Genomic DNA, 57,671 nt, shown 5'->3' on the forward strand with positions numbered 1-57,671 from the left:
AATGAAGCCTGCATCGTATTGAGCGCGTTGGTGGTTATCACTTAAAATGCTGTAGGCAGCACCGACTTCCTTGAATTTTGCTTCAGCCGATGGATCGTTCTGATTCTTGTCAGGATGGTATTGCAGCGCCTTTTTGCGATAGGCTTTGCGTATGTCATCCTCTGAACATTGTTCAGTGTTGAGTCCAAGGATTTCGTATAACTTCTTAGGCATTATTACTCCAACGACGTAAATATATCTGAATTATAAGCCACTAAACTTAAGCCAATATTATGTGATCGATTTATCTTTGAAAAACAGATTAAGGGGGCCGTGACCTCAGGGTTTCTTTTTAGCTGTGGCATCACAGCAGAGCAGGCTAGAGCATGACGAATTCTTCAGACCTTGCCATGAGAAGCTAATGATTCTGAACAAGCAATTCTTTAGCATGCAGCCGAGTTTGTTCCGTGATGGTCAGTCCGCCGAGCATACGGGCAATTTCATTGATTTTATCGCTTTCCTCAAGCGCAATGATGTGTGAGAAAGTCTCATTTTGTTGACTGTGTTTCTCAACCACAAAATGATGGTGAGCGGCAGAGGCAACCTGCGGCTGATGAGTGACACAGAAAACCTGGAGACGCTCGCCCAACTTACGCAATAATTGACCTACCAATGCGGCTGTTGCGCCGCCAATACCGACGTCCACTTCATCAAACAACAAGGTGGGTGTGGCACCGCGTTGGGCGGTTACCATCTGGATTGCCAGGCTGATGCGCGACAATTCACCACCCGAAGCAATTTTGCTCAATAAGTCCGGCGACATACCGGGGTTGGTGCAGACTTTGTATTCGACCTTGTCCATGCCATGCGCCTGCATTTTATCCAGCGCGCTGATTTCAATTTCAACCCGGCCTTTCGGCATACCCAACTGCTGGATAATGCGGGTGATTTCCTGGGACAGTTTTTCCGCGGCCAGTTTTCGCGCGCTGGATAGCTGCGCGGCGGCCGTTTCATAATGCCGGGTGCAGCGCTCATACTCCTGCTGCAGAAAGGAAGCGCGCTGTTCTGCATTCTGTAATTGATCGAATTCATCCTGCAATTGCCTGGCATGCCGGGGCAACGCATTGGCATCAATATGGTATTTGCGTGCGGCCTGATGCAAGGCACTCAGGCGTAATTCAACGGTTTGCAGACGCTCTGGGTCAAGCTGGACCTGATTGGTGAATTCGCGGACTTCATTTAAGGCTTCTTCGCACTGAATCAGTGCATTATTGATGAGTTCTGCCGCGTTTTTAATGGTCTGTTGCTCTTGAGGCAGTTGATTTAGGTACTGCAAAACCTGATTTAACGCCCGATTGATATTGAGTTCGTCATTGTCATTGAGCAACGCCAGGATCTGCTGGCTGTGGGTTAAGTAATCGTTGGCATGATGCAGAAGCTGATGTTCTTCGCTTAGGGATTGCATTTCGCCTTCGTAGGTGTTCAAGGCCTGCAATTCATCGATCTGGAACTGCAACAACGCCAGACGATCCGAATGGGCATCCTGATTTTTAAGATGATCCATTTCCTGTTTAATCTTCTGGCATTGCTTATAAAGGGCCTGCACTTGCTGTAAAGAATCATCATGACCGGCATAATCATCAAGCTGCTGGCGGTGAGTCGCATGATGCAGCAGCGTTTGATGCTGATGCTGGCCGTGGATATGGACCAGCATTTCGCTGAATTCCTTGACTTTTTGCAGGGGAAAAGGCTGACCATTGATGTACGATTTTGAGCGGCCTTCCGCGTAGATTATTCGCCGCAAAATGATTTCACCGGCTTCGCAGTCAATGTCGTGCTCTTGAAGCCATTTAGCCGGTTCGGACGTTTTATCAATGTGGAAGGTCGCGCTGATGTCGCATTTGTCTTCGCCTGTGCGTAGTGTGGAGGCATCCCCACGGCCGCCTAAGGCCAGCATCAGGGCGTCAATCATAATCGATTTACCAGCGCCGGTTTCTCCAGTGAATGCGGTCATCCCCTGGGAGAAATCCAGGTCCAGCTGTTTGACAATGGCAAAATTTTCAATGCGCAAGGAGGTGAGCATGTTTATCCCTGGTGTTTTGATTCCCAGCCGAGTTTGATCCGTAATGTATCATAATAATGGTAATCGGCGGGATGTAACAAGCGGAGTTGTTGCGCATTTTTTTCGACAGAAACCTGTTGTCCCGGTTTAACCAGCCGCGATTCATGCCCGTCACAGCTGATGCGCAAATCGGTTTCATTCAATTCACTGATGATTAAGTCCACTTTTGCCTGGCCATCGATAACCAGCGGCCTTGAGCTTAAACTGTGCGAAAACATCGGCACTAAGACCATGGCATTCAACTGGGGATGCATGATCGGGCCGCCAGCCGACAGGGCATAGGCGGTGGACCCGGTGGGGGTGGAAATAATCAAGCCATCCGAACGGTAATGACAAACGTATTGCTGATTGATGTACACATCGAATTCGATGAGGTGGGTTTCACTGCCGCGGCCCAGCACGACGTCATTTAAGGCATCCCCCTGGAAGTAGGTGTTTTCATCATCATGGATGCGGGTTTGCAGTAAAAAACGGTGTTCTTCCATGTATTGGCCGGCGAGCACGGTGTCCAGTTGTTTTTCCATGTCTTTCGGATTAATGTCCGTCAGGAAACCCAGGCGGCCGCGGTTGATGCCAATCACCGGCACATTGACTTTAATGGCCATGCGCGCAGCGGATAACAGACTGCCGTCGCCGCCGACCACAATAATCAAATCCTGTTTTTTACCCATGCAGGATCGTTCAAGGACCGGGAGATTCAGTTTGAAATGAGAGGCGGTCTCGGTATCCTGATAGGTCTCGATTTTCTGATGATGTAAAAATTTAACCAGGCGCTCAATGCTTTCATTGACGCCCTGGTTGGCACGGTGTTGGCGTGCGTAAATGATAATGCGTTGGAATTTTTGTTTCATATCAGGCCAGATATTACCTGTCAGGAATGAGAACCTCTGTGTTTGATCCTAGCACATTCCTGACCTATAAACAGGGTGGCCGTCGAAGGAAGCACGGCCAACGCCATCTTACTCTTCGGCGCTGGCGCGTGAAGCCCGCTTACGCTCGTGTTCCTTCAACGCTTTTTTGCGCAGGCGGATGGATTGCGGGGTGACTTCCACCAGTTCGTCGTCGTCAATGAATTCCAGAGCCTGTTCCAGCGACAGTTTGATAGGCGGGGTCAGAATGATGTTTTCATCGCTGCCTGCGGCACGGATATTGGTCAATTGCTTTTCCTTGGTGACATTGACCACGAGGTCGTTATCACGGGAATGAATACCGACAATCATGCCTTCATAGCACATGGTTTGCGGTTCAATGAACAATCGGCCGCGCTCTTGCAGGTTAAACAGGGCAAACGCACGGGCGGCGCCATTGCAGTTGGCAATTAATACGCCATTAACGCGTTGACCCAGGCGGCCGCGATGTGCAGGGCCGTAATGGTCATACACGTGGTACATTAAGCCTGTGCCGGACGTGCTTGACAGAAATTCGGTGTGAAAACCGATCAAGCCACGGGTAGGAATCATGTAGTCCAGTCGCACACGGCCTTTACCGTCAGGGATCATGTTCTGCATTTCCCCGCGGCGCTCGCCGAGTTTTTCCATGATCGCGCCCTGATGGGTTTCTTCCACGTCCACGGTTAAACGCTCGTAAGGCTCCAGTTGTTCGCCATTCTCTTCCCGCATGATCACTTCAGGTTTTGAAATGGCCAGTTCATAACCCTCGCGGCGCATGTTCTCGATTAGAATGGACAGGTGCAGTTCACCGCGGCCGGAGACGCGGAATTTGTCCGGATCTTCAGTATCTTCAACCCGTAACGCCACGTTGTGCAGCAATTCGGTTTGCAGACGTTCGCGTACCTTGCGGCTGGTAATGAACTTGCCTTCCTGACCGGCAAAAGGCGAGTCGTTAATCTGAAAGGTCATGCTGATGGTGGGTTCATCCACGGTCAATGCCGGCAGGGCTTCAACCTGATTGGGATCGCAGAGGGTGTCAGAAATGTTAAGCTGTTCAATTCCCGTGATGGCGACGATGTCACCGGCGCTGGCTTCCTCCACTTCGACGCGATCGAGCCCTTTAAAGCCTAATAATTGCAAAATACGGCCGCTGCGGATATTGCCATCTTTATCAATAACCTTCACCGGCGATTTGCTTTTGATTCTGCCGCGGGTAATCCGGCCGATGCCAATGGTTCCTACGTAAGAGGAATAGTCCAGTGAACTGATCTGCATCTGAAAAGGGCCATTCTCATCCACATCGGGTGGCGAGACGCGATCAATGATGGTTTGCAATAAGGCGTTCATGTCGCTGGCTTCATCGTCAAGATCAAGCTTGGCATAGCCATTTAAGGCGGAAGCATACACCACCGGAAAATCAAGTTGCGTATCATTGGCACCCAGATTGTCAAACAGGTCAAACACCTGATCCATAACCCAATGCGGTCTGGCGCCGGGTCGATCGATTTTGTTAATCACCACAATCGGATTCAAGCCGCGGGCAAAGGCTTTTTGGGTGACAAAGCGCGTTTGCGGCATCGGCCCATCCACGGCATCAACCAGCAGCAGCACGCTGTCGACCATGGAGAGAATACGCTCCACCTCGCCGCCAAAATCGGCATGGCCTGGGGTGTCGACAATATTAATCTGGTGATCGCGCCAGTGAACGGAGGTATTCTTGGCAAGAATGGTGATGCCGCGTTCTTTTTCCAGGGCGTTGGAATCCATCAGGCGTTCCACTTTGGGGGCGCGCTCATTTAAAGTACCGGTTTGTTGTAACAGTTTATCAACCAGGGTGGTTTTGCCATGATCAACGTGAGCAATGATGGCGATGTTGCGAATTCTCTCAATCATATAAGACCTTTTGCGGTGAAGCAGACTCAAGCGTATTGCGGCTTATCCGTTATAAAAAGCAAGCCATGTGTTCAGGGATTCGCCATTATACATGGGTTGAGGCATAAATCCTATTGGAAACTTGCCAGGACGGTGTAGTATGTCCCAGACTGAGTTCGTCTCGCGATTGCTGCTGTATTTGTGAACACCCAGGCAGCATGAATTATAAGTGTGAATCATGAAGACCAATAAATCAAAAATTAAATGCCCGACGTGTGGCCAATCAGATACCTGGCGTTTGGATAATCCGTACAAGCCCTTTTGTTCCTACCGCTGTAAATTAATTGACTTAGGGGAGTGGGCCAGTGAATCACGAAAAATTCCCGGAGATCCCACGAACCCGGACAATGTCCAGGACAGTGACGATTCAGGAGAATAGTCACGGCCTATTTGACTTAAAAATAAACTAAATGGTATTATATTTAACATTTGGCTGTCAGATAATGTCCCCATGCGCTCTCAATTTGAATACTCAGGCCACCCGATTTATCCTGCTGCCCCTCGAACCTGGCGGGTGTTTATCCGAGCGGATGATTTGGATGCTGAGTCGGTTCGAACATTGCATACCCTGACTGAATACAGGGTTTGTCCTGCCCTGCACATGAATTTGGGTACGGCCGACTTGCCTCAACGGGCTTACATCGACTCGGGTTATGTCAGTGCCTTTGAGTTTCACGATAACAGTGCTTTAAAGGCTGCCAATGCGTATTTGGCCTATAAAAATGTACATTTCATTTTTATTCCTGAAGCACTCTGTGATTCGATCTATCTAACCGGCGGCACAAGAGGGTTTGAAAAAAACGGTAAAACGACTCATCCTCGACGCGAAGAGGGGTCTTCCTGGCAAATTCCGGTTCGTAATTCCGTTATTCCGCAAATTTTTAATACCGATAACATGTCCGTTGCGCTGATGGAGGGGGACTCCCGTTCAAGTTGCGAAGTATTAATTGGCGGGAATTGGAAGGATTATGCTGTTTGCTTTACCTTGCCCAAAAGTCTCTCCAGAGAAATTGCCAGCCACGAACCTCAGGATATTGCGACTCTCGAACGGCTGTTAAGACGAAGCGGCAGCCTCCCTTATCTGCTCAATCCCGATCGCTCCATAAGCTATGCCCAACGAGAAGCAATCGCTACCCAGGCAAAGCAATTGCAAACCTGGTGGAAAACGCTGGGAGAGGAGCGAAAATTGCTTTGCTTTATGCACGCAGTGCTTGAGGGTAACGCGTATCGAGAGCCAAATCCTGAAAAAGAACCCCGTTTTTTGCGCGATCTATGGGCTGTGCAACTCAGGCTGAATGAAATGATGCGCAGGACGCCATCCGCGAGCCATTACTTCAATGCCCTGCAATGGGTGATAACACGTCTGCATAGTCAATTGCTTCCCTTTCATCCGTGCTATCACCCCCTGTTTAATCGGTTTGTGCAGGAATTTAAAGAAGCGGTTCATCAGCAAAATGAGGAGGAAATGCAACAACGCACTCATTATCTTCACACCGTTGATAAGGCCCTGCAGGCGGAAGAACAGTTTTTAAAACGCCTAAGACAGAGTCACCATCAGCAATTCTTACCCTCGACAGCATTACAGACTCGTCTTGAACAGTGCTGCAGCCTTCTGTCGATGGTTACTCCCACGTCGAACGAAAACGAACTCATCGAAAAAACCATGTACGTTAAATCGGTAACGGAGGCGCTGGAAAAAGAATTGACTTTGTCTAAGCATCATCAAATCACCCGCCAATTAATGAACCTGGAGCAATTCAGGGCAGGCAGGGAACACTCCTTTATTTTCCATCTGGTGGAATGGTATAACGTGTGGGTGGATAAAAGTGACGGCTTGTTTAAGTCACTGTCCCCGGAAGCGCTGCATCAACAGGCAAAAACCTGCGCAAAGACACAAACCGCTTTGATTAAACTGCAACAATTATTTGACCAGTGTAACGCCCGAGGCGCCGGCATCAATCAGGAGAAATCCAATCATTTATTCAGGCAATTGGTGGCGAGGGTGACCAATCAGTTGGAGCAGGCATTGAATCAGGGAACCTCTTTGGATGTTGGCCGATATCTCGATGAAGCGACGCATTATTTGCTTATTCTGCTGGCTCAGCGATTGGGTTCGCAACGAAATGCCTTCTTCAATGAAAAAATGCAATCCAATCACCTGCAAAACCTGGATAGAATTCCGAAACCCCAGGTGGAAGAAACCAAACCGGCTTTCATGGAAAGCAGTTTCTCATTTGATTGAATTCACTTGCCAGTTTCATTGATTTTAAGGTTCAATACGGAGTCTACTCTTTACGTTTTGATGCAAATTCACAAGGAATTGATATGCTTAAAGTCAGTGGCTTAAAAAAGCTCCGCTTACTGAGTTTAATACAAGGAATGGTTATGATGACAAGTACACTCGCTGGCAGTGGTCGTGGCGATTTTCACGTCCTTTATCAGGGACAGTCGGTTGACGATTTGATTATTCAGTACATGGCAGAACACCATATTCCCGGTATGTCCTTAGCCATTGTACAGGCGCCTTATATAACCCGTGTGGTTGGTTACGGTTTAGCCAACACCGACAGCAAACGCCTGGTAGCAACGCACAGTGTTTTCCCCATCGGACAAATTACCAATGCCTATACGGCGGTTGCGATTATGCAGCTGAAAGAAATGGGGAAATTGCAGCTCGATGATGCGCTTTCCTCCCATTTAAAGGACATCCCCTCATCCTGGCAGGGAATTACACTTCGACAGCTCATTACTCATTCTTCCGGTTTACCGGATTATCGCGAAAGTTCAGGTTTTGATTACAGCAAGGAGTACACGCCGGCACAATGGCTGGATCTGATTAAAAGCACGCCCATGCTGTTCAAACCAGGAACCCAAAGCCGAGCCAGCGCGACAAATAATTACCTGCTGGGTCTTGTCATCGAAAAGGCAAGCGGCATGACTTACCAGGAATTTGTCAGCAAAAATCAGATTGAACGCATGGCGCTTAAGCATACCTTTTTTGTCGGCGGCGAGAAAACCATTGATAATGAAGTCAAAGACGACACGGCTGGCTTTAAACATCAGCAATTTCTAAAAAATCGGGTTTACATTAACCCAATCGAGCCGGTCACCGGGTATGAACAAACCGAGCAGAAACTGTCGCCGTCCAAACCCTTAAGCTGGACGGCCACCTTTGCTGACAGCGGCATTATCGCCTCGGCAGAAGACATCAGTTTATGGGATATTGGTTTGGCTGGCGGCATCCTGGTTCAGGATCCAGCCGACAGAGAATTTCTCTATCATCCGGTGACGGTGAATGGTCAAACGATACCTGGCAACGCGGGATGGCTCTTTCCGGGTCATCCAGGGTTTATGGAGATAAAAGGCCATTTGCCGGGTTATTCGTCTTTCCTGAGCCGTTTTACAGCGCCCACGGAATTGGTCTGCGTGACTCTGCTGGCGAATAAGGGCGGGTTACCGGATTTGGATGGTCTCGGGCGAAAAATTGCCGGTGCTTTCGATGACAAGCTGGCCGCGCCTGTTGGGGCGGTTTGGTCCGAAACCCTGCAAAGTCCTTATTCGGTCAGTGAAACCATGAATCGGGTGGCCGCCATTATCAAAAAGCAGGGTGGAACGGTATTTGCCCGCATTGACCACAGCGGCGAAGCTGAAAAAGCGGGGCAATCCTTACCGGAGACGCAGGTGCTGATTATTGGTAATCCCGCGAAAGGCACGGCCCTCATGCAGGCGAATGCGGCCTTTGCACTCGATCTGCCGTTACGGATTATGGCGACTCAAGATGAGAAAAAACAAGTCTGGTTAAGCTTCACCGATCCGGTAAAACTGGCTTCACAATACCATGTCACACCGGAGCAACTGCCGGTATTGAAGCCAATGAGCCTGGGATTAAACCGGATTTGTCAGCAGGCAGTCAGTGCAACCACGATTCCTGCCTCTCCCTGAGAGCAGGAATCCCCCGATTAATTGGGGTTAAACGGGACAATGGCGGTTTCGCTGTTTTCGATCTGCGGCGTTTCAGGCTCGTTGCCATCTTCCAGATGCAAATCAGAACCGTCGGTAATGGTCAGTACATCAGTATCCGACATTGCTTCCAATAAGGGCAAGCCCTGCTCTTGCCGGGACGGTTGATCTTGTCCGGTGGGCTGTTGAACAGTTGGTGTCTGGACATCGGCCGGGTTGCTGCTGAATAAGCCCAATATTTTATTGGTCATTTGATGGTTAAATTCCAATACCCATCGCAGCAGCTGATCAACCCATTCCTGATTAGGATCCTTGTCTTCGCCTTTTTTAGCCGCGGGTGTCATGAAATCGTAAAGGGAATCATTTAATTCCTGGGCACGGTTTTTGTCTTTAACCTTGGGTTTTTTAGCGGGTGTGGCCTCCGCTTCAGCTTTAGGCTTGGGTTGTTCAGGCAAGGCGGTGTTGTCGGGGTCTTTTTTCTTGGTGTCCGGGGTGGTAGACGATTGAGCGTTCTTCCCGAGATCATCCTTCTTATCCTGGTCTTTATCCTCGCTCTTATTCTCTTTCTTATCGGGAGCAGGATCGGAAGAGGAAAGATCGTATTGGTGGCGTTTCTCTGCATCCTTTAAAACAGAATAGGCTTCACCCAGCTTTTTAAACACCTCTTCAGCGTCGGGTTCTTTGTATTTATCGGGATGAGTCAACAAGGCCGCTTTTTTATAGGCTTTGTTGATGTCCTCAAGGCTTGCGTTCGGAGGCACGCCCAGCACCTCATAAAAATTAGTGGCCGCTTTGATGCGCTCAGCCGTGGGATTTTTTGCTTTGGGGGCGGCATCTTCTGGTGTTGAGGACATGTGAATCTCTTATAAAACCAACTTATGTAAATAATAGCACATGCCTCTTTCAGATCATGCCGTTTTGTTTTTCTTAACACACCGTTTACAAAAATCATGGGCATGGTTTGGCAAGGCAGCTTAAGCGCAGGGCATTTTATTGCGCAGGATAATGAATAATGTCATGGAAAAAGGCGCTTTTATCACGGGTATTGCGGTAGCCGTGGGGTTTACTGGCATCAAAACGAAGCCCATCGCCGGGGTGAAGCACATGCCAGTCCTGATGAATCAGAATTTCAACGGTCCCCTCAATCACAAGGATGTGTTCAATCACCCCGGGTTCATGCGGCGTGGATAATTGCTCGCAGTGCGGTAACAGTTCAATCATAAAGCATTCAAAGCGCAGTTCCGGATCAAAGGGGAACAAGGAGGTGATTTTAAGTTGCTCATCCGCATGCTGCAATGCCTGCTGGGGTTGGGGGCGGTAAAGGGTTGCGGTGGCGTCACGCGGGCTGTCTTCAAGAAAAGAAGAGAAAGACACATGAAAACCGCTGGCAATTTTCCATAAAGTGGCCACTGTCGGGCTTGATTCCAGGCGTTCGATTTGGCCAAGCATCGCCTTGCTGACGCCAGTTTCCTGAGCGGCCTTGTCGAGACTCCAGCCGCGCTGCTGGCGAAGGGTTTTCAGGTGATTGGCGATGTGTTGTGCAAAAATGTCCAAAATTTTTCCTCTCAACGCTTGTGCGTTATAACGCACGATGCTATCCTCTATCTGTGCGCTATAACGCACAACGAGTTTATTCTGTATTTAATCATGAGGTGGCGCGATGTTGAAGTATTTTTCCATAAGTCATGCCGCAGCCGGCTTTATCGCGGTAATGGTGGGGTTTACCAGTTCAGCCGCCATTGTGTTTCAGGCCGCGGCGGCCGCGGGGGCCGACAAGGCGGAAATCAGTTCATGGCTGTTGGCATTGGGTCTTGGTACGTCCTTAAGCACCATGGGCTTGTCCGTTTATTACCGCATGCCCGTTTTGACGGCCTGGTCCACACCGGGAGCGGCCTTGCTGGTAACCAGTCTTGCAGGCCTTTCCCTGCCTCAGGCGGTAGCCGCCTTTATGATGACGGGCCTGCTGACGTTGATTGCCGGCTTAAGCGGCTATTTTGAGAAGGTGATGAATTATATCCCGCGTGATTTGGTGGCCGCCATGCTCGCCGGAGTCCTCCTTCATTTTGGGTTGAATGTGTTTACCGGCTGGCAGGAGGACCCCGGACTGGTTGCAGCCCTACTGGCCAGTTATTTAGTGGGTAAACGCTTCTTTCCCCGCTACATGATGGTAGGGGTGCTTGCCGTCGGCCTGTTGTGCGCCTACGGTCAGGGTTTATTTACCCATACCTTGATTCAACATGGCTTGACACGTCCCGTGTGGGTTGAGCCTCAATGGTCGTGGTCACTGTTATTCAGCGTGAGTCTGCCTTTGTTTATTGTCACCATGACCTCGCAGAATATCCCGGGCATTGCCGTTCTGCATGCGGAAGGTTACCGCCCGCCCGTCTCCACCCTCATCAGCTGGACTGGGCTCACGAACGTGTTATTCGCGCCTTTCGGCGGCTTTTCCTGTAACCTCGCGGCCATTACTGCGGCGATTTGTGCGGGTAAAGAAGCGGGTCGTGATCCTGATTTACGCTATCTTGCCAGTCTCTGGGCCGGCGTTTTCTACCTGTTGATGGGCCTGTTTGCTGCAGCGATGGTGGATGTTATGGCCTCTTTTCCCAAGGTCCTGATTACGACGATTGCGGGCCTGGCGCTTTTTACTACCATCGGCAGTAACTTACAAGCCGCATTTACAGAGGCACATCGTCGTGAAGCTGCGTTGTTGACCTTGATGATCAGCACCTCCGGGATTACCATTTTAGGAATAGGCGCGGCCTTTTGGGGGTTAGCGGCAGGTATTGCCGCCAATGGACTTCAGAAAAAGCCGCTTCGCGCAATGACAATCCGTGGAGAATAAACAGCGTGCCATTCACCTCAAAACGGTATCACCTGGATACGTCATTGTCCCCCACCCATTTCAATTTAAGCCGCTGTTTGTCGCAGTTGGGGTGGAAGCTTACACGCTTTAACTGCCTGTCCAGCATCAATGACAAGGTGCTGCTGTTTAACGAGGCGGCTGCACAGGCTCTGGAATACAAGCATTTGCTGGCACAACTTGTCGCAAACTATTGCCCGCAAGTCGCGCCCCAAACGTTTTGTGTTGATGAGGGCAATTGGCAGGAAGTGGTGCATCATCTGGTGAGCATCCATGCCCAACTGCCGCCTCAGGAAAAATTAGTCTGGATATTAAAGCCGGCGTTATTAAACAACGGGCAGCACATACGCCTGTTTAACACACCCGAGGCTTTAGCCGCGCATTACCTGCACTCAAAACGCATGGGCGGTATGCATGTTCTGCAGCGTTATTTAAGTCCCCATTTATTAAGGGATGATCGTAAATACAGTATCCGGTTGTTTGTCATTCTGACCAACTACGATGGCGCATATTGTTATACAGACGGCTACTTTAATGTCGCCCTGCATCCTTATGTGGAGGATCTCTCTGATTTGCGGCCCCACTTAACCAATGAACACTTGCTTGATCCCGAGGTCAACGTCATTCAGATCCCGGCCAGTCGATTTGCGCAATTCAGTCGTTATCTGCCGCAAATGGACGCAATTCTGCAACAATTACTGCAGGGTTTGCGCTATGATTTTCCCGAGGCTTTCCATTGCAGCAGACAACGAACCATTGCCCTGTTTGGTTTTGATTTTATGGTGGACAGTCATGAGCGGGTATGGCTGCTCGAAGCCAATCACGGCCCCTGTTTTCCGATCGATGACCACCACCCGCTTCAGGCCCCTTTGTATCAGGGGTTTTGGCAAGGACTGATTCACAGTTTCATTGAACCCATCGCCGACAACCGGCCTGTCAAACACATTGATTATCCTCATTTTAACAAAGTGCTTTGACGTACCATTTAGACTAATTGATGTTCTGTTTTCCATTGCGACCAGGGGCCTGAATAACCCTTAAAGCGAGCCTCGGCATACTCATAAAAACGTTGCAGAAACTGAAGCCGCTCCTGATAGTAGGGTGTCAGGTCAGGATCGGTACGCACAATCTGAGTTAAATCGTAATAGGGCGGAATCGCCGCCAGCCGTTCAATGATGTCATTGAATGAAGCCTTGTCGGCGTTGTTTAACATATCGTACATGGCCAACAGCGTGGTGGAGCGGCCTTTGCCGCCACGGCAATGCACGTGAAGCCACATGCCTTTCGGCAATTTCTTGATCAGGGAAACAAACGTATCGACTTCTTTATCCAGCGGTGCGCGGTGATCGGTGATGGGTAGCCGGCGATAGGCAAAGCCTGCTTGAGTGACTTGCTCTTTTTCGCTGAGCAGGGTTTCAACAGCAATGGAATTGCCTGTGCTGTAATCTTTTTTGGCGAACTGCTGAACGGTCAGCACGTTGTCTATTTTTTTTAATGACGACAGGCGTGCCAGCCATTGCGTCTCTGCTGCAATGGATTCTTCCGCGGTTTTACCGAGATTCAACCAGTTATGAAGATCACAGAGGGTGATGGCATTGCCATTCAGGTAGCCATGGTTTTCCTGACGCAAATCAAGTACCAGAACCTGATGGGGTTCAATGCCCGCCCGGGATCGAATGTAATCCGCCACCTGTTGCCATCCCTGGCTGCCAGGCTCGGCGCTTAATGACATGTGCAGGTTATCAACACCGGCGAGATTGCCGTGGTAGTAATCGCTAATCATCAAGGTATCGCGCAGGCTACCCACCGGCGATGCCGGGGCTTCGGTGTCTTGTACGATGCAGGGTTTCTCGCGCGTCGCTTCGCAGGTGATCGGATCATTAAACGAAAAAAGAGGAGGAATAGACGCGGCCCACCCCAGGAGCATTAACGTGATCTTCAATTTAATCATGATAGTCGCTCGCAATCCAAAATAGTTTCTCAGTCTAGGTAAAAAACGCTGGTGCTTCAATAGCTTAAGACATTGACTTGGACTCGATAAAAAACAATTGACATTAAAATTTATCCATCTGACTACAAAATGTTGCCTGATTCAGGAAATTGGTATGCCGTTTGCTAAACTTAAACTAGGACGTAGGAAAAGGGGAAGATTCATGAAACAACTTATTTTACATCCTACCGAAATAAGTCAATGGTATGCTTTAATCAATGAAGCGCAGGCTTCCACTCAACTTACACTCAATGAAAACACGGAAAGTTATCTGGTTTTTCTACTGATGCGCTATACCCAGGGACCTAAACTGATTGAATCGGTCATTGCGCTCGATTTCCTGGAATCCATGCAAAACGGCAAGTGCCGACAGGTCGAATTGCTGCGGGATGTGGGCGATAAAAGCCTGCTGTTTTGCGGCCTTTTCCCCGGTATCGCTAAAAAAAGGCAGGTTAGCCTGAACTACTTTGTCGACATGGGGCAGGCGGCCTACATGACCATCAGCGAAATGCAGGGGCGTCAATTGGCGCAGTTGTACCTGGAACTCAGCCTGCAGTTTTTAAAGCTCCAGCATATCCTGCAGGCCATGCGCAGCGATTACATCCAATTCTGTGATGCACAGGGCCGTACCATTCCAACCTGGGATCTGCCCATGCAATAATCGCTCAGGTTAATAAAATCTTAAGCTTTCTCGCCTAGAATCAGCTCCGACTAACCTACCGGAGTGAAGTAATGACACGGGCGTTTACGCATCTGACCGATAAGATTAATTTTAGTCTCTATAAAGACACGCTTACCATCTATCCGAAGTCACATCTGCCCTCTGTTGAAAGCTTAAAGGACAAACATCCAATGGGCGTGCTTCTGGGAGGTGATGCGTTTCGAGGAGTGTCAGAGCATTAAGCTCACAGGCGCGCTGCAGTCTGTGACCACAGAGTTCAATGTGAAGCGATATGTGCGTCGTGGTGATGCTGATCACAGCTGTTACCATCGCGATGATTTTGATTGGGATACGAACCATTACCATGTGCATTTTGCCGTGTCGATTACCCCCTCTTTGTTGGGTAAGATCCTGCTGGTGTTTGAAAAGTATAAGCTTATTACCCAGGAAGAGCGGTTGCACTTTATCAAAGCCTATCATGAGGCGAATGTATTGCCTTCCACAGAGCCGGTGGACGAGGTTATTATTCTACCCTTCACTGAAACGACCACGCACAACAAACCTGATGTAGAGGAATCCGTTCAGGCTAACCGCGACATCGAAAAAGTGTCGATTTTGAAGCCTAAACCGCATGAAGTAAAGTTTGAGTCGCAGTTAAGCGATCTTCAAAAAAAAGTAGAGGACTTTGAAAGGGAGAGTAGAAAAAATCCTCAGAAATACCAACCGGCTTATAATGAAGCCAAGACCCTGCACGATAAGCTTAATCAAAATTATGCGGATTATCAGCAGCACAAAAATGGGAAACTCTTTGTAGCAAATGCCAATGCGGTTATTAATGAGGCGAGGGGAGAGTTGGGAAATCACCGTGGAGTTGGGAAATACATTGTCGATTTTGTTGAGCGGGTCAGGGGATTAATCGCTCAATTCGGTAATTCTCCTCCGCAGAATAAATCGACCTTTTTTAAGACGGATTCCATTCGCAAGCTGGAAGCCCTGGCTGAGACAGTGCAAGCGTTTTCCTTGGATGCCTGATTTAAGAGTCAGGATAACCGCGGCAACCACGGTTATCCTGCTATTTTCTGAACAATAACGCAATATCAATGGCATCGAATTGATAATGACTGTTGCAAAAATCACAGGCGATTTCAATGGTTCCCTGCTCCTGCAACAATTGCTGGGCTTCACTTTCGCCAAGCACGCCAATGACCTGCTTCATTTTTTCAGGGCTGCAGCGGCATTGAAAACGGGTTTCGCGGCTGGGGAACAGCCGGAGTTCGGTTTCATGGTACAACCTGAAAAGCAGGGTTGGATTATCAAGCGTCAGCAATTCCTGTTCGCTGACCGTTTGACCCAATTGCACGGCATACTCCCAGAAATGCTCACGCTGCTGGCTGTCGGATTGCCCGGGCAGGAGCTGCAGCAGCATGCCGGCGGCGCGTTCGTCATTCACCGCCAGCCAGACCCGTGTGGCAATCTGTTCGGATTGAGCAAAATAATGCATTAAATTTTCGCTCATGGACGTGGAGTAAAGCGGCACGACGCTCTGATAGGCTTGTGTCTGTTGGTATTGATTAATGGTCAGTACCATCTGCCCCTGAAGAAACGCGTCGGCATAATCAGCAATCTCAAGATGCTCTTCAAATTTGGCAAATCCGCGCAGGTTTAATTGATTATCGCATTGCACCAGCAACAGGGGCAGACGACTGTCCCCCTGAAACTGCAAACTGATTTCCCCCTCAAATTTCACGCTGCCAGCGAGCAGCAGGCAGGAAATCAGGGCTTCGCCCAATAAATTACGCACCATGGGAGGGTAAGGGCGTTGCTGCATGATGGCTTGAAAGCTGTCATCGAGATGGGCAATGGCGCCGCGTATGGTTTCGTTTTCAAAAATAAAGCCCTGCAGGGTATCCGGTTCTCTCATCATTAATCGCTAAAGCCAAAAAAAGACAGATTCTAGCACAAAGTTCATTGCCTGCCTGCTTTTGACGCGCGATAATGCCAGTTTTTTGGCGAGGGGTCATGAAGCTTAATCCACAACAAATGGCGGCTGTCACCTACATCGGTGGACCCTTGCTGGTGCTGGCCGGCGCCGGAAGCGGCAAGACACGGGTCATTACACAAAAAATCGCCTATTTGATTGAACAATGCGGTTATGCGCCGGCCACGGTGTATGCCGTGACGTTTACCAACAAGGCGGCGAATGAAATGAGGGAACGGGTGGCCGCCACCCTGCCCGCAGGCAAACGGCGCGGTCTGAAAGTGGCGACTTTTCATACCCTGGGTCTAAGTATTTTAAAACGTGAACTGAGCCTTGCAGGCCTTAAGAAAGGATTTTCCATTTTCGATGCAGAGGATGGGCTGCAACTGTTGCGGGGATTGCTGCCAATTGGGAAAGCCCATGAGCGGGATTACGTCATGCAGATTCAGCATCAGATTTCGCATTGGAAAAATCAATTGCTTTCCCCTGAAAAAGTCCATACCTCTGCTTTCGGCCCATCGCCTCATGCCGAAGAGGCCGCGCGACTCTATCCTGAGTATCAACAGGCCTTGAAAGCGTATAATGCAGTGGATTTTGATGATCTAATCCGTTTGCCGGTGAAACTGCTGATGGCGCATGACGAGGTGCGGGAGCGCTGGCAGAATCAAATCCGCCATTTGCTGATTGATGAATACCAGGATTCCAATACCAGCCAGTATGAATTGGTGCGCTTATTAACCGGCGTACGTGCCCAGTTTACCGTGGTGGGGGATGATGATCAGTCCATCTATGCCTGGCGCGGTGCACGTCCGGAAAATCTGGCGCAACTGCAAAAAGATTACCCGCAATTGAAAGTAATTAAGCTTGAGCAGAATTACCGCTCCACCAGCCGCATTCTGCATGTGGCTAATACCCTGATTGCCAACAATGCGCATCTTTTTGACAAGCGCCTGTGGAGTGATTTAGGCCATGGGGAGATGCTCAGGGTACTGTGTTGCCGTGATGAAAATGATGAAGCAGAACAAGTGGTGGCCGACTTAATCAGCCACAAACTCAGGATGGGCAATGAATACGGCGACTACGCCATTTTATACCGGGGCAACCACCAGTCCCGGGTGTTTGAAAAGGTACTTCGCCATCATGGCATTGCCTACCGCATAAGCGGCGGGCAATCCTGGTTTGCCCGCACAGAAGTCAAGGACATTCTGGCTTACCTGAAGCTTTTGTGCAATGAACATGACAACGCGGCCTTTTTGCGTGCTGTGAACACGCCCAAGCGGGGCATTGGCGAGGCCAGTCTTGATGTGCTGGGTAATTATGCCCATGCCCGCGGGCACAGCCTGTATGCCTCGGCTGACCATCTGGCCTTAAGCGAACTGCTTACCGACAAACCGCGTGCTGCGTTGACGCAATTTAAACAATGGCTGGAAACCATCAAGTCGCGCCTTGGCGATGGCAGCATTGAGCCTTTGCGTCAGATGGTAGAGGAAAGCGGCTATGAAGCCTACCTTTATGAACAGAGCGATGCGCCGGCAAAGGCTCAGAAGCGGATGGAAAATGTCCTGGAACTGCTGGAGTGGGTTGGTCGCTTGTTGGCTAAAGACGAAACGCCTTCGCTGGCGGATGTCATCAACAAATTGATTTTAATCGATATCCTGGAACAGTCGGAGGATTATGATCGGGAAACCGTGCAGTTGTTGACCCTGCATGCGTCCAAGGGCCTGGAATTCCCTTACGTCTATTTAGTCGGAATGGAAGAAGAGTTGCTGCCGCATCGGGTCAGCATTGACGAAGAGCAGATTGACGAAGAACGCCGGCTTGCCTATGTCGGCATTACCCGGGCGCAAAAAGGACTGTGCTTTACCTTAGCCCGTCAGAGGCGGCGAGGCGGGGAGTTGCAGGATTGCCTGCCCAGCCGTTTTTTAGACGAATTGCCGGAGGATCATCTGGAATGGTTTGGCAAAAGCAAGGAACGCAACGAGGCCAAGTCTAAAGAATTGGCGCGTTCCCATTTGCAGGGTTTAAAAAATTTACTGACTTAGTCAGTAGAGTGAACCTGGATAAAGCCCGAAGGCTAAATCCAGGAAGGGTCGGTTTATGCCGCTGGGGAAATCCGGTTTGACAGTTTTTCCAGAAATGCCTCGGTCTGGGTAGGGCCTTTGCTGAAAAAGCGATGGGTTTTGTAGACAGGATTCCTTGCTTCATTTGTAATCAATTCGTGAGCCTTATTCTCGCCACCACGCAACGACCTGTCCAGTTCCAGGAGTTTTTGCGACTTCTTGTCTGCCACCTCAGGCTTCAAAAGCGTTCGTTTGAAATGCTCCTGCCGGTAAAGATTGACATGATACAGGGCCTGCTCGGTTTCCCATTCCTCAGAGGGTTGTGTTTCCACCACCACATTTTCTTTGGTTTCCGAGTCAAAGGGATTGCCGCGTTGTTTATTCCAGGCGCTCTTAAAATCGGCATGCGGGCTGCGTTGATTGACTTCCGGGTTATTGAGCTGGCTGAATCCGTAATCCCACAGGGTGGCCAGAAAATAGATGGGTATGAAAATGAACTTCAACATCCGGGTCGGCAAATCCGCCTCATGCGAATGCCCATGGTCTTTCCCCAGACGCTCTTTCAGCGCTTCACGAAAATCAGTGTGCCGGTGCTCATGGGAGTGGGACATGAAATAATGCATGTCTTCAAACCCTTCGCTGATGATGCCGAGGATGGCTGACAACACTTCCGGAATGCCCGGTACCCTGTCCGCGGTAACGCCGATACTGACTAAATGGCCGAAAAAGAACAGAATGCGCAAAGGCACAATGGTTAATTTCAGGATCAAACGGAAAGGGTTTAAGATCTGCCCCCAGTTTTCTCTCGCATACAATTCAGCGCACCATTTGCCAATCCCGGTGATCGCACGCTGGAAAAAATTACGGCCGCTGTTTAAAGCAGAGTAAATAATACTCAGTGAATCGGCGGTGTTTTCGAGATTAAAAATCAAGGCGGAAAAGCCGGTAATGATGGGATTGATCACCCCCATGACGACACTGGGTATTTTGACCATCCAGCTAAACAGCGGTTGGGCATTTTTAGCCACCGTCCACCAGGTGCCGGCGGTGCAGATGGTTAAGGCAGTGGCCAAACCCAGCAGGATAACGGCCGTGACCGCTATAAAGACGTTTTTAACTGTTACACCCTGCTTAAAATCATCACGAAGACGCCGATACCACTTGCGCAGCGTATCGTTATTAATCATGTCGGTGATGGCATTGTAGGTCAGGAAGCCATACGCTGTTCCGGCAACAATGGCCATGGGTAGAATGATGGCTGGCAAAAAGCCGAAAGGAATGGTGGCCAGCAGCGGAATGGTGGCGAATTCACCCACTAACAGGTAGGTCGTGCCTATCCCCATAAAGACAGCGGCTAAGACACTGAACGCCTGGACCACACGATAAAGCCGTTGGCGGCTTGCTAATAAATCCTGATTTTCTTTCTGCTGGTGATTTTTAAGCCACTCACGTAATCTACTTTCATAGGGCGTGAGCGGAAGCATGTCTTCGCCCTCGCCGTCTTTGGCAAAGAGCTGCAGCGCAAACCAGTTTTCCATGTCACGCAGGCGTTGCTTCAGCTGCTTTTTACGTTTACGGCTGGCCGCATTCAGTTTAACATGCTTAAACTTTTCCATTTCCATTAATTGAGCCTGGTAATCAATAAAGAATTGCGGCAGAGGCTCGTTGCTATTAAATTCTTCCTCTTTTGGAAAATTTTCCAGCAGGTACTGGTTGGCAAGGTGGCGCTTTAAATAATCGCGTCCTGTGATTTTGTTGAATGCGCCTTTAATGTTCTGAAAATAAATTTCACCTTCGTAAGCCACCGACAAACCAAAAGCCGCGAAAGCCAGAGGCAATACCGGCAACAGGGCATACATGCCGCCAAAGCTTAAAAAGCCAAGAATCAGGCTGGCGCCGGCGGTTAACAGGAACAGAAAAAGATAATACGGAATTTTTTTTGTTTTCATCATTCACCCTGAGCATTTGAAAAGCCGTGGTACTTTATAACAAATGAAAATGATTATCAATAAAATAGATGCAAAAAGAATCAGTGTGCTCGATTAGTTCATCGTTAAAAAAAGAAGTTGCAACATGGCGATCATCATGTACTATCAAAGGGCATTTTATTACTAAGGAGAAATAATGCGTCTGAAACAATGGATGATCGGTCTTTCCGCAAGCGTCGCCCTCGCAGGTCCTGTGGTTGCAAAGCCCGTTGTGATTAACGAACAGTTGCAAGTTCCTCAATGCTTAGCCAGTCACTTGTCCAGCGAGTACCCGGTATTGGCTGAAAACCGCAATTTTAAAATTATTTCTGTCCCTTCAGACGATTTGGACACCATCACACGTCTCGCTGATAAGGTGGGTTGCGGGCATTACATCAACGTGAGCCACAAGCTAGCCCGCGCCAAAGCCGGTTTGTTGCCTGAAAAAGCACAAGCCTTGTTAAACGCATCCCCTAAAAAAGCGGTGCAGGCTGAAAACTACGAGATTAAACACCAGGCTGAGGTGGATGCGGTTCTGGCGCAGGTCAATGCGGATAACATCTGGGACACGCTGACGCATTTAACCAACTATTACAACCGTTCCGCCACCAAGGATACCGGGGTTGAAACAGCCAATTGGATAAAAGCCAGTTTTGAAAAAATGGCAACAGAGTACGGACGTAAAGACACGGACACCTACCTGGTTAAAACCGGCTGGTACAAGCAACCCTCCGTGGTGACGGTGATCGGTAAAGACATGAAAGCCCCAGGTATCGTCATAGGCGCTCACATGGATACCCTGGATGGCCGTATGCCGGGTGCCGGCGATGATGGCAGCGGTTCGTCCAGCGTGATGGAAATTGCCCGTGTCCTGTTGGCCAGCGACCAGAAATTAAAACGTCCGGTTTATATCATCTGGTACGCAGCGGAGGAACGCGGTCTCGTCGGTTCTCAGCATGTGGTTGAGGAATTCATGAATAAATCCATTCCGGTCAAAGCCGCGATTCAATTTGATATGACGGGTTTCCGCAATGATCCCAAGGATCAAACCATCTGGGTCTTTAAAGATTACACCGATAAAAAACTCAGTGATTTTGTCGCGTCGTTAATTACCCATTATGTCAAAGTCCCGGTCAATTACTCGCGTTGCGGCTATGGCTGCAGTGACCATGCCTCATGGACTGAGGAAGGGATTCCGGCGGCATTCCCATGTGAAACCAGCTTCGATGATCACAACCCCTACATTCATAGCTCATCCGATACCATGTCGCTCTTAAGTCTTGAGCACATGACCAATTTCACCCGTTTAGGTCTTGCCTTTGCGATTGAATTGGCCAGTGAATAAGGCGAGCCTTCTACTAACCCTCTCCCGATGGGAGAGGGTATTAATAAGGCCTCTGTGGAATGCCCCCTTTAATGGATTTCTTTACCGCTTTTGGTCGTTGGCAGCGGCGGGCAATGATACTCCTGAAGAATCTGACCCTCCGTGTCAACCGCTTGCAGAACGACTGGAAATTTCCATAAGGTGTGCAGGTGTTTTAATACTTCGTCTGTACTTTCCCCTAAGGGAATGCGGTTTTGCTGCGTGTATCGCAGGGTGAGCGATCGATCGCCTGCGACATCGACGGAATACACCTGAATGTCGGGTTCCAGATTACCCAGGTTGTATTGCGATGACAGCGACTCCCGAATGGTCTGATAACCCGATTCATCATGAATCGCCCCAATAATGAGTTCAGGCTGCCGGTCATCATCGACAATGTGGAATAATTTTAATTCACGGATTAAGCGCGGCGACAGGTACTGGGCAATAAAACTTTCGTCTTTGAAATTGCGCATGGCGGTATCGAGACTGCTCAGCCAATCGGTATTGACGAGGAAAGGGAACCAGCGTTTGTCTTCTTCAGTGGGTGATTCACAAATGCGTTTGATGTCCTGCATCATGTGGTAACCGAGCGTGTACGGGTTAATGCCGCTGTAATACGGGCTGTTAAAAGCCGGCTGCATGATTACATTAGTATGGCTTTGCAGGATTTCCAGCATAAACTCATCGGTGACCAAGCCTTCATCGTAGAGGGCGTGCAGCAGAGTATAATGCCAGAAGCATGCCCAACCCTCATTCATCACTTTGGTTTGCCCCTGCGGATAAAAATATTGGGCAATTTTACGCACAATCCGTACAATTTCCCGTTGCCAGGACTCAAGTAAGGGCGCATTTTTTTCAATGAAATAAAGGATATTCTCCTGCGGCTCTTCCGGAAAACGTTTTTTATGGCCATTGGCATCCACGTGCTTGCCTTGCGGAATGGTTCGCCACAATTCATTGACCTGGGATTGCAAATACATCTCACGGTTTTGCTGCCTGATTTTTTCTTCCTGAATAGACAAGGTGGCGGGGTGTTTGTATCGGTCAACGCCGTAATTCATCAGTGCATGGCAGGCATCAAGGACAGCCTCCACTTCATCAATACCATGCCGCTCCTCGCATTGACTGATGTAATTTCTGGCAAAAACGAGGTAATCGATGATGGCATCTGCCGAGGTCCACATCTTAAACAGGTAATTGTTTTTAAAAAAGGAATTATGGCCATAACAGGCGTGAGCAATCACTAACGCCTGCATGGCCATGGTGTTTTCTTCCATCAAATAAGAAATGCAGGGGTTGGAATTAATCACCAGTTCATAAGCTAAACCCATCTGGCCGCGTTTATAACTTTTCTCCACACCCACGAAATGCTTGCCAAACGACCAGTGATGGTAGCCAATCGGCATGCCTACGGAGGCATAAGCATCCATCATCTGTTCCGCGGTAATGATTTCAATCTGATTGGGGTAGGTGTCTAACTTAAAGTCAGCAGCCAGACGTCCAATTTCTTTATCGTAAGTTTGAATTAATTCAAAGGTCCATTCCGCACCTGTTGATATCGGCTTTTTCCTCATACCGTCTTCCTTTTGAATAACTCACGAAACACAGGATAAATGTCGGTGACATTATCGATGTTTTCCATGGCAAAGTTGGGGTAGTTGTTTTTAACCTGCTGATACACTTCCCAAAGGCTTTGGTGATGGCGGGGCATGATTTCAATGTAGGCAAAATATTGCAGCAGAGGCATGATCTTCTCCTGCAGCAACTCCTGGCAATAGGGCGAGTCGGCATTCCAGTTGTCGCCATCTGAGGCCTGGGCGACGTAGATATTCCATGAAGAAGGCGGGTAGCGGGCTTCAATAATGTCATGCAGGAGTTCAAGGGCACTGGAGACGACCGTACCGCCCGTCTCGCGTGAGTAAAAGAATTCCTCCTCATTCACTTCCTTGGCGGACGTGTGGTGGCGAATAAAAACCAGCTCTATTTTTTCATAATTTTTGGTCAGGAAGAGGTAGAGAAGAATAAAAAAGCGTTTGGCGATGTCCTTTTTGGCTTCATCCATTGAACCTGAAACGTCCATGACACAAAACATAACAGCCTGTGTCGACGGTGAAGGAATTCGTATGCGGTGATTGTAACGCAAATCAATGGTGTCAATGAACGGCACAGCCTGAATCTTGCGTTTTAAAAATTCAACCGTGTGCCTGAGCTGAACCACGGTGTCCTGATCGGAGGCAGGATCCGCTTCGAGTCTGGCCAGTTCGTCTTCCGCTTCGCGTAATTGGCGCTTGTAAGGGGATGACAGTGCCACGCGACGGCCGGTTGCCTGACGCATGGAGCGCACCACGTTGATGTTGCTGGGAATTCCGCTGCTGGTTACGCCGGCCCGTACCGTTTTATAGGTGGTGAGACGAGCCAGTTCCTTTTTAACCAAATCCGGTAATTCGAGATCTTCGAAATAAATTTCAAGAAATTCTTCGCGGGAAAGCTGGAAGACAAAATCATCTTCGCCTTCGCCGCTGTCACTGGCCTGGCCGCCGCTGCCGCCGGCCCCGCTTTCTGAGGGGCGTTTAATCCGGTCACCGGCTATGAATTGATCATTTCCGGGTAAGACCCGTTCAATACGTCCGCCCTGGCCGCGGTGAAAGCGTGGTTCAGAAATGTCTCTTGCCGGAATACTGATTTGTTCACCCTGATCGATTTCGGTGATGCTTCGTTTACCCACTGCATCAGAGACCGCGCGTTTAATCTGGTTTTTGTAACGGCGAAGAAAGCGCTGGCGATTCACCGTGCTTTTTTTGCCGGCGTTTTGTCGTCGATCAATCAGTTGTGACATAGCCACATCCTTATCCGCATCGGGGCTGCTTCTTTCAATAATAGAAAAAAACAACCCTTTATGCTGGTGTTATTGCGATTTGCGTACACGTAAATACCATTCGCAAAGTAATCTAACCTGCTTGCGGGTATACCCTTTGTCAACCATGCGGGCAATAAATTCTTCGTGTTTCTTCTTGTCATCTTCCGATGCTTTGGCATTAAAAGAAATCACAGGCAACAAGTCTTCGGTATTGGTAAACATCTTTTTCTCAATGACCGTTTTTAATTTTTCATAACTGTTCCATATTGGATTCTTGCCGTGGTTATTCGCCCGTGCACGTAAGACGAAATTCACCACTTCATTTCGGAAGTCCTTGGGATTGGAAATACCGGCTGGCTTTTCAATTTTTTCCAATTCGGAGTTCAAGGATGGCCTGTCAAAGATTTCGCCGGTATCCGGATCGCGATAATCCTGATCCTGAATCCAGAAATCCGCATAGGTGATGTAACGATCGAAGATGTTCTGACCATACTCGGAGTAGGATTCGAGGTAGGCAGTCTGAATTTCCTTGCCAATGAATTCAACGTAACGGTGAGTCAGATGCTCTTTGATGAAGGCTAAGTACTTCTCATGCAGTTCCTGAGGAAATTGTTCCTGCTCAATCTGGCGCTCCAGCACGTACAGCAGATGCACTGGGTTCGCAGCGATTTCGGTGTGGTCAAAGTTAAAGACTTTGGACAGAATCTTGAAGGCAAAGCGGGTGGAGATGCCGCTCATGCCTTCATCCACACCGGCAAAATCCCGGTATTCCTGATAGGATTTGGCTTTGGGATCCGTGTCTTTAAGGCTTTCGCCATTATAAACGCGCATTTTTGAATAAATGCTTGAATTCTGCGGTTCTTTCAGGCGAGTTAACACGGAAAACTGGGCCAGCATATCCAGCGTTCCGGGCGCACAGGGGGCGCTTTTTAATGAACTGTTATCAAGCAGTTTCTGATAAATTTTAATTTCTTCAGACACACGCAGGCAATAAGGAACTTTGACAATATTAATACGGTCAATAAAGGCTTCATTGTTTTTATTGTTGCGGAAGGATTGCCATTCTGACTCATTGGAGTGAGCAAGGATAATGCCTTCAAAGGGGATGGCGGACAAGCCTTCGGTGGCGTTGTAATTGCCTTCCTGGGTCGCAGTCAACAGGGGATGCAGCACTTTGATGGGTGCTTTGAACATTTCCACAAACTCCATGATACCGCGGTTGGCACGGCATAAACCGCCGGAGTAACTGTAGGCATCGGGATCGTCCTGAGAAAACTCTTCGAGTTTACGGATATCGACTTTACCGACCAGCGAGGAGATGTCCTGATTATTTTCATCACCCGGTTCCGTTTTGGAAACAGCAATTTGTTTCAGGCGGGAAGGTTTTAATTTAATTACTTTAAACTGATTGATGTCGCCATTGAATTCCTGCAGGCGTTTAACCGCCCAGGGGGACATGACGTAACGCAGGTGCCGGGTGGGAATACCATACCGATCCCTTAAAATTTCACCGTCTTCTTCCGGGTCAAAGAGGGACAGCGGCGAATCAAATACCGGCGATCCCTTGATGGCGTAAAACGGCACTTTCTGCATTAAATCCTTAAGCTTTTCAGCCAGTGAAGACTTTCCGCCGCCGACGGGACCCAGCAGGTAGAGGACCTGTTTGGTTTCTTCCAAACCCTGGGCCGCGTGCTTTAAGAAACCCACAATCTGTTCAATGGGTTCTTCCATGCCGAAAAATTCCCGGAATACGGGGTAACGATGAATGACTTTATTAGAAAATAATCTTGATAAGACGGGATCATGACGTGTGTCAATCATTTCGGGCTCGCCAATGGCCAGCAGCAGGCGTTCCGCAGGATTGGCATAAGCCGTTGGGTCGCTTTTACACAACTCCAGATACTCATTGAGAGTCAACTCTTCTTCTTTGTTATCGACAAAGCGTCGAGTGTAATTTGATAAAAAATCTTCTGTGCTCATAAGCCATCCCCTTTCACTAAAATCCCTGGTGGGAAACGCACGTCTTGCCTTTACCACTTTGCATTTCTCTGATAAAAGCGACAAACTATCCTTAAATTTAGTATAGAACCAAAATGGTTCCTGAAGTAGAGCTAAGGCATAAAAAAATTAAAAAGAATCAAATCATTATTTATACAGTTTTTTATTATTTAAGATTAATTGTACCCAGAATGGAGCAATGTTCATGCCAGAGACCACGGTTTATTTGAAAAATTACCAATCCCCTGTTTTTTCAATCAAAACGGTTCAGTTAAATTTTGAACTGTTTGACGATCATGCTCTGGTGACGAATGACATGACGGTCAAACGACAGTATGCTGGCCCCCTGCAATTGTTCGGCGATGAACTGGAATTGGTCAGCCTTCACATCGATGGCCGCGAGATCGAGGAAAAAAATTACCGTTTTGTGGATGGTCATCTGCTGGTTGAAAATTGCCCCGATGAGGCCACCGTAACGGTAGTGACCCGCATTTATCCACAGAAAAACAGTAAACTCTCAGGCCTGTATCGCTCCAATCAGATGTTTTGCACCCAGTGCGAAGCGGAAGGTTTTCGCCGCATCACCTATTTTCCTGACAGGCCCGATGTCCTGGCGACCTATACAACCCGCATCTGCGCTGACCAGGGCAAATACCCCGTGTTGTTATCCAATGGCAATTTGGTTGACCGCGGTTTGGCTGACGGCGGCAGGCATTGGGTTATCTGGCAGGATCCCTTTAAAAAACCGTCTTACCTCTTCGCACTGGTTGCCGGCAATTTAAGCTGCGTTGAAGATCAGTTTACCACCTGTTCAGGGCGCGCGGTGGATTTACGCATTTATGTGGAACCCGGCAACGAAGACAAATGCCGCCATGCCATGGAGTCGCTGAAACGCGCCATGCGCTGGGATGAAGAGGAATATGGACGTGAGTACGATCTGGATATTTTCATGATTGTTGCCGTCAGCGATTTCAATATGGGTGCGATGGAAAACAAAGGCTTGAATATTTTCAATTCCAAATACATTCTTGCACGCCCCGACACTGCCACTGATCAGGATTTTGCTGACATTGAAGGGGTGGTTGGCCATGAGTATTTCCATAACTGGACCGGCAATCGAGTGACCTGCCGTGACTGGTTTCAACTCAGCCTGAAAGAGGGGTTAACCGTTTTTCGTGATCAGGAGTTTTCCCGGGACATGCATGCCCGTGATGTTAACCGCATTCTGGATGTGAAGGCGCTGAGGGCGCAGCAATTCCCGGAAGATGCCGGGAGTATGGCTCATCCGGTACGCCCTGAATCCTATCAGGAGATCAATAACTTTTATACGGCAACGGTTTACAACAAGGGTGCGGAAGTCATTCGCATGCAGCAAACCCTGTTGGGCAAGGACGGTTTTCGCCGCGGCATGGATCTGTACTTCAAGCGGCATGATGGCCAGGCAGTAACCATTAATGATTTTGTGGCGGCGATGGAAGATGCCAATCAGGTTGACTTGACCCAATTTAAACGCTGGTACAGCCAGGCCGGTACCCCGGAAATTACCGCAAAAACCCATTTTAAAGATGATTGCCTGACATTAACGTTAAGTCAGTATTGCCCGCCCACGCCTGAAGCAAGTGACAAAGCGCCTTTCCATATTCCGGTGCGTATGGCCTGTTTTGATGAAAATGGATTACCGATTCCGTTGGAGAAAGACGTTCTTGAATTACGAGAGCAAGAGCAAACCTTTACCTTTCCGGGTTTAAAAAAGAAGCCCTTCGTGTCCTTGCTGCGTGATTTTTCTGCGCCGGTTAAACTCAAACGTGACATGAGTCAGGACGAATCGTTGGCTTTGCTTCGCTTTGAAAGTGACGGATTTGCCAAATGGGACATTGCCCAGCAATTAGCCATTGATTGCATTGATGGTTTATTAAAAACCAACTCATCACACTGGTCTATCCCCACCCCGCTGCTTCAGGCGTATCATCATGTGCTCCGTGATGACACCCTCAACAGCGCATTGCGGGCTGAACTTTTAAACCCGCCCTGTTTCGAGGAGGTTACGTCTTCGCTGCAGGCAATTGATGTCGATGCCGTGGAGGCTGCGCGTGATTTTTACCGCGCTTCCTTAGGCGAGGCATTGTACGGCCCGCTGTCTGAAACCTACCAGGCATTGTGGCGTGAAGAAAAACATCAGATGGATGCACAGGCTTACCAGCAGCGCAAATTACGCAACATCTGCCTGTGGCTGATGATGAAGGCGCGTGAAAAAGAGACTCTGCCCCTTTGCCAACAACAATTTGCAAAGGCTAAAACCATGACCGACCAAATGGCCAGCTTTGCTTTATTAAACAATTGTCAGGACAGTGCTGTGCGCGAAGAGACGGCCGAGCGCTTTTATGACCAGTGGCAGAACGATGAACTGGTGCTTGATAAATGGTTTGCAGTGCAGGCCACAGGCGAGGCGGCCAATACGCTGGCTCGGGTGAAACAATTAATCCATCATCCGGCGTTTTCTTTAAAAAATCCCAACAAAGTGCGATCACTCATTGGGGCATTCTGCATGAGCAATTACCGTCATTTCCATGCGTTAGATGCCAGCGGCTACGCGTTTTTAACCGCTATTCTGGTTGAACTGGATAAAATAAATCCACAAGTGACCGCGAGACTGGCCACGCCGTTCACCCGCTTAAGACGTTTTAATAAACCGAGACAGGAATTAATGCGTAACGAATTGGAGCGGCTCAACGCCATGGAATTATCCCGTGACCTGAAGGAAATTGTCAGTAAGAGTCTTAAAGATTAAAGAGGATTCATGGTTAATCGTTACGCTGTGATGGGCCATCCTGTGGCCCATAGTTTATCGCCGTTTATTCATGAACAGTTCGCTCTTTCGAGCGGCGTTTCGTTGCGTTATGAAAAAATCCCGGTGGAGCCCGGTTATTTTGCGAAGGCCGTGCAGGATTTTTTTGCCGCACAGGGCAAAGGGCTTAATGTGACCCTTCCTTTTAAAGAGGAGGCCTACCAGTTGGCAGAGCAGGTAACGGCACGCTGCCGGCAGGCTCGCGCAGCCAACACCCTGTGGATGAAGGAAGGGCGTTTGCACGCGGACAATACGGATGGTATTGGCTTAATCCGCGATTTGAAAACCCACACGTCGCTTGCCGATAAGCGGGTTTTAATTTTAGGGGCAGGCGGCGCCGCGCGGGGAATTATCGCGCCGCTGCTGGCGGAAGGAATTGCCGGCCTCACCATCACTAACCGCAGCCTTCAGCGTGCAGAGGATTTACAGGCCGACTTTCCCTCCATTCACTGCCAGGCCTGGGGACGCTCCGAGCCGTTTGATCTGCTGATCAACGCCACGTCTGCCGGTACCCGGCAGGAGGAAATCGCCTGGCCTGTGGGTGCAATCAGGGCGGATTCATTCTGCTACGACTTATCGTACACCCTGCAGGGCAATACGTCGTTTGTCGCGTGGGCGAGGCAAAGGGGATGTGCGGCGGCAGATGGTCTCGGCATGCTGGTGGAGCAGGCCGCTGAGGCATTTTTTATCTGGCATGGTTTTTTTCCGGAACGTGCAGCGGTATTAAGCCGATTGCGCGAAAGGCAGCAGGGGAACCACTAGGAAAAGAAATCTTCAACGACCGCTTTGGCATTGATGGTGTCATCATAGCCCAGTTGAATGAGTTCCTGAGTGAATTCCTTTTCAAATAACAGAAAACTGAGCAGGTCGCCTGAGTGACTTTTGGCCCCAAGCGTATTCAGCAGGAAACGCAGCAGCGCCGGCATGTTTTTGTATTGTTCCTGAGCAATGGCCGCCATGTCAATGCTGGGGCGCAAATGCAGTGTTTCAATGGGACGCCAGGGGGAGCGGCGTTTTTTCCATAAGGAAATCATGCGGGCAATGTCATTCATGCGATTGACGAGCTCAATATCCCGGTCGAGGTTATCCAGGAACAGGCCGTTCAGCATGCCTCCCAGGATGTGTGCAAAGCCAATGTCGCCATTGCGTAATTTTTCGGTATTGGTTGCTTCCGGCAATTGCCGCGTGCCAAGGATAAGAATTTTTTCCACCTGGCAGCGTATGGCGCCCCGCAGGGGAGAAACCAGCCCCATACTGCCGTCACCGTAATGAAGGCCATTGATTTTAACGGTGGGGAAAAACAAAGGCAGAGCGCCGGAAGCCAGAATGTGCTCCATTCGTAAGTTGGTGCGCTCACTCATGTGCCTGGGGTAATTCCAATCCTCAAAAAAGGCATCGTTATGCTGGTAAAAGGAAACGGTTTGATGGGTTTCATAGCAGTTACTGATGACTTCCAGCGTTTCAATGTGATTGTCGATAATGTGGCGCTCGATGGCCTCAAAATCGACATTGCTGTTGATAAAGTCGTGCAGAGGAAGCGTATTGAGCAGATAACCGGATTGCCGCTGTTTAATGATCATGTGGCTTAAGTTGCGGAAAACCGATTTGCTTAACTCGTAATTACTCGCGTTATAAATCTGCGAACAACGGATTTCACCCCAAAGACCCACCAGCTTGTCCACGGCAGCCGGGAAATCCGTTGCGTTTTCAGCCAGGATAGCGGCATTGATGCTGCCGACGCTGACACCGCTGATGACCTCAAAGGGTATCTTCTTAACCCCAAGAATGGTGCTGATGGCTTGCAATACGCCGGCCTGATAGGCGCCTCGGGCACCGCCGCCAGCAAGATAAAGGGCTTTTTTAGCCATGGACTCTTATTCTTAAAATTAATGTTGAAAATATAGATGACTTCGGGTGTCTCTGGCAAGCGTCTTAAGACAACCGGAATGAATTGTTAAAGTTTCAGATGGACAAGTAATTATTTCAGTTACATCAGCATTTGTTAAGCAACGATTTGCTATAGTGATAATTATTACCATATGTCAGGTGTAGTAATGAGTCAGGACAAAAGCCCCAATCCCCAATCCAGTTTCATACCCGAAGAAACCCGCATCGACGAGTTAACCCCGGAAGCCTTGCGTAAAAAAGCCACTGAGCATGCAAGAAAATTGAAGGCGCTTAAGGACCGGACATTTGTAGGCCATCCACCCGCTGATCCCGGTTTTGTAATGGATTTGCTTAAAGCCAAAATACCCGGCCTGACCGGGTTGCTGCAGGGCATGGGAAGGACTGGCGGCACCATCAGCAGTCTTATCGCTGCAACAGGTCATGCGTCCCAGCCATTGCAGGCGGCGGGCTCCGGTTTCCATATGGCCGGCGCTGCCCTGGCGGCTGTTGATTTTATTCGTATCCCGCTTGTTTCTCTGGCAGCATTCATCGCCGGTGAAAAGCCGATTACGCTGTCTAAAACGGGGCGCTGGTTGTATTCAGCCACGGGACTTGGACTTGCATTAACGGCCATCCTGGTTCCAGTTGCAGCACCTTACATTGGTGTGGCCGCCGCGGGCATCGCGTTGGGAGTCAGTGTCGTTACGCTGGGAAATATGATTTACCAGCGCCAAAAGTTGAAAAAATCCCTGAAGCAAACGGAAACACACATTGAAACCGGCATGGCGAAGCTAAAGGACATTGCTTCGGAAGCGGAGCGATTGGAGAATGAACTTGGAACACTCGATGCGACCAAGGATGCAGAAAGAATAAGCGAAATCGAAAGCCGCCTGACAACGCTTGAGGATGAGGCGAAGGACCAGGAGACTTCTTTGCAGGAATTCTACGATAAGCAGGCCAAAGACCAGGCCAAGCTCAAAAAAATGGGCGTTATGGCCTTTATGGATAAGGGTGTTGCTATCGGTTTAGGTTCCATGGTGGTGATTGGCGCCATTGTGAGCCTGTTTTTTCCGGTGGCCGGCTTAAGCATTCTCGCTGCTGCAGGTGTCATCGGCGTCAGCTATGCGGCGGGGCGTTTCCTGGGGCCCATGGTTGCGCCCTATGTTAAAAAATTTGGCAGCTGGGTTGCGGGCAAATTCAGCCAGGATAAGGATGATTCCAGGGAGCCTTCGCCGGAATTAACCGATGCCAACAGGGAAAATGCTGCCTTGGTAAGCCATGATGAGCTTGCTGAAGATACGAGGATTGAAAACCCGCGTCCTCGCTTAAGTCTGTTAAGTGGCCGCTCCAGAGAGGAACTCATTAAACTGCGCCAGGATCTTGAAATCCAGGAAGAGCATGTGGACGAAATGGACCGCAAACTCACAGCCCTGGTCGAAAAAAACGATGCCAGAGGGGTTTTGAATTTCTTTAGCCAATTAAAGCAAAATCTCAAGGCCGAGTGTCCGCATGAGGATTTAAGTTGTGTCTCTGATCTGTTTGAATCCATTAAACCTGCTCTGAAATTACTGGGGCAAGCCGTTAAGCAAATCAGGGATGGCGAATTAAAACTCAGTGAGAAAGAGCAGCTTGATTTGGAGAATGCAGTGGATTTCACGAGTTCGCTACTGGAAAAACCGGAGGCATCGATGGTGTTAACGATTGCTAATGAGCACCACGCGAAGGACAGTTTACAAAAACCCTCAGCCATTCAGAATGAAGACACGGAGGAGGAGGAAGGCATGACGGACGATGAAGGCAAAAGCAGTCATCCAGCGTAATTTCTACGATTGCAATCCTCAATAAAGTGGTATAGCTTAGTTGATCTTGATTATGGATTGATGAGGCGGCGGCTCATGCTGGCATTATTTCGTGAGCAACCACGCGCTTTCCACATGATTTTCATGCTGGAAATCTGGGAGCGGTTTGGTTTTTATACGGTACAGGGCATTCTTACCCTGTATTTCATGCGGTTTTTAGGATTCAGCGACAACGAAGCCTATTTTGCTTTTGGAGCGTTTTCGGCTTTGGTGTATGGAATGGTTGCTTTTGGCGGCTACCTCGGCGATAAAGTACTCGGCACCAAACGCACCATCGTTCTGGGATTAATCACACTCGCATTGGGCTACCTTGCTCTGGCTTTCGCAGACGAGGAGCGCGTTTTTCTTGCGCTTGGCTTAATCTGTGTGGGGAATGGTTTGTTTAAGGCAAACCCCTCCAGCCTTCTCGCCAAATGCTACACGGAAGACGATCCTCGCCTGCACGGCGGTTTCACGTTGTATTACATGGCCATTAATTTAGGCTCGACTGTGGCTCTGATTGCCGGGCCTGCTATTTCTTCCCGCTATGGGTACCCTTATGCCTATTTTGTCAGCTTTATCGGACTGGTGTTAGGACTGGCCAATTATTGGTTTCAGCGTCAGCATGTTGCCAATGTGAATACCGAAGCAGACAATAAAGTCATCCAGTTATGGCAATGGGCTGTGGTGGTTGCCGGCATTGTATCAGCGACCTTCGCCTCGGCCTACCTGTTACAGCATGTGATGATTGCTCAAGAATTGGTATGGCTGGTGACGGCAATTGTCGTGGGCATTTACTTTGTTTACATGCGTCGTGAAAAGAACCGTTCCTTCCTGCGCATGGTCGTGGCCCTGGTGTTGATGATTGAAGCTGTTGTTTTTTTTACTCTTTATCAACAAATGCCAACCTCATTGAATTTGTTTGCGGTTAATAATGTGCACCCGGTTCTGTTAGGCATCACGTTCGATCCACAGACCTTCCAGGCACTGAATCCCATCTGGATTATTATCATGAGTCCCATTCTGGCCCTGTTTTACAGCCGCCTGCACAAATCACGCGTGCATTTCCACATTCCCTACAAATTTGCAGTAGGCATGATTTGCTGCGGCATCAGCTTCACGCTCCTTTATTTTGCGCGTTTTGTTCATGATGAGGCTGGCATGGTTTCTTCCTGGTGGCTGGTGGCCAGTTATTTTTTCCAAAGTACCGGCGAATTGTTTGTTTCGGCGTTAGGCGTTGCCATGGTCGCTGAACTGGTGCCTGCCCAGATTGCTGGTTTTGTGATGGGCATGTGGTTTCTCACGTCTGCAGTAGCCGGCTTCATCGGTGCTTCTGTCGCTTCCTTTACCGCGTTACCTGAGCATGTGAAACCGGGTTTGGAGTCGTTAACTATCTACACCAATGTATTTGCCTGGATTGGCTTGGTAACTCTAGCCATTGGCATTTTCATGTGGCTGATTTCCGCACGCTTAAGCCATTACATCAAAATCCCTCAGGATGAGTAAAATAACGGGTTCACCATCCCATGGTAGTCTTTTATTGAGGATAACGATGCAGGCGCCCTGTACCATGGCTTGTAAAGCCTATTCAGTGTATGCGGTCAAGCTGCGGGCAATAAGGAATTAACCATTGCCACTCGCATGAGGTTTCCGCATGTTCCCTCTCCTGGTGTCCCTGAATACTCTCTCCTGTGTCTGAATAAATTTTTATTAATAACATACCCCAGTTAATATTTGTTTAATAAACATTCAGTATGATCTCCACTATGCACTGCTCGCAGTGAATTGACATAATCCAGTGGAGTACTGACGTGAGTTTACCGGCTGTAACCAGAAAAGCGACGTTAAAAGTGATAGCCAAGGCTAAAAAGGCTGGTATCACCCTGACGGGTAAAGTTCCTGATGTTTTTTTAGAGAATTCAGACAGTTCAAAGACTGAGCCTCGAAAGGCTGATCTTCAGGATTTAATGGGGTTGTTTGCGGCCACGGCGGCTAACAACTTAACAGAAAAGGAGCGGTACTATATTGAAGCGCTGATTGCAGCTCATTTAAAAGACATGGAGACAGCGTTACAAGTCAGTAAAATTGGAGAAAAGAAAAAGTCCAATTGGTGGAGCAGGCTCAAACTTATTCTCCTGGCTGCTGCGGGAACTGTCTTTTTTGGTTGTGAAGGTTTTGATGGCGTCACCGCATTATTGGGTATTTTTAATCTGCCCACAGTAGGTATTTTTGTTGCCGGTACGGTCTTTTCTGTTCTGTCCATTCTGGTTTTTTATGCGTTTGATTTAGTCGAGATATCCCATAATCTGGGTGTGAATTTAAAAAGCGCGCCGAAGATGGTTGATCTCTACACCAAGGAACTTGAATCAATTAAGGCATTGCGTATAAAAATTAATTCAGAATGGCGCAAGAAGAAAACCCCGCAAGAGCTCGAAGAATACATTAAGTTAATCGAGGCTTTAAAAGCACGTCGGGAAGAAATTTTAAAAGACGTTGAAAAGCTGGAAAAGTCGTTGGACAGACCCATCCTGAAAGCCGCCAAATTGGTGACAGCGGCCATTACCGGGGTCATTTTCTTCAGCGGCGGTTTTTTTGCAGGCCAAACGGTGGCTCTGGCCATTGCGACGGCTATTGCAGGCAGCGTTTCCGCCACGTTCTGGCCTATTATTTTAGTCAGCGTGGGCGTTGGTCTGGCAGCACTTGCTGTCTACTGGTTTGTCGAGCGTCCCGGTATTGAAAACCTCATTGGTCGAATGATCGGTCTTGATAAAGAAAAAATTGAGAAGTTAACGGATAAAAAAGAGAACCACGATGAAAAGCTGGAAATTCAGAGCCTGCTTGAGAACATCAACAATCAAAAAGATCAATTAAACCATGTTTCATCCACTGAAGAGGCACTTGATAGAGAAAGGACGGCTCATAAAGGAACAATTGGAACTGCTGACAAACTAGAAAAAGAAGTGAGTACTATCTGTGCGCAAAAAAATGAATTGGTTATACAGAAAGGACGTGTGGAAGAGAAGCTGACTCAAGTAACCAAAGAAATGGAACAAGTCGTTGTTGAAAAAGAAAAAGTAAACAATGCAGCAGTTGAGATGGAAAAGCGGCTTAAAGAGGCTCAGGAAAAATTAAAGGAAATGGAGGAAACCAAAAAGCTGCTCGAAAAAACGAGACAAGAAAATCTAAGATTACAGTCCGCTTTGGAAAAGGAAACACAGCGTGCTAATGAATTAGGTAACGCGTTGGGCTTTGAAAAGGAAGAAAAAGGCAAGCTTGAACAAAAAGTGTCTCGGTTGGAATTGGCACTTTTAACGGTGGCCGAACCCATCCGTGTTGTGGTAGAAAAACCCACAGGGGGCTTATCGGCAGAATCAGTCGAGTTGGCGGATGAGGAGAAAAGCAAAACATCACCGGATGAGGAAAAGGTATCACCTTTGGTGGCTTTAAGCCTGTTTACTACCCAACCCAAATCCCATTTGCCCGCCGCCGTGGTCAATGCCACCCAGGTGACCCATGAAGAAAAGGTCAATAGCAAAGTATATACCTAACAGCTCTCGGAACTCATTAAATGAGGCGAGTTAGTCACTACCTGCCGGATACCATGGCCTATGGTGGCCAGATTAAGCGGCAGGTAAACCAATAGGGAGTGACCTTTGCGGTACTCGGGATTGATGCTGTGATAATAATCCGTCAATTCATTCTGCTCGAGAAGGGGCAGGTCGGGATGAAGGACCGCCAACTGCTGGGTGATCACCATGGGGTGATGGGCGGCTGATTGCCAGTGATTGTGCGCCTTGAGCTTGTTCACCAATTGAAGAATCGGCCCAGGGACAGGCTTTAGCGGTCGTGGGTAGTATATCTCGCTCATGGTCGATAAAAACTGGTACTTGGTTGGCGTATTGACATTGGAGAAAAACACCAGTTCCTGCTCGGGATGACTCAATTTGTACTTCATGGCCTGAATGAGTCCGATTTTAGCCGCACTGTAACAAATGTTTAGCCGTTGATCATGGTAAGTTCCACCCAGAAAAACAATGTATTCCCTGGCGTCCACGCAAAATAGTTGCCGGTAAATGCGCATAAAGCCGATTATACGGTCATGATTCCCATAAAAAACAGCCAAATCACCTGGTTTGCCAACCCCTAAAACAGTATCATTGAATTGCATGGTATCTTGAATCAGGTAATGCTGGCGGGTGAATCGTTCCAGGTTTTGAACAAGCAGCGAAGGTAATGCTTCGCCTTGCTCTGTACTGAACAATTCAGTGCGTAAAATAGCTCCCGCGTCCATTTTCCCTCCCTGGAAAAAGACATAAAGGCTTACTATAGTAACGACCCTTCAAAAAAGTCAAACACCGAGTATTTTTTTTACAAAGGGGACAGTAATTCGTCTTTGTGCGGCCAAAGACGCTTCATCAAGTTTATCCAGGATGCGTTGTAATTCATGCATGTTACGTCCGCAGCGATTGATCAGAAAAAGCGCGACGCTGCTGTTTAAATGAAATCCTCGTTTATCGGCCTGTTGCTGCAGGGCGGTGATTTTCAATTCATCATTTAATTCCCTAAGCTGCAGTACCAATCCCCAGGCAAGGCGTGAACGCAAATCGGGCAATTGAATGGCAGACGATGCCGGTGGGTGCTGTCCGCTGATTAATAGCGTTGCCTCCGATCGATCGCGAACCTGATTATAAAGATGAAACAAGGCTTCTTCCCAGGCCGCGTCGCCAGCTATCGCATCCATGTTATCCAGGGCGATTAAATCATGGGCTGCCATGCCTTCAATACTGGCCGGCCCCCATTCCCTTAAGACATCCAGCGGAAGATAGATCGCCTGAGGATGCAATTGACAACAGGCTTGCAGTAAATGTGATTTACCACATCCCTTCGCTCCCCAGAGGTACAGGAAATGTTCCCCCTTCCCATGCAACATGGCTTCAATCTGCTGTTTGATTAAACGGTTTTCCTCGCCCCAGCAAAAGGTATTTAAATTGGCCTGGTAATTCAATTGAATGGCTAACGCTAACTGCTGATTATTCATTGAGGCAAACGGTTGGCAATACAGGCTTTCCTACTCCAGGTCCAGACATAATGAATGTAAGTGGCCGTTGTAGTGATGGCAGTCAAGATGATTAAGGTTTGAATTAAATAATCGGTAATGGGGAAAAAAGCCAGTTCGAAAAGGCAGACAGTGACTAAGGCCAGTTGTAAGGTGGTGTTGATTTTACTGAGTCGGGTAGGCTCAAAATCCAATTGACGCTGAATGAACCAGTACCAGGCCAGAACACCCATCGAGATAGTGACATCCCGTAAAAAAACCAGAATAACCAACCACCAGGGCAGTTGCCCAATCAAGGCTAAGGAAATAAAACTGGATGCAATTAATAATTTATCCGCCAGGGGATCAATGAATGAGCCAAAAAGGCTCTGCCAGCTGAAATGCCTCGCCAGCCAGCCATCAAAGCCATCGGTAAATCCTGCAAGCATGAACACGTAAAAGGCTATCGGGTAATTTTTACGATAAAGATAAACCAAAAAAGGAATAATCAATATCAGCCGTAATACGGTCAATGCATTAGGAATATGTTTTAGTATCGGGTGAGACACAATAATTTATTGACCTTTTGTTTTTGGCCAGCAAGAGCAAGGCTGCCGCCTTGCTGCCACGATTCTATTATTAATCGCCCTCAAGTTTATACAATCCTGCCGCGACTGTCACCTTGTTGCGAAGGTGATTTGTTAAGCGAAAGACCGGATCCTGTCATTAAACTGCAAATCCCAATCAGGCTCATCAGGCACATAAAGGGCACAACACGCTCAATACTGAGCAGGCTGCTGATTAAACTGAACAGCGCGGAACAGGCAAACTGACAGAACAGGGTCAATGCCAGTGCGGTGGCCATGTGCCGAGGAAAAGGACGCACCGACGCGGCGGTGCTCGACGCGACGATAAAACCTGTGCCGAAATAATACACCATCATCGGTAAAATAAAGAGAAAAACGAGGCTGGCGTCTGTCCACGAAAAGAAAACCATCAGGAAGGCGCTGGCAGCAAAAAAGCGCACCCCCAGCACCACAAGCTGGGCGCTGCTGAAATAACGGCTGAGCAAACCACAAGCCCCTGTTCCCAGCAAGTGCATGATGGCCATGAGTGTTTTAATGCTGCCATACTGGCTGACGCTAAACCCCCCGCCCTGGATTAAAATAAACGAAGCGCTGGTATTGAATGCCGATTCACCGGCCATCATAAAAGCCGATACAAGCAGGTAGCGCACAAACAGGGCGTTGTGAAAAACCAGTTTAATCGTTTGCCGTAAGGTCAAAGCATCCGCTGGTGTGGTGCGGGTTTCATCGATGCAGGCAGTGAAACACAGTAATAACAATCCATACGCGGCCATGGTGAGCATGGCAGTCTGCCAGGGCCAATACTGATGAATACGCCCGCCTATAAAAGGCAGAAAGCAGATAAATAAACCGGCTAACGAAAATAAAAAAGCAAATTGCCGGGTGGCCTGCTGTTCATTATGGGTGTCATTCACCATCGCCCGACCCATGAGCAGGGTGGCGCCCACAGCAACGCCCTGCATGAAACGGCATGAAAGAAAAAGAAGCACGGAATGACTGAATGAACAAAGCCAATTGCTGAGGGTATAAAGCAATAGGCCTGAGATAACGATGGGCTTGCGGCCGTGGCGTTCAGACAGTTGGCTCCATAAAAGCATGCTGACGGCTTTACCGGCTAAAAAAAGGCTGATGGTCAATTGGGCTACCCGTGGGGTCACATTAAAAAAAGCAGCCAGTTGCGGCAAAGCCGGGGTTATAAAATGGATGCTCATATTGCCCAGGAACCACGTCAATAAAATCATTATCCAGGCTGATTTTCTCATCATGGCGCCTCAACAGCGGATTGAAAGGGGGAGCGGTGCGGCAGCGTCACTGTCGAAGCAAGCAAGGCCATTACGGCATAGATAGCCGCAACCGCTAAAAACAATTGAGCAAGGCTCATAAACCCTGCCAGATACCCCCCAAGGCAAAGACCCGTTAAATTACCAAGTTTGGCTAATGAGTTAGCCACCCCCAGGGCATAGCCCTGTTGTTGATGCCTGTCACTGATTAGAGTAAACAGGGCAGGCAGAAGCGCGGCAAACACCACCCCCCAAAGAAGACGCAGACAAATCAGGCTGAACCGGTTAATAAACAAACCCTGTGCCAGCAGGATGAGCGCACCCAATAAGCAAAAGCCCAATAAGTAATATTTAATCCGTTGCGGGTGCAGGCGGCATTGATCAAATCGCCGCCCGCACCATTCCGAAACCAGAAGCAGGGAGACTGCAGGCAGAGAATAAAGCAGGCCGATGAACACGGCATCAGCCTGAAGCAAGCGGGCAATCGCCACAGAAAAGACAGGATCAGTTAAACATTTGGCCATCTGGGTCAACAGAATCAATAAACCAATGACGCTGGTAAAAAATCCCATGGACATCAGCGAAGTCCCTTTTTTCATGGGGAAATTGACTTGTCGGCGACCGGAGTCCGGCAACTGCTTTTGCATGACCAGTGCCGTCATCAGGCTGAGCAGCAAGGCTGTGCTGTAAAGGCCGCGATAACCGGTGTAGGTCAGACATAAACCGCCAACAAGGCCTGCGACGGTCGTAGCGACGGCTTTGGCGGATTGCAGGCGTGCCAATTGACGGCTTTTACGATGCCAGTCGCAAAGGGATAAGGCATAGGTTTGCATGGCGACAATGAATCCGGCAAAGCCGCCTTGAATAATACGGACAATGAGGATGGCTGAGGCCGAATGGACTGCAAGCATCAGACCCTGACAGAAGACCAAAGCCCAGGCCGCCCGCATCAACATCCGTTTGTATCCCCAGCGATCGGCCAACCGGCCCCACAAAGGTCCCATGATAATGTTAGCTACCATGGGCAATGCCAGGGCTAAGGTACTGTAAAAAACAGCGGCTTCAAAGGAGCTGGATTGGCTTGCAACCAGCAGGGGAAGAAACGGATTCGTCATTTCCATCGCAAGCAGCATGACGAACTGGCTGGCGAGAAGGAGCCATTCTAAACGCTTGCTCATGATAATGAACTCAACGGATTAGCAATGAAGGTAAACAAATCCTCCTGGTTTCCTTGAAGCCGCATGGATAACAGGCTTTTATGCGGCCACGGCCTGACTAGAATTTTTTGATAATACCAATCGGCAAGATCAGCAGGAACGGCGGAAGCCAGTTCGGCGAACAAACGCTTTAATTCGCTACCTGCCCGCTGCCATAATTCGCAGGCTGTAACCTGGGCATGCTGATTCAGGGTCGCGATCACATGGGCCAGATTGCTTTGCAGATTGCCATGGATGAATTTGTCGCACACCGGGCCAAGTTCAGGACTGGCTAAGGTTGAATCTGGATGCAAACGGGGTTTGTCGACATGATCATAAACGGGATGGGTCGATAGGCGGATTCCCCCGAGGTCGCGGACAACCAGGGCAGAGGGAAGGTGATTATCAAAACGGATTAAGGTATTTTGCTGGTGGCTTTCCATGGCAAGGCCGTAGTGCATCATCAGATGCAGTTGGCCGGCAAGCACCAGACGGCAATAAACAGTAAAATACTCAAGCGGAGACAGACCGCTGGCTTCAATGATTTCAAGCAGCAAAGGCGAAGGCCCTGCGGGTGATTTGGCCAGAAGTGCGGCCAGGGGAATTAAGCGCTGTGTTTCGTGCTGGACAAAAACAATCGGGTTTTCCCGCAGGAGCAAAGCGGCCTGATTGCGTTGATGGGAGGGGATGGCGGAATGATGAATATTGATTCCGGCGAGGTCACTGGCTAAAAAAAGCGTGCCTCGATAGTGATCATTACCCTGCAGAAGCTCATTAATCCAGGAAGACAAGACGGGGCCGTTGTCCACCGAAGCCTGAGAAACGGTGCGCAACGCCGACGTGGTGTGCACTGCGGCTGCCAATTTTAAATGGCAGCTTTTGTCGCCCTGCGTCATCATGGTGCGAAAGGACATGGAAGGGCGAGTGAGTTGATGATGAGGAATGAAAAGTAATTCTTTATTATCGAGTAGTTCAGTACACAGGCTCTGAATTTTATTACGCCATTGCCAGGGATGGATGGGCAATGGGTAATAGTCCTCTGGGTTCATTTGTTTAAAGCAGAGATTTTCGCGCCAGCATTGATACTCGTGTGGAAATTGGCTTTGGAGCAGGGACTGATAATCCATGCGGCCATGGCTTAAGTGCGCACGATCACGCCGCAACGCACCCCAGTGAATGGCTACCTGGGCATTGAATTCCGGCGAATATTGCATGACTTCGCGACGGTTGAATCCCATTTTACAACGAAAATTGGGGTGATGGGGATGCCCTGTGCATCCCCATTGTTCCAGTAGCCCCATGCTCTCCTGCGCACAACATTGGTTTAGCCAGTTCCAGAACGTTCGACCATGAAGCTGCCTTTTTAAATCGGCCTGCCAGCGTTGGCGATAGGCTAAGGCCAGTGCTTCATTGGCGATGCTTTCATTGAGTTCCTGACGCAAAGTCTGCCAGTGGTAAAAGGCGCTGGCCGGGTGGGTCTGTTTCATTCTGTCTTTCAATAAATCAAGCCAATCATGAACGTGATGACTTGGAGGGGCTGAAACCAGTTGTTCCATGATGGCCGCCTGCTTAAGACGCTGCAGACAGTCACGGTGGGCAACCGTAATGTAATGATCCACGGCGTTTTGCGGAAGACCAATACCTACTTCAAATAACAGGAAGCGTAATTGATGACTTAAATCATGAAAATTACCGTATGCAAGTGCCATAGTCTGAATTCCATCAACCAAGATGGATCAAATATAAATGATAATCATTCTCATTTTCAAGTGGGATTTTACGGCTTCGTACACGCACTCCCGGAGGAAGAGGAAGGGGGCAACCAGAGGGTGCGTGCGCAGTCTTTCAGAGGCGGGCGGTAAAATAGTTCCGGACTGCTTTTATCTGCCCTCCCTCCTGGGAGAGGGTCAGGAAAGAGCCTCACGGGGCCATGCTCAATCTTCTTTTTTGCGATAGATCACAGCCGTATTGCCAATGACCTGAATGAGTTCGGCCTGCAAGGCGTCACAGAGATCGTGAATCATGATTTCGCGATCTTCTTTTTCAGCACCATTAATTTTTACTTTAATCAACTCATGCGCGTTAAGGGCATGGCTGGTTTCTTCAATAACGGGAGGGGTCAACCCTTTGGCACCGATCAAGATGACTGGTTTTAAATGATGGGCTTTGGCTTTTAGAGCCTGTTTAAACGCAGTGTTCACTCGGGGATCCTGAGAAAATAAATGGCGAATTATTGCACGTTTTGCTGGGAAAAGGTAGTAAATTTAAGTATGATAGTCTGAGTTTTCCATTACATTTTTCAGTATGCCACGTTCCAAAAGCAGTAAGCGATGGTTGCAAGAACATTTTGATGATGTTTATGTCAAAAAAGCGCAATCAGAAGGTTATCGAAGCCGCGCCGTTTATAAACTGAAGGAAGTGGATGTTAAAGAACATCTGCTTCGCCCGGGCATGACGGTGGTTGACCTGGGCGCCGCGCCAGGCGGCTGGACTCAATACGTCAGCCAAAAACTGGAGGGCCATGGGCGCATTGTTGCCCTGGATATTTTACCCATGGATGCCTTGCCTGACGTCGATTTCATTCAGGGTGATTTCCGTGAAGACGACGTGCTGCATCAATTGACGAATTTAATTCCTGAGCGCAGTGTGGACTTGCTTTTATCCGATATGGCCCCAAATATGAGCGGTACGGCCGCTGTGGATATTCCTCGCGCGATGTATCTTGCGGAATTAGCTTTTGATTTTGCCGATAAGACTCTTAAGCCTGGCGGTTCAATGCTGATAAAAATATTTCATGGTGCGGGGTTTGATGAGTTGATCAAACAGGCCCGCACGCGATTTGAAAAAGTAGTTATTCGTAAACCAATGGCCTCACGTTCTCGCTCGCGAGAAACCTATTTGCTGGCGAAGGGCTATAATTTATAGTAACTTTATCGTTCTAACGACGTAGAAATACGTATAATTGAGGTTAATACTTTGAACGACATGGTAAAAAATCTGATTCTGTGGCTAATTGTTGCTATTGTACTGGTTTCAGTGTTCAGCAATTTTGGACCACGGCACGCTGACACTCAAAAATTACCCTACAGCCAGTTCCTTAAAGAAGTGGAGCAGGGTAACGTCAATTCAGTGACCATTGAAGACAGTAAAGTCATCAAGGGCATGACTAAAAAGAACCAACGTTTTGTAACCTACATGCCGCTACAGGATGATGCCCTGCTGGGTGAATTATTGAAAGGCAAGGTTGAGGTCAGTGGTCAGGAAAAACCACAGGAAAGTTTCCTGGTTCATGTTTTCATTAACTGGTTCCCTATGTTTTTGCTGATTGGGGTCTGGTTCTTTTTTATGCGCCAGATGCAAGGCGGCGGCGGTCGAGGAGCCATGTCGTTTGGGCGTTCACGCGCACGTCTGCTGGGTGAAGATCAGGTTAAAGTGACTTTTGCCGATGTCGCGGGTGTGGATGAGGCCAAAGAAGAAGTGAAGGAGTTGGTTGATTTCTTAAGGGATCCAACCAAGTTTCAGAATTTAGGCGGTCGTATTCCCCGAGGCGTTTTGCTGGTTGGTCCCCCGGGAACCGGTAAAACCCTGTTGGCCAAGGCTGTAGCCGGTGAAGCCAAAGTGCCTTTCTTTACCATTTCAGGTTCTGATTTCGTGGAAATGTTTGTCGGTGTGGGTGCTTCCCGAGTACGTGATATGTTTGAACAGGCGAAGAAACACGCGCCCTGCATTATCTTTATTGACGAGATTGATGCTGTCGGTCGCCATCGCGGTGCAGGACTTGGCGGTGGACATGACGAACGGGAACAAACCTTGAACCAGTTGCTGGTGGAAATGGATGGGTTCGAAGGCAATGAAGGCGTGATTGTGGTTTCTGCCACCAACCGTCCTGATGTGCTTGACCCGGCCCTGCTTCGTCCTGGTCGTTTTGACAGACAGGTTGTCGTCCCTTTACCCGATATCCGCGGACGCGAACAGATCCTCAAAGTGCATCTGCAAAAAGTACCGTTGGAAAAGCATGTTGAAATCCTGCCTATCGCTCGTGGTACGCCGGGATTCTCCGGTGCCGACTTAGCCAACCTGGTTAACGAGGCTGCCCTGTTTGCAGCCCGCGCCAACAAGCGCAAAGTCAGTCTGATTGAACTGGACAAAGCCAAAGACAAAATCATGATGGGCGCTGAACGCCGTTCCATGGTGATGGATGAAAACGAGAAAAAACTGACGGCTTATCACGAGGCTGGTCATGCGATTGTCGGGTTGTCCGTGCCGGAGCATGATCCGGTTTATAAAGTAACCATTATCCCGCGCGGACGTGCCTTGGGTGTGACCATGTTTCTGCCTGAGCAGGATCGCTACAGTCACAGCAAGCGACGTCTGGAGAGTCAGTTATCCAGCTTGTTTGGCGGTCGAATTGCCGAGGAGCTCATCTTTGGGGCTGAAAGCGTGACGACTGGCGCATCGAATGACATCATGAGGGCTACGGAAATCGCCCGTAAGATGGTGACCAGTTGGGGCTTGTCTGAATTGGGTCCTTTAACCTTTGGCGAAGAGGAAGGTGAAGTCTTCCTGGGACGCAGCGTCAGCCAGCGTAAAGAGGTGTCTGATAAAACAGCCGAACATATTGATGAAGAAGTAAGAAAAATCATTGATAGAAACTACGAGCGTGCCAGGAGCATTTTGGTTGCGTCCATGGATAAATTGCATGTCATGGCGGAAACCTTGATTAAATATGAAACGATCGATACCCAGCAAATCAGTGAAATCATGGCAGGCAAAGAGCCTACCCCCCCTGAAGACTGGGATGAAACAAAGCGCATAGAAAAAAGCCCCCCTGAAACCGGTGAATCCAATAAACCCATTAATGGAAAAACGGTTGATCATCCTGCGGGAGAACATTAACCGGAGGTAACCTTAAAGCGGCTTTAGCCCGCTTTAAGGTTACCCCGTCCCTGTTGCCATTACCATACCCTTATCCTGAGAGAAACGTGAATAACAGCGAGTTTTTAAATTGGCTTACTCATTATGCCAGGACCTATTCTACCCCTGTTTCTGCCAAGCCCCTCATCATGGGTGTATTGAATATTACCCCGGACTCTTTTGCTGATGGCGGGCGTTACATGAATCCAGACGCCGCACTGCAACAAGCCTTAACCATGAGGGATGCCGGCGCGGATTTGATTGATTTGGGCGGCGAGTCTTCGCAACCGGGTGCCCGGGCGGTATCAATACAGGAACAGTTGGATCGCGTGCTTCCCGTAATAGAAAAGATACGTCAGGAAAGCGATATTTGCCTATCGATTGATACCACCAGGGCAGAGGTTATGCGTGCGGCTGTTGCGGCAGGCGCTGATTTGATTAATGATATAAAAGCCCTTTCTGAGGAAGGAGCCCTGGCGACTGCGGCAGAGTTAAATGTACCAGTGTGTTTGATGCACATGAAGGGCATACCGGAAACGATGCAGGAAAATCCCTACTATAGTAAAGATGTAGTGGATGAAATCAATGATTTCTTCATTGACCGCATTGAGCGATGCATTCACGCGGGTATTGCTTCGCAGCACCTTATTCTTGATCCAGGATTTGGTTTCGGTAAGTCTGTGCAGCATAATTTGTGGCTTACCAAACATATTCAGCGCTTTCAACAGCACGGATTACCGCTGTTGCTTGGTGCTTCGCGTAAAAGTACGTTAGGGGCGGTATTGAATAAAGCGGTGGAAGAGCGACTGATTGGCAGTATTGCTGTGGCAGTTTTTGCCGGATTGCAGGGAGTTGCAATCATCAGAACCCACGATGTGGGTGAAACCAATCAGGCCTTGTCGATGATTGACGCCATTGTACAGGCTGAGAATGAGTGAGGTAATAAGGATGAATCAACGTAAATACTTTGGTACAGATGGAATTCGGGGACGGGTGGGATTGTCCAGCGTCAATCCGGAGTTCATGCTGAAATTGGGATGGGCCTTAGGCCGGGTATTGGGTAATGATCAGCGTAAAAAGGTCATCATCGGTAAAGATACGCGGGTTTCAGGTTACATGCTTGAATCGGCGCTTGAAGCAGGGTTGGCTGCGGCGGGTGTCGATGTGGCCTTGTTAGGGCCGATGCCTACGCCGGGAATTGCCTACCTGACACAAACCCTAAGGGCCAATGCCGGCATTGTCATCAGCGCCTCTCATAATCTTTTTGAAGACAATGGCATTAAATTTTTCTCCTCCGACGGCAGCAAATTTCCAGATGCCATGGAACTTGCCATTGAGGCAGAAATAGAGAAACCGTTACAAACCGCAGAGGCCAGGCATTTGGGAAAAGCACGACGCATCAATGATGCTGCCGGCCGGTACATCGAATTCTGCAAATCCAGCATTCCCTCCATGACGCGATTGTCAGGCATTAAAATGGTCGTTGATTGTGCCAATGGCGCCACCTACCATATTGCACCGAATGTGTTCAGCGAGCTTGGAGCGGAAGTGATTGCGATCGGGGATGAGCCGGATGGTTTTAACATCAATGCGCATTGCGGTTCCACGGCGCCTGAAATACTACGTCAGCGCGTTATACAATCGCGCGCTGATTTAGGCATTGCTCTGGATGGTGATGGCGATCGCTGCATCATGGTTGATGCTGAGGGCAATGTTGTTGATGGGGATCAAATCATTTATATCATTGCCTGGGAACGGCATCAGCGCGGCATGCTGCAAGGGGGCGTGGTCGGTACGCAGATGAGCAATTTCGGATTGCAAAAGGCACTTGAAACCATGGGGATCCCGTTTTTGCGCGCCAAGGTCGGCGACCGTTATGTCCTTGAAGCATTGAGAGAAAAGGACTGGAAAATAGGCGGTGAGCCTTCAGGACACATTGTTTGCCTGGACAAAACCACCACTGGCGACGGCATCATTGCTGCCCTGCAGGTCTTAGCCTGTATGGTTAAGCAGGATAAATCGTTAAAAGAGCTCACCGAAGGCATTCAGTTGTTACCGCAAACCCTGATTAACATTAAAACCAGGGATGCCAGTGAGCTGGCCAACCACCCAAACATTACTCATCTGGTTGATAATGTCAGCCGCCAGTTGAATAACAATGGGCGTGTGCTCTTACGCCCATCAGGGACTGAGCCCTTGCTTCGGGTTATGGTAGAAGGCATCGATGAACAGGAAGTGGCGCGTCATGCGCAGTGGTTGCGCGATGAAATTGTATCCTTTGAAAAGACCGCGCACAAAAATCAACAGTTGCCCTAGGCGGGGCAACTGGTTAATTCGTGGCTGGTGGCTTGCAGCAGTTGCGAGGAACAAGTCGGTATAAAGAAAAAACGATGCCGATGGTCATTCGCCTTGGGTGAAACAAACCTAATCAAATGAGTTATAAACTGGGCAATCATCTCCACGACCTTCAAAAAGCCGCGATGCGTTTGCAGGCTCTCGTAACGGGGGTCGGCCAGGCATTCTTTGATATCCTGTAGGTCCTCGTGGTGATCATTCTCTTCCGCGATATGGGCTAACTGATGCAGATTGATGGTTGCCTGCTCCAGTAATCTGGCTTCCCTCGGGTGCTTATTCTGCATTCCAGCCTGATGAGCGTACAGGTTGTCAAGTCGCGTTTTCAAAGCGGGCGATTTGACCTCGTCGGGCTTTGTGTCCATCACCGGCACGGGAGGTTTCAGCTTAAGCAAGGGAGCGCAGTCGTTATCCGGGTGCGGGGCGAGGGTTTGATACGCCAGAAGTACGGCATATGGGTTTATCGGATGAGGGTATTCCAATTCGAAATGAATATCCCTTAACAGTTGAGCGGCCTGATAGTAACGTTTTTTGTCAGTGGCCTGGGATCGCAGGGCAATAAACAGGTTCTGGTACCAGTGCATCAATCCCTGCTCCAGCTCTTGCAGCAGCGGCAGGATGTTTTGGTGCATCATATCCAGTTTTTTATGGTATTCAATCTCCTGTTTAAGCGGCGGAGGATGATTCTCAATCGAGCCTTCGACTTTGCTAATATTCGACTCAGGCAATAAGATTTTGAGTTGCTTCAGATTCCGTTGGAGCTCCATTTCCAACTGGTTCTGATTCAGGGACAACTCATGGGGTGGCGGCAGGTGGCCTAGTTCTTCCCGCAACTCTTTTTGCCGACGCTTTAACTCAATAATCCGTAAATTAAGGTCCATCGTGTGCGTGTCGGACAAGGTAACCTGCTTCATGCGAGCTAAATAATCTTTACACTGGCTAATTTGCCCAATTAATTCCTCAATGCGAACTTTACGGGCTGGGGCTTTAGCCGTCAGGTCTTTAATCTGCGTCGTCGTTAACTGAAGTTCATTGCCATGAAGAATGTTATTGTGCGTTCGCAGACGTGTGTTTTCCGAAAGAAGTTCGCATAGCTCCTGGATCAGCTTCAACCCGTTGCCTAATTGACCTATGCTGTTTGATGCGGCAAGACTGAGCCTGTCCAGTTCCTGCTTTAATTCCAGGCTGCTGCTTTTCTCACCCGAACAGGACGTATCATACGATTGCATAAGCTGAATGATTTCCCTGTTGAGTGAGTCCGGCGCCGACGCAGTCTGCCCTTCTTTAGGGGCTTCGGGTAACATCACTCGAGCATCATTCCTTTTTTTGCTGAGTGAATCAATGACGGATTGCAGTTTGTATCGTTTGAGTAAAAGCGAAAGGTAGAAATAATGCTGCTCCATGCTCTGTACATTCTGAGCATAGTTCTTATTATTTAACCAATTCACCCAGGCCAGAGGATTCAGGCTTGACGTGCTGATGACCTGTTGCCAACCTTTTATATAAAGCAGATTCTCCTTATCCGTTGCCTCATCAAACAAATAGTTAAGATCCCGCTTTACTTCAGCAGGAAGAGTAAATTGCTCAATTTCTTTATCCAGCATTCTGAGCGATTGTTGGGCGGCTTCAAGTTCGTCGCTTAATTGTTTAATAGTACTTGAAAGTTCCTGATGGGATATCGACTCCTTTAAGCGCTGCGAGTAGCGGGTAAACTCATGGAGATACCGTTCATGCCCGATAATCTGACCTTGAATATTCTCCAGCTCGCTCCTTAGAAGGCGTACGTCATTATCCGAGATCAGTGTGATATTGAGTTCTCTCAACTGCCTTTGAATGTCGTTGATTCGTAACCAGTTCCTATTAAGAATGAGTTTGAGATCGTCAAATTTGATGCTATTCAATTCCCTGGTGAGGGTTTCTTCAAGTCCTCCGATCAATACCTCTCGCTCTCGAAGACCGGGATAAACTGAAAGAGCCAGAATGGGATCCTTCTGGTATTGTATTTTGGCATAGATTTCATAGAGTTGCTGATAAGGTTCTTCAAGCTGGCTTTTCGTCTTTCTGGTCTCAAGATCATGGGTTTTGAGGCTGTCCTTAATCAACTTGATTTCGCTTTGGATGCGCTTTTGTTCCTCATGGATTAAAGCGATTGCAGCCTGCCTGTCCGCATTGCCTTTCCAGCGCTTAAGCAATTCCCTGAAATCATGGAGAAACAGCCATAATGCTTTGACTTCCTCAGGCGGGGAGCTCTCTTGATTGAATAAATGATCATAATGGGTCAATAGAGTGTAGAACGAAAGGAAGTTCGTCGGTTGTGATGAGGTACGAAGTTGAGCGGCTAAGGCTCTGAGTTCCTCTTTCATTACGATTCTCCTGAATACAAATAAGTCAATCCTTGAGTACAGCCTGGACTGAAAAGAAGCTCAATTTCTATAATTAACGGAGCAAATCATAAAAATCAAGCAAAATACTAGGATTTCGAGCAACATTAAGGTATATTGCCCCGGTTATTAACTGGAGTGGCAATGAGGAAAAAAATTGTAGCAGGGAACTGGAAAATGAATGGTACAGTCAGCACCATTACCCAGCTGCTCAAGGACCTCGTTCGGCAACTGCCTGAATTAAGCCACGGCACGGATTGTGCGGTGATGCCCCCCGCGATTTATTTGCCTCTGGTGCAGGAACTTCTTCAGGGCAGTTGCGTTGGCTGGGGTGCACAGAATGTTTATCCAGCGGATGCGGGTGCTTATACGGGTGAACTCTCCAGCACCATGCTTAAAGATTACCAATGCCGGTATGTATTGGTCGGTCATTCGGAAAGAAGGCAACTTTTCGGAGAAAGCGAAAAATTTGTTGCTGATAAATACCACCATGTAAAAGAACATGGTATGATACCGGTTCTTTGCGTGGGCGAGACTCTTGATGAGCGCCAGCAAGGAAAAACGAAAGAAGTATTGACCCGTCAGCTCCTGGCTGTAGCTAAAGAAGACTCAGCCTGTTTCGGCAATGCTGTCATCGCTTATGAACCCGTATGGGCAATAGGTACTGGTCAGACAGCAAGCCCTGAGCAAGCTCAGGAAATGCACGGGTTTATTAGAGAATTAGTGAGTGAATTCAGCAAGGAAGACGCTGCTGCATTGCCGCTGCTTTATGGCGGAAGTGTTAATGAGAAAAATGCAGCCTCGTTGTTTTCCATGCCGGATGTCGATGGTGGTTTAATTGGTGGTGCATCCCTTAATGCACAACAGTTTGTGGAAATTGTTAAATGTATCAATTAATTTTAATCATTCATGTGCTGGTCGCCATGGTCCTGATTGGACTGGTGTTGATACAGCATGGAAAGGGTGCCGATATCGGTGCTGCGTTTGGTTCAGGCGCATCAAATACTGTTTTCGGCAGCCAGGGTACCGGAGGATTTCTGTTCAAATTGACCGGCGGATTGGCATTGACATTTTTTGTGACAAGTTTGACCCTGTCCTACATGGTATCCACGCAATACCAAAAGGCAGAGCAACAAGCCATTCCTCAACCAATTAGCGCGCCAAATAACGCGATTCCGGTGCCGGTTGATAGCAGTAAAAACGGAAAAGAATAACTAAATATGCCGAAGTGGTGGAATTGGTAGACACGCCGTCTTGAGGGGGCGGTGGCGTAAGCCGTGCCGGTTCGAGTCCGGCCTTCGGCACCATTTATCCGAGCGAAATGAATGATGCTATCACAATACTTGCCAATACTAGTTTTTATTATCATAGCCCTGGCTTTAGGCATTGCTATGATTACTGCTGCGTCATTATTTTCTAAACATCAGCCTGATTCTGCTAAAAACGCGCCCTATGAGTGCGGCTTTAATGCATTTGAAAGCTCCCACATCCCTTTCGATGTCAGATTTTATCTGGTTGCTATACTCTTTATTATCTTTGATCTGGAAACTGCGTTTTTCTTCCCTTGGGCCCTGGTATTGCGTGAGATAGGCTGGTTTGGCTTCTCAGCAATGATGATCTTTCTCGGCCTGCTGGTCATTGGCTTTATCTACGAATGGAAGCGGGGCGCTCTTGAATGGGAATGATTAGTTTTTATCAATCCCGGGTTGAGGCCTGCGGCGACATGTTATTAAACCAAGATATATTATTTTAGAGGCTTGCTATGGCTGTTGCAGAATTGCAAAAAACGGGCTTTGTTACAACCTCTGTTGAGAAACTGGTGGGTTGGGCGCGCAGCGGTTCAATGTGGCCGATGACGTTTGGCCTGGCCTGTTGTGCAGTAGAAATGATGCATGTGGGCGCTGCCCGCTATGATTTGGATCGCTTTGGGATCATTTTCAGACCCAGTCCCCGGCAATCCGATGTCATGATTGTTGCCGGTACCCTGTGCAACAAAATGGCGCCTGCCTTGCGCAAGGTCTATGACCAAATGCCTGAGCCCCGCTGGGTCATTTCCATGGGTTCATGTGCCAATGGCGGAGGTTATTACCATTATTCCTATTCGGTCGTGCGCGGTTGTGATCGTATTGTACCGGTTGATGTGTATGTACCGGGTTGTCCCCCAACGGCTGAAGCGCTTCTTTACGGCATTATCCAGTTACAGAATAAAATCAGGCGTAAACCTGTAATAGAAGCATAAACGAGCACAGGTATCTATCGATGACTAAACTGACTAGCTTGGCCGAAAAAATAAACACTGAATTGGTTCATTTGATTGACTCCGTCGACGTGGCAACGCAAGAGATTACGATTGAATGCAGCCCTGCCCACATAAAGCAAGTCCTGGAGCAGTTGAAAGTGCATGAACATTTTGCATTCGATCAGCTGATGGATGTTTGTGCCGTGGATTACCTTGATTACGGTTCCTATGACTGGGAAACGGAAGCGGCCACTGAAAGCGGTTTTTCTCGTGGTGTGGAGGCGCATGAAGCCAAAGCTTTTGTCTTTGATAAACCTCGCTTTGCTGTTGTCTATCATCTGCTCTCAACAGTAAAAAACCAACGCATTCGTGTAAAAGTATTTCTTGATGAGCATAATCTGGTTATTCCATCGGTCCATGAGTTATGGAAGTCAGCCAACTGGTTTGAGCGTGAAGCCTACGATTTATTTGGTATCCTCTTCTCAGGTCATCCTGATCTGAGACGACTGCTGACTGATTACGGATTCATCGGTCATCCATTCCGCAAAGATTTCCCTTTGATTGGTGAGGTTGAAATGCGTTACGACGCGCGTCAACAAAAAGTCGTGTATGAACCGGTCAGTATAGAACCCCGAATCCTGGTACCCAAGGTAATACGCAATGACAACCGTTATCTTGATAACCATGGAGTGAGCCATGATTGAATTAAAAAATTATACGCTTAACTTTGGCCCCCAGCATCCTGCTGCCCATGGTGTATTGCGCCTGATTCTTGAGCTTGAGGGTGAGACCATTGTCCGTGCCGACCCGCACATTGGGTTGTTGCACCGTGCGACAGAAAAGTTGGCCGAGTCAAAACCTTACCTGCAAAACATTGGTTACATGGACAGGCTTGATTACGTGTCCATGATGTGTAATGAGCATGCTTACGTACTGGCTATTGAAAAATTGCTGGGCATTGAGGCGCCTGTGCGTGCTCAATACATCCGTACCCTGTTTGACGAAGTAACACGGGTCCTTAACCATTTACTCTGGCTGGGTGCCAGTGCTCTGGATATTGGCGCGATGACTGTCTTTCTCTACTGTTTCCGTGAGCGGGAAGATTTGTTTGACTGCTACGAAGCCGTGTCCGGTGCCCGTATGCACGCCAAGTACTACCGGCCTGGCGGGGTTGCCCGTGATCTTCCAGACAGCATGCCGCAATACAAGGCATCCCGCTGGCACAATGAGCGGGAAGTGGAAAAAATGAATGAAAATCGCCAGGGAAGCCTGCTTGATTTTCTTTGGGCTTTTACCGAGCGTTTTCCCAAGTGCGTTGATGAATACGAAACATTATTAACAGATAACCGAATCTGGAAGCAACGTACGGTGGATATCGGTGTGGTTTCTCCTGAGGATGCTCTGCAATGGGGGTTCAGTGGCCCGATGCTGCGTGCCTCCGGTATTGCCTGGGATTTGCGTAAAAAGCAACCCTATGCTGTCTATGATCAGGTCGATTTCGATATACCGGTCGGTAAAACCGGTGACTGCTACGATCGTTACCTGGTGCGGGTCGAGGAATTGAGACAATCCAACCGTATTATGCGTCAATGCATCGAATGGCTGCGCAAAAATCCTGGTCCGGTTCGTCTGGAGGATCACAAGATTACGCCGCCACGACGGGTTGAAATGAAACATGACATGGAAGCGCTGATTCATCACTTTAAGCTCTTCACGGAGGGCTTCTCTTTGCCGCGGGGCGAGGTTTACAGCGCAGTGGAGGCGCCTAAGGGCGAATTTGGTATCTATCTGGTTTCTGATGGCGCGAACAAACCCTACCGACTGAAAATTCGGGCGCCTGGTTTTGCCCATTTAGCGGGATATGATGAAATGGTCAGAGGCCATATGCTGGCTGATGGAGTAGCAATTCTTGCCAGTCAGGATATTGTTTTCGGTGAAATCGATCGGTAACACGACGCTGTCGGATTAAACGTTTTTTAAGGTTAGAAGCATGTCTGAGAATTCAGCTAAAATACTTTGTCAACTGATATCAGCAGAGCGGATCAGTGAAATCAATGCGTGGATCGCGAAATATCCAGCGGATCAAAAGCAATCCGCCGTAATGAGTGCATTGCGTATCGTTCAGGAGGAGCACGGGTATTTGTCGCCTGAATTAATGGATGCGGTTGCTGAATATCTGGACATGCCAGCCATTGCCGTTTATGAAGTCGCCACGTTTTACACCATGTATGAACACAAGCCCATTGGGCGTCATCTGGTTAATGTGTGTACTAATATTTCCTGTAAATTGATGGGTTCATCCGAAGTGGTTAACTACCTGCAGTCCAAATTGGGCATTAAGCTCGGTGAAACAACCGCTGATGGACGCTTTACACTTCGCTCGGTCGAGTGCCTCGGTGCCTGTGTTAATGCACCGATGATGCAGGTCAACAAAGAGTATCACGAGAATTTAAACCCTGAAAAAATTGATCACGTGTTGGAACAGTATCAATGAACGATAGAGGTGATTGCCATGGTTGAATTAAATCAAGTCTGTTACCGAACATTCCATCTGCAAGAACCTTGGACGTTAAAATCATATCTAAGTGTGGGTGGGTATAGTGCGTGGCGACGTATTCTGAGCGAAAAAATTCCGCCTCAGCAAATTATTGAGGAATTAAAGACGTCAGCCTTGCGCGGACGCGGCGGTGCGGGTTTCCCTACTGGACTTAAGTGGAGTTTCATGAATCGTAATGCCCCTGTACAAAAGTACGTGGTGTGCAATTCGGATGAAGGGGAGCCCGGGACATGCAAAGACAGGGAAATTCTGACAAATAATCCCCACCAATTGATTGAAGGAATGGCGATTGCGGGTTATGTCATGGGCGCTACTGTAGGCTACAACTACATCCGCGGCGAATTCTGGCTTCCTTTTGAGCGAACAGAACAGGCCTTAAAGGAGGCTTATGCCGAGGGGCTGTTGGGTAAAAACATCCTGGGCAGCGGCGTTGATTTTGATTTATACAATCATCTCGGGGCTGGCGCTTACATTTGTGGTGAAGAAACCGCCTTGCTCAATTCGCTGGAAGGTAAAAAGGGTATGCCGCGTTTTAAACCCCCTTTCCCGGCCAATTACGGTCTGTACGGCAAACCCACGACCATCAATAATACGGAAACATTTGCTTCCGTTCCCCCTATTCTTGAAAAAGGCGGTGAATGGTTCTTAAAACTCGGAAAGCCTAATAATGGCGGAACGAAGTGTTTCAGTGTCAGCGGCCATGTCAACAAGCCAGGTAATTTTGAAATTCCGTTGGGCACGCCGTTTAAAACTCTGCTGGACTTGGCAGGGGGTGTACGCAATGGCAATAAAATCAAGGCTGTTATTCCTGGCGGTTCATCCATGCGTGTCCTCCCTGGAGATGTCATGATGGGGCTGGATATGGATTATGACAGCATTCAAAAAGCAGGTTCCGGTCTGGGTTCAGGCGCGGTCATCATTATGGACGAAACCACCTGTATGGTGGATGCACTCTACCGCATTTCTGAATTTTATATGGATGAGTCCTGTGGTCAATGCACACCTTGTCGTGAAGGCACAGGTTGGATGGTTCGTTTGATCCATCGCATTCGCGAAGGGCACGGCGAGCCAGGCGACATTGAAAAACTTGTCAATGTGGCCAACAAAATTGATGGTCGCACCATTTGTGCATTAGGAGAAGCGGCTGCCTGGCCGGTGCAGAGCTTCGTGAAACATTTTTATCATGAGTTTGAGTATTTTATTAAGCATAAACGCTCGATCGTCGCAGCATAATTGAGAAGGTTTAGACAATGGCTACCATTGAAATCGACGGGAAAACATTTGAAGTTGAAAATGGCAAAATGATCATTGAAGTGGCTGATGAAGCGGGAATTTATATTCCGCGGTTCTGCTATCACAAGAAATTGTCTGTTGCCGCCAATTGCCGTATGTGCCTGGTTGAAGTAGAAAACGGTCGAAAACCTGTCCCCGCCTGTGCGACACCGATCACCAACGGCATGAAAGTGTTTACCAAATCTGAAGAAGCCATTCGTTCTCAGGAAGCGGTGATGGAATTCCTGCTGATCAACCATCCTCTCGATTGCCCTATTTGTGATCAGGGCGGAGAGTGTGAGTTACAGGATATTTCCATGGGATTTGGACATGACAGTTCCGAATACGAAGAAACCAAGCGGTCCGTTGAAGACGATAATCTGGGGCCTTTGATCGCGACGGAGATGACGCGCTGTATCCATTGTACGCGCTGTGTACGATTTGGTGATGAAGTGGCCGGCTTGCGTGAGCTTGGTGCGACTGGACGCGGTGAAAAGATGCAAATAGGCACCTATGTGCAACACAGTATCCAGTCGGAAGTTTCAGGCAATATCATTGATTTATGCCCGGTAGGCGCTTTAACGTCCAAGCCCTATCGTTTTACAGCCAGGGCCTGGGAGTTAACCCAGCATGACAGCTTGGCTCCTCATGACTGCCTGGGGTCCAAT

General features: G+C 48.6%; 48 protein-coding genes and 1 tRNA gene (1 of these 49 running past the window's edge). 28 read left to right on the forward strand and 21 right to left on the reverse strand.

Features of this window, described 5'->3' with window-relative positions; all coding sequences use genetic code 11:
* From Lrub_RS08145 to typA, 4 genes are all read right to left on the reverse strand, one after another.
* On the reverse strand, window positions 1-213 hold a 213-nt coding region (locus tag Lrub_RS08145), incomplete at its 3' end, for a DnaJ domain-containing protein (RefSeq protein ID WP_156413047.1).
* Between the two features lie 184 nt (window positions 214-397).
* Window positions 398-2,062, reverse strand: a complete 1,665-nt coding sequence (gene recN, locus Lrub_RS08150) for a DNA repair protein RecN (protein WP_058531693.1) — start codon at window positions 2,060-2,062, stop codon at window positions 398-400.
* 2 nt (window positions 2,063-2,064) lie between these two features.
* Window positions 2,065-2,952, reverse strand: coding sequence for an NAD(+) kinase (locus tag Lrub_RS08155; protein WP_058531694.1), 888 nt, complete (start codon window positions 2,950-2,952; stop codon window positions 2,065-2,067).
* Window positions 2,953-3,060: 108 nt separating this feature from the next.
* A complete protein-coding gene (gene typA / locus Lrub_RS08160; RefSeq protein WP_058531695.1) occupies window positions 3,061-4,884 on the reverse strand; it encodes a translational GTPase TypA in 1,824 nt (607 codons plus the stop codon).
* 217 nt (window positions 4,885-5,101) lie between these two features.
* Between typA and Lrub_RS08165 the strand changes: the two genes are divergently transcribed.
* The 3 genes from Lrub_RS08165 to Lrub_RS08175 all read left to right on the forward strand — a co-directional run bounded on the left by Lrub_RS08165 (window position 5,102) and on the right by Lrub_RS08175 (window position 8,865).
* Window positions 5,102-5,302 carry a DNA gyrase inhibitor YacG gene (locus Lrub_RS08165; protein ID WP_058531696.1) on the forward strand — a complete coding sequence of 67 codons (201 nt, stop codon included), beginning with the start codon at window positions 5,102-5,104 and terminating at the stop codon, window positions 5,300-5,302.
* Window positions 5,303-5,374: 72 nt separating this feature from the next.
* Window positions 5,375-7,165 (forward strand): hypothetical protein, encoded by a 1,791-nt coding sequence (locus Lrub_RS08170; protein WP_058531697.1) that lies wholly within the window; start codon window positions 5,375-5,377, stop codon window positions 7,163-7,165.
* 143 nt (window positions 7,166-7,308) lie between these two features.
* The gene (locus tag Lrub_RS08175; RefSeq protein ID WP_065235756.1) at window positions 7,309-8,865 is read left to right on the forward strand and encodes a serine hydrolase; all 1,557 of its coding nucleotides are present in this window, start codon (window positions 7,309-7,311) and stop codon (window positions 8,863-8,865) included.
* A gap of 17 nt (window positions 8,866-8,882) precedes the next feature.
* Here the strand turns inward: Lrub_RS08175 and Lrub_RS08180 are convergent, their stop codons facing one another.
* Window positions 8,883-9,737, reverse strand: a complete 855-nt coding sequence (locus Lrub_RS08180) for a J domain-containing protein (protein WP_058531698.1) — start codon at window positions 9,735-9,737, stop codon at window positions 8,883-8,885.
* Window positions 9,738-9,873: 136 nt separating this feature from the next.
* Window positions 9,874-10,473 (reverse strand): helix-turn-helix domain-containing protein, encoded by a 600-nt coding sequence (locus Lrub_RS08185; RefSeq protein WP_237760783.1) that lies wholly within the window; start codon window positions 10,471-10,473, stop codon window positions 9,874-9,876.
* Between the two features lie 70 nt (window positions 10,474-10,543).
* Between Lrub_RS08185 and Lrub_RS08190 the strand changes: the two genes are divergently transcribed.
* Both Lrub_RS08190 and Lrub_RS08195 read left to right on the forward strand, forming a co-directional pair.
* Window positions 10,544-11,725 (forward strand): benzoate/H(+) symporter BenE family transporter, encoded by a 1,182-nt coding sequence (locus tag Lrub_RS08190; protein ID WP_058531699.1) that lies wholly within the window; start codon window positions 10,544-10,546, stop codon window positions 11,723-11,725.
* A gap of 5 nt (window positions 11,726-11,730) precedes the next feature.
* Complete coding sequence (locus Lrub_RS08195; RefSeq protein WP_162263135.1) at window positions 11,731-12,720, forward strand: tubulin--tyrosine ligase family protein; 990 nt, start codon at window positions 11,731-11,733, stop codon at window positions 12,718-12,720.
* A gap of 8 nt (window positions 12,721-12,728) precedes the next feature.
* Here the strand turns inward: Lrub_RS08195 and Lrub_RS08200 are convergent, their stop codons facing one another.
* A complete protein-coding gene (locus tag Lrub_RS08200; RefSeq protein ID WP_058531701.1) occupies window positions 12,729-13,694 on the reverse strand; it encodes a phosphatase domain-containing putative toxin in 966 nt (321 codons plus the stop codon).
* 202 nt (window positions 13,695-13,896) lie between these two features.
* Here Lrub_RS08200 and Lrub_RS08205 point away from each other — a divergent pair, with 202 nt between their 5' ends.
* Both Lrub_RS08205 and Lrub_RS08210 read left to right on the forward strand, forming a co-directional pair.
* Window positions 13,897-14,394: a hypothetical protein gene (locus tag Lrub_RS08205; protein ID WP_058531702.1), complete on the forward strand. Its 498-nt coding sequence runs from the start codon at window positions 13,897-13,899 to the stop codon at window positions 14,392-14,394.
* Between the two features lie 213 nt (window positions 14,395-14,607).
* Window positions 14,608-15,426 (forward strand): hypothetical protein, encoded by an 819-nt coding sequence (locus Lrub_RS08210; protein ID WP_058531703.1) that lies wholly within the window; start codon window positions 14,608-14,610, stop codon window positions 15,424-15,426.
* Window positions 15,427-15,466: 40 nt separating this feature from the next.
* Here the strand turns inward: Lrub_RS08210 and hslO are convergent, their stop codons facing one another.
* Window positions 15,467-16,315 carry an Hsp33 family molecular chaperone HslO gene (gene hslO, locus Lrub_RS08215; protein ID WP_058531704.1) on the reverse strand — a complete coding sequence of 283 codons (849 nt, stop codon included), beginning with the start codon at window positions 16,313-16,315 and terminating at the stop codon, window positions 15,467-15,469.
* A gap of 98 nt (window positions 16,316-16,413) precedes the next feature.
* Here hslO and Lrub_RS08220 point away from each other — a divergent pair, with 98 nt between their 5' ends.
* Window positions 16,414-18,414, forward strand: a complete 2,001-nt coding sequence (locus Lrub_RS08220) for a UvrD-helicase domain-containing protein (RefSeq protein WP_058531705.1) — start codon at window positions 16,414-16,416, stop codon at window positions 18,412-18,414.
* A gap of 53 nt (window positions 18,415-18,467) precedes the next feature.
* Here Lrub_RS08220 and Lrub_RS08225 read toward each other — a convergent pair whose 3' ends face one another.
* Window positions 18,468-20,384 carry a phage tail family protein gene (locus Lrub_RS08225; RefSeq protein WP_058531706.1) on the reverse strand — a complete coding sequence of 639 codons (1,917 nt, stop codon included), beginning with the start codon at window positions 20,382-20,384 and terminating at the stop codon, window positions 18,468-18,470.
* A 172-nt stretch (window positions 20,385-20,556) separates the two neighbouring features.
* On the opposite strand from Lrub_RS08225, the gene lapA reads away from it, so the two are divergent.
* A complete protein-coding gene (lapA, locus tag Lrub_RS08230; RefSeq protein WP_058531707.1) occupies window positions 20,557-21,744 on the forward strand; it encodes an aminopeptidase LapA in 1,188 nt (395 codons plus the stop codon).
* 68 nt (window positions 21,745-21,812) lie between these two features.
* Here the strand turns inward: lapA and Lrub_RS08235 are convergent, their stop codons facing one another.
* The 3 genes from Lrub_RS08235 to Lrub_RS08245 all read right to left on the reverse strand — a co-directional run bounded on the left by Lrub_RS08235 (window position 21,813) and on the right by Lrub_RS08245 (window position 26,602).
* On the reverse strand, window positions 21,813-23,339 hold the full coding sequence (locus tag Lrub_RS08235) for a SpoVR family protein (RefSeq protein ID WP_058531708.1): 1,527 nt from the start codon (window positions 23,337-23,339) through the stop codon (window positions 21,813-21,815).
* Window positions 23,336-24,601: a YeaH/YhbH family protein gene (locus tag Lrub_RS08240; RefSeq protein WP_058531709.1), complete on the reverse strand. Its 1,266-nt coding sequence runs from the start codon at window positions 24,599-24,601 to the stop codon at window positions 23,336-23,338. Before Lrub_RS08240 ends, Lrub_RS08235 begins: the two co-directional genes overlap by 4 nt.
* A 69-nt stretch (window positions 24,602-24,670) precedes the next feature.
* Window positions 24,671-26,602, reverse strand: a complete 1,932-nt coding sequence (locus Lrub_RS08245; protein ID WP_058531710.1) for a PrkA family serine protein kinase — start codon at window positions 26,600-26,602, stop codon at window positions 24,671-24,673.
* A gap of 223 nt (window positions 26,603-26,825) precedes the next feature.
* Here Lrub_RS08245 and pepN point away from each other — a divergent pair, with 223 nt between their 5' ends.
* The gene (gene pepN / locus Lrub_RS08250) at window positions 26,826-29,408 is read left to right on the forward strand and encodes an aminopeptidase N (protein ID WP_058531711.1); all 2,583 of its coding nucleotides are present in this window, start codon (window positions 26,826-26,828) and stop codon (window positions 29,406-29,408) included.
* 9 nt (window positions 29,409-29,417) lie between these two features.
* Window positions 29,418-30,227 (forward strand): shikimate dehydrogenase, encoded by an 810-nt coding sequence (gene aroE / locus Lrub_RS08255; RefSeq protein WP_058531712.1) that lies wholly within the window; start codon window positions 29,418-29,420, stop codon window positions 30,225-30,227.
* On the opposite strand, the gene Lrub_RS08260 is transcribed toward aroE, so the two are convergent.
* Window positions 30,224-31,333 carry a patatin-like phospholipase family protein gene (locus Lrub_RS08260; protein ID WP_058531713.1) on the reverse strand — a complete coding sequence of 370 codons (1,110 nt, stop codon included), beginning with the start codon at window positions 31,331-31,333 and terminating at the stop codon, window positions 30,224-30,226. The genes aroE and Lrub_RS08260 overlap by 4 nt on opposite strands.
* Window positions 31,334-31,519: 186 nt before the next feature.
* Here Lrub_RS08260 and Lrub_RS08265 point away from each other — a divergent pair, with 186 nt between their 5' ends.
* The 3 genes from Lrub_RS08265 to Lrub_RS08275 all read left to right on the forward strand — a co-directional run bounded on the left by Lrub_RS08265 (window position 31,520) and on the right by Lrub_RS08275 (window position 36,738).
* Entirely contained in the window at window positions 31,520-33,172 is a 1,653-nt protein-coding gene (locus Lrub_RS08265; RefSeq protein ID WP_058531714.1) for a hypothetical protein, read from the forward strand.
* A 75-nt stretch (window positions 33,173-33,247) separates the two neighbouring features.
* Window positions 33,248-34,696, forward strand: coding sequence for an oligopeptide:H+ symporter (locus tag Lrub_RS08270; protein WP_058531715.1), 1,449 nt, complete (start codon window positions 33,248-33,250; stop codon window positions 34,694-34,696).
* Window positions 34,697-35,001: 305 nt separating this feature from the next.
* The gene (locus Lrub_RS08275) at window positions 35,002-36,738 is read left to right on the forward strand and encodes a DUF1206 domain-containing protein (protein WP_058531716.1); all 1,737 of its coding nucleotides are present in this window, start codon (window positions 35,002-35,004) and stop codon (window positions 36,736-36,738) included.
* On the opposite strand, the gene Lrub_RS08280 is transcribed toward Lrub_RS08275, so the two are convergent.
* The 7 genes from Lrub_RS08280 to yhbY form a co-directional block, all read right to left on the reverse strand.
* Window positions 36,735-37,481, reverse strand: a complete 747-nt coding sequence (locus Lrub_RS08280) for a hypothetical protein (protein WP_058531717.1) — start codon at window positions 37,479-37,481, stop codon at window positions 36,735-36,737. The two genes, Lrub_RS08275 and Lrub_RS08280, sit on opposite strands and share 4 nt — an antisense overlap.
* A gap of 57 nt (window positions 37,482-37,538) precedes the next feature.
* Window positions 37,539-38,228, reverse strand: a complete 690-nt coding sequence (gene hda, locus Lrub_RS08285; protein WP_058531718.1) for a DnaA regulatory inactivator Hda — start codon at window positions 38,226-38,228, stop codon at window positions 37,539-37,541.
* The gene (locus Lrub_RS08290; protein ID WP_058532258.1) at window positions 38,225-38,782 is read right to left on the reverse strand and encodes a CDP-alcohol phosphatidyltransferase family protein; all 558 of its coding nucleotides are present in this window, start codon (window positions 38,780-38,782) and stop codon (window positions 38,225-38,227) included. The genes hda and Lrub_RS08290 overlap by 4 nt, the downstream gene beginning before the upstream one ends.
* A gap of 98 nt (window positions 38,783-38,880) precedes the next feature.
* A complete protein-coding gene (locus Lrub_RS08295) occupies window positions 38,881-40,077 on the reverse strand; it encodes an MFS transporter (protein WP_272946954.1) in 1,197 nt (398 codons plus the stop codon).
* Entirely contained in the window at window positions 40,074-41,270 is a 1,197-nt protein-coding gene (locus tag Lrub_RS08300) for an MFS transporter (RefSeq protein WP_065235742.1), read from the reverse strand. Before Lrub_RS08300 ends, Lrub_RS08295 begins: the two co-directional genes overlap by 4 nt.
* On the reverse strand, window positions 41,267-42,997 hold the full coding sequence (locus Lrub_RS08305) for an IucA/IucC family protein (protein ID WP_058531719.1): 1,731 nt from the start codon (window positions 42,995-42,997) through the stop codon (window positions 41,267-41,269). Before Lrub_RS08305 ends, Lrub_RS08300 begins: the two co-directional genes overlap by 4 nt.
* Window positions 42,998-43,222: 225 nt before the next feature.
* Window positions 43,223-43,489 (reverse strand): ribosome assembly RNA-binding protein YhbY, encoded by a 267-nt coding sequence (gene yhbY, locus Lrub_RS08310; protein ID WP_058531720.1) that lies wholly within the window; start codon window positions 43,487-43,489, stop codon window positions 43,223-43,225.
* Between the two features lie 103 nt (window positions 43,490-43,592).
* Between yhbY and rlmE the strand changes: the two genes are divergently transcribed.
* From rlmE to glmM, 4 genes are all read left to right on the forward strand, one after another.
* Complete coding sequence (gene rlmE, locus Lrub_RS08315; RefSeq protein WP_058531721.1) at window positions 43,593-44,213, forward strand: 23S rRNA (uridine(2552)-2'-O)-methyltransferase RlmE; 621 nt, start codon at window positions 43,593-43,595, stop codon at window positions 44,211-44,213.
* A gap of 60 nt (window positions 44,214-44,273) precedes the next feature.
* Window positions 44,274-46,184: an ATP-dependent zinc metalloprotease FtsH gene (ftsH, locus tag Lrub_RS08320; protein WP_058531722.1), complete on the forward strand. Its 1,911-nt coding sequence runs from the start codon at window positions 44,274-44,276 to the stop codon at window positions 46,182-46,184.
* Between the two features lie 86 nt (window positions 46,185-46,270).
* Window positions 46,271-47,140 carry a dihydropteroate synthase gene (folP, locus tag Lrub_RS08325; RefSeq protein ID WP_058531723.1) on the forward strand — a complete coding sequence of 290 codons (870 nt, stop codon included), beginning with the start codon at window positions 46,271-46,273 and terminating at the stop codon, window positions 47,138-47,140.
* Between the two features lie 10 nt (window positions 47,141-47,150).
* Window positions 47,151-48,518, forward strand: coding sequence for a phosphoglucosamine mutase (gene glmM, locus Lrub_RS08330; RefSeq protein WP_058531724.1), 1,368 nt, complete (start codon window positions 47,151-47,153; stop codon window positions 48,516-48,518).
* Here the strand turns inward: glmM and Lrub_RS08335 are convergent.
* Entirely contained in the window at window positions 48,515-50,917 is a 2,403-nt protein-coding gene (locus Lrub_RS08335; protein WP_058531725.1) for a coiled-coil domain-containing protein, read from the reverse strand. The genes glmM and Lrub_RS08335 overlap by 4 nt on opposite strands.
* A 162-nt stretch (window positions 50,918-51,079) precedes the next feature.
* On the opposite strand from Lrub_RS08335, the gene tpiA reads away from it, so the two are divergent.
* The 10 genes from tpiA to nuoG form a co-directional block, all read left to right on the forward strand.
* A complete protein-coding gene (gene tpiA, locus Lrub_RS08340) occupies window positions 51,080-51,832 on the forward strand; it encodes a triose-phosphate isomerase (protein WP_058531726.1) in 753 nt (250 codons plus the stop codon).
* Complete coding sequence (gene secG, locus Lrub_RS08345) at window positions 51,820-52,149, forward strand: preprotein translocase subunit SecG (RefSeq protein WP_058531727.1); 330 nt, start codon at window positions 51,820-51,822, stop codon at window positions 52,147-52,149. The genes tpiA and secG overlap by 13 nt, the downstream gene beginning before the upstream one ends.
* An 8-nt stretch (window positions 52,150-52,157) precedes the next feature.
* Window positions 52,158-52,242: transfer RNA gene (locus tag Lrub_RS08350), tRNA-Leu, on the forward strand.
* A gap of 21 nt (window positions 52,243-52,263) precedes the next feature.
* A complete protein-coding gene (locus tag Lrub_RS08355) occupies window positions 52,264-52,620 on the forward strand; it encodes an NADH-quinone oxidoreductase subunit A (RefSeq protein ID WP_058532259.1) in 357 nt (118 codons plus the stop codon).
* Window positions 52,621-52,697: 77 nt separating this feature from the next.
* On the forward strand, window positions 52,698-53,174 hold the full coding sequence (locus Lrub_RS08360; RefSeq protein WP_058527684.1) for a NuoB/complex I 20 kDa subunit family protein: 477 nt from the start codon (window positions 52,698-52,700) through the stop codon (window positions 53,172-53,174).
* A gap of 20 nt (window positions 53,175-53,194) precedes the next feature.
* Window positions 53,195-53,878 carry an NADH-quinone oxidoreductase subunit C gene (locus tag Lrub_RS08365; RefSeq protein WP_058531728.1) on the forward strand — a complete coding sequence of 228 codons (684 nt, stop codon included), beginning with the start codon at window positions 53,195-53,197 and terminating at the stop codon, window positions 53,876-53,878.
* Complete coding sequence (locus Lrub_RS08370; protein WP_058531729.1) at window positions 53,871-55,124, forward strand: NADH-quinone oxidoreductase subunit D; 1,254 nt, start codon at window positions 53,871-53,873, stop codon at window positions 55,122-55,124. The genes Lrub_RS08365 and Lrub_RS08370 overlap by 8 nt, the downstream gene beginning before the upstream one ends.
* 40 nt (window positions 55,125-55,164) lie before the next feature.
* On the forward strand, window positions 55,165-55,668 hold the full coding sequence (nuoE, locus tag Lrub_RS08375; RefSeq protein ID WP_058531730.1) for an NADH-quinone oxidoreductase subunit NuoE: 504 nt from the start codon (window positions 55,165-55,167) through the stop codon (window positions 55,666-55,668).
* Between the two features lie 18 nt (window positions 55,669-55,686).
* On the forward strand, window positions 55,687-56,964 hold the full coding sequence (gene nuoF, locus Lrub_RS08380) for an NADH-quinone oxidoreductase subunit NuoF (RefSeq protein WP_058532260.1): 1,278 nt from the start codon (window positions 55,687-55,689) through the stop codon (window positions 56,962-56,964).
* A gap of 17 nt (window positions 56,965-56,981) precedes the next feature.
* Window positions 56,982-57,671 carry the start of an NADH-quinone oxidoreductase subunit NuoG gene (gene nuoG, locus Lrub_RS08385; RefSeq protein ID WP_058531731.1) on the forward strand. Its footprint extends 1,662 nt past the window's final position, so the window shows 690 of its 2,352 coding nt (coding positions 1-690); it begins with the start codon at window positions 56,982-56,984; its stop codon lies beyond the right edge, outside the window.

Source organism: Legionella rubrilucens, assembly GCF_001468125.1.
GTDB lineage: Bacteria > Pseudomonadota > Gammaproteobacteria > Legionellales > Legionellaceae > Legionella_C > Legionella_C rubrilucens.

Excerpts from the sequence above, each read along its gene's own strand:
- recN (WP_058531693.1), bottom strand. The coding sequence starts at position 2,062 with ATGCTCACCTCCTTGCGCATTGAAAATTTTGCCATTGTCAAACAGCTG.
- Lrub_RS08155 (WP_058531694.1), bottom strand. The coding sequence starts at position 2,952 with ATGAAACAAAAATTCCAACGCATTATCATTTACGCACGCCAACACCGT.
- typA (WP_058531695.1), bottom strand. The coding sequence starts at position 4,884 with ATGATTGAGAGAATTCGCAACATCGCCATCATTGCTCACGTTGATCAT.
- Lrub_RS08165 (WP_058531696.1), top strand. The coding sequence starts at position 5,102 with ATGAAGACCAATAAATCAAAAATTAAATGCCCGACGTGTGGCCAATCA.
- Lrub_RS08170 (WP_058531697.1), top strand. The coding sequence starts at position 5,375 with ATGCGCTCTCAATTTGAATACTCAGGCCACCCGATTTATCCTGCTGCC.
- Lrub_RS08175 (WP_065235756.1), top strand. The coding sequence starts at position 7,309 with ATGATGACAAGTACACTCGCTGGCAGTGGTCGTGGCGATTTTCACGTC.
- Lrub_RS08180 (WP_058531698.1), bottom strand. The coding sequence starts at position 9,737 with ATGTCCTCAACACCAGAAGATGCCGCCCCCAAAGCAAAAAATCCCACG.
- Lrub_RS08190 (WP_058531699.1), top strand. The coding sequence starts at position 10,544 with ATGTTGAAGTATTTTTCCATAAGTCATGCCGCAGCCGGCTTTATCGCG.
- Lrub_RS08200 (WP_058531701.1), bottom strand. The coding sequence starts at position 13,694 with ATGATTAAATTGAAGATCACGTTAATGCTCCTGGGGTGGGCCGCGTCT.
- Lrub_RS08205 (WP_058531702.1), top strand. The coding sequence starts at position 13,897 with ATGAAACAACTTATTTTACATCCTACCGAAATAAGTCAATGGTATGCT.
- Lrub_RS08210 (WP_058531703.1), top strand. The coding sequence starts at position 14,608 with ATGCGTTTCGAGGAGTGTCAGAGCATTAAGCTCACAGGCGCGCTGCAG.
- hslO (WP_058531704.1), bottom strand. The coding sequence starts at position 16,315 with ATGAGAGAACCGGATACCCTGCAGGGCTTTATTTTTGAAAACGAAACC.
- Lrub_RS08220 (WP_058531705.1), top strand. The coding sequence starts at position 16,414 with ATGAAGCTTAATCCACAACAAATGGCGGCTGTCACCTACATCGGTGGA.
- Lrub_RS08225 (WP_058531706.1), bottom strand. The coding sequence starts at position 20,384 with ATGATGAAAACAAAAAAAATTCCGTATTATCTTTTTCTGTTCCTGTTA.
- lapA (WP_058531707.1), top strand. The coding sequence starts at position 20,557 with ATGCGTCTGAAACAATGGATGATCGGTCTTTCCGCAAGCGTCGCCCTC.
- Lrub_RS08235 (WP_058531708.1), bottom strand. The coding sequence starts at position 23,339 with ATGAGGAAAAAGCCGATATCAACAGGTGCGGAATGGACCTTTGAATTA.
- Lrub_RS08240 (WP_058531709.1), bottom strand. The coding sequence starts at position 24,601 with ATGTCACAACTGATTGATCGACGACAAAACGCCGGCAAAAAAAGCACG.
- Lrub_RS08245 (WP_058531710.1), bottom strand. The coding sequence starts at position 26,602 with ATGAGCACAGAAGATTTTTTATCAAATTACACTCGACGCTTTGTCGAT.
- pepN (WP_058531711.1), top strand. The coding sequence starts at position 26,826 with ATGCCAGAGACCACGGTTTATTTGAAAAATTACCAATCCCCTGTTTTT.
- aroE (WP_058531712.1), top strand. The coding sequence starts at position 29,418 with ATGGTTAATCGTTACGCTGTGATGGGCCATCCTGTGGCCCATAGTTTA.
- Lrub_RS08260 (WP_058531713.1), bottom strand. The coding sequence starts at position 31,333 with ATGGCTAAAAAAGCCCTTTATCTTGCTGGCGGCGGTGCCCGAGGCGCC.
- Lrub_RS08265 (WP_058531714.1), top strand. The coding sequence starts at position 31,520 with ATGAGTCAGGACAAAAGCCCCAATCCCCAATCCAGTTTCATACCCGAA.
- Lrub_RS08270 (WP_058531715.1), top strand. The coding sequence starts at position 33,248 with ATGCTGGCATTATTTCGTGAGCAACCACGCGCTTTCCACATGATTTTC.
- Lrub_RS08280 (WP_058531717.1), bottom strand. The coding sequence starts at position 37,481 with ATGGACGCGGGAGCTATTTTACGCACTGAATTGTTCAGTACAGAGCAA.
- hda (WP_058531718.1), bottom strand. The coding sequence starts at position 38,228 with ATGAATAATCAGCAGTTAGCGTTAGCCATTCAATTGAATTACCAGGCC.
- Lrub_RS08295 (WP_272946954.1), bottom strand. The coding sequence starts at position 40,077 with ATGATGAGAAAATCAGCCTGGATAATGATTTTATTGACGTGGTTCCTG.
- Lrub_RS08300 (WP_065235742.1), bottom strand. The coding sequence starts at position 41,270 with ATGAGCAAGCGTTTAGAATGGCTCCTTCTCGCCAGCCAGTTCGTCATG.
- Lrub_RS08305 (WP_058531719.1), bottom strand. The coding sequence starts at position 42,997 with ATGGCACTTGCATACGGTAATTTTCATGATTTAAGTCATCAATTACGC.
- rlmE (WP_058531721.1), top strand. The coding sequence starts at position 43,593 with ATGCCACGTTCCAAAAGCAGTAAGCGATGGTTGCAAGAACATTTTGAT.
- ftsH (WP_058531722.1), top strand. The coding sequence starts at position 44,274 with ATGGTAAAAAATCTGATTCTGTGGCTAATTGTTGCTATTGTACTGGTT.
- glmM (WP_058531724.1), top strand. The coding sequence starts at position 47,151 with ATGAATCAACGTAAATACTTTGGTACAGATGGAATTCGGGGACGGGTG.
- Lrub_RS08335 (WP_058531725.1), bottom strand. The coding sequence starts at position 50,917 with ATGAAAGAGGAACTCAGAGCCTTAGCCGCTCAACTTCGTACCTCATCA.
- tpiA (WP_058531726.1), top strand. The coding sequence starts at position 51,080 with ATGAGGAAAAAAATTGTAGCAGGGAACTGGAAAATGAATGGTACAGTC.
- secG (WP_058531727.1), top strand. The coding sequence starts at position 51,820 with ATGTATCAATTAATTTTAATCATTCATGTGCTGGTCGCCATGGTCCTG.
- Lrub_RS08355 (WP_058532259.1), top strand. The coding sequence starts at position 52,264 with ATGCTATCACAATACTTGCCAATACTAGTTTTTATTATCATAGCCCTG.
- Lrub_RS08360 (WP_058527684.1), top strand. The coding sequence starts at position 52,698 with ATGGCTGTTGCAGAATTGCAAAAAACGGGCTTTGTTACAACCTCTGTT.
- Lrub_RS08365 (WP_058531728.1), top strand. The coding sequence starts at position 53,195 with ATGACTAAACTGACTAGCTTGGCCGAAAAAATAAACACTGAATTGGTT.
- Lrub_RS08370 (WP_058531729.1), top strand. The coding sequence starts at position 53,871 with ATGATTGAATTAAAAAATTATACGCTTAACTTTGGCCCCCAGCATCCT.
- nuoE (WP_058531730.1), top strand. The coding sequence starts at position 55,165 with ATGTCTGAGAATTCAGCTAAAATACTTTGTCAACTGATATCAGCAGAG.
- nuoF (WP_058532260.1), top strand. The coding sequence starts at position 55,687 with ATGGTTGAATTAAATCAAGTCTGTTACCGAACATTCCATCTGCAAGAA.